This is a genomic window from Streptomyces sp. NPDC026206, from assembly GCF_040638465.1.
Taxonomy (GTDB): domain Bacteria; phylum Actinomycetota; class Actinomycetes; order Streptomycetales; family Streptomycetaceae; genus Streptomyces.
The window spans coordinates 615,624-672,992 of sequence record NZ_JBEZYL010000001.1; the positions used below are offsets into that span (position 1 = coordinate 615,624).

The window sequence follows — 57,369 nt, forward strand, 5'->3', positions numbered from 1 at the left end:
GAAGTACAACGTGTTCTCCGTCGGTGATGGTCAGGGGTGGGCGGACAGTCCCGAACAGGATAGGCGGCGCGCCCCCGCCGGCCTTGGCCAGGACCTCTCGCGCCGCTCCGGCCAGAGGACTAGCCTGCTCCATCATCTGCGTAACGGGGGTGGCGCGTGGCTGACGGCATCACGCAGGTCCGGCTCGACGACGGCACGGTCGTCTGGGCGCGGGTCACGGAAGCGCAGGAACTGCGGGCCGGGTTACCGAAGGGCGCGTACGAGGACTCGAGCGCTGCCCGGCGCGTGGCCGGCATGGCGGGGGGACTCGCCGATGTCGCACGCGGCGTGGTGGGCTCGCTCCGCATGGGGCTCGCGGCGGCGCGGCCGCACGAGGTCAAGGTGGAGTTCGGCATCGAACTCTCCGCCCAGGCCGGGCAGGTCATCAGCCTGATAGCCGACGGTAGCGGCAAGGCGTCGATCACGGTGTCGCTCACCTGGACCGAGCGCGGGGACGAGCCCGGGGCCGACCCGGGAGCCGGGCGAAGGAACGAACCCGGACCCGAGTCCGGGGCCGACCCGGGAGCCGGGCGTAGGAACGAGCCGGGGGCAGACCTCGGGGCCGGGCGCGGGAACGGGCGCAGAGAGGAGCGCGGGGACGGGCGCGGTTCGGCCCCAGGACCCGACCCCGGACCCGAGCGCGGTTACGCCCCCGGAGCCGCCCCCGGTTACGCCCCTGGACCCGAGCCCGGTTACGCCCCCGGACCCGCGCCCGGCTACGCCCCCGGGGCCGCCCCCCGAACCGGGCGCGGTAACGAGCGCAGAGGGGAGCGCGGGGACGGGGGCGGCGCTCCTTGAGCGCCCTGGACGGAACCGTACGCCGTGCGGTCGTGCGCATCTCCGCACCCGGCGGCGGGTATGACCGCACCGGCGTCCGGTTCTGGGGCAGTGGCTTCTTCATTGCCCCCGGCTGGGTCCTGACCTGTGCCCATGTCGTGGGGAACGGGGGTGGCGACGTGCTCGGCGGAGCAACGGCCATCGACGTCACCGACGCGTGGGACCGCACCACCGAAGGCCGGGTGGCGCTCGCCGTGCCGTTCCCGGACGACCCCGACGTCCCGCCCCGGCCCTGGGGCCTGCCCGACCTGGCGCTGGTGGAGGTGGCGGACGCCGACGACGCCGAGTGCCTGTGGCTCAGCGACCGTTCGGCGATCGTGCCCGCCCCGGTCAGCCTGCACGGCTGGTCCGAGGAGACCGGCGAACTCGCCCTGCGCTTCGGCCTGGGCACCGCCAGCGGCGGGGACGGCAGGGACGGCGCCGCGATGCTGCTGCGCGGCGAGATCCCGGTCGCCGGCTGCTCGGGCGGGCCCGTCGTGGACACGGGCCGGGGCGCGGTCATCGGCGTCGGCAAGGGGCGCGGCAGGGACACCGCCGGCCTGGCCGTACCGATCACCGCACTGCGCCGCATCGCCAACGAGCGCTCCGGCCGCGACCGGCTGCACTCGGTCATCCGCGCCCACGACCGCCACCACCTGCGCCGCTACCGCACGGTGGGCACCGGCGGCAGCTGGACGGGCCTGCAGCAGGCGCTGCGCCCGGCGCCGGCGGACGGCTTCACGCCCGTGCTGCGCACCCACCTCTTCGCCCGGCTCGCCGAGCTGACGCCGCCCGCGACCCCCGGCGAGGTGATGCTGCTGGTCGAGGCGGCCAAGCGCCGGGTGATCCAGGACCCGTACCAGCCGGGTGTCGAGCACGACCCGCGGACGTGGCGGGAGGGCGTGGGCCTGCTGTACGACCTGCGCGACGGCGGGGACCGGACGGGCCGGGCGAAGGACGGCGGCCCGGACCGGGACCTGGAGCTGGAGGCCGTACTGCTCTACGCGGCCCGGGTGGCCGCCGCCGTCAGCCGGCTCGGCCGGGCGGGCGACACGGCGCCGCTGCGGGAGCTGAGCACCTGGCTGGCCGGGCAGGCCGAGCCGCTGCCCGACGTCATACGCGAGGACATCCACCGGATCCTGCACGGCGGGGCCGACGACCCGGCCGGCCCCCGCGAGCCCGCCCCGCCGGGCGCGGTCGAGCTGCGCAAGCCCGAGCGCCGGGACGTCGAACCGGGCGCACCCGGCGCGGCCGAGGCGCGGGCCCGCGCCGATGTGATCGTCGAGATCGACCAGTGCCTGTACGGCGACCGCTACCCCTGGCGGGTGAAGCTGCTGCTGGAGGACGGCGTGGTCACCCCGCTGCGCGCCGACGAGGTGGGCGTGCCCAGGGCGCTGCTGAAGGAGACGCTGCGCGAGCCGGTCGCCGAGGCGCTGCTGCAGGGGGACGTCGGCGAGTACCTGGCGGCCGTGCACGTGATGCTGCCGCGCGAGCTGTTCGACGAGCCGCTGGACGCCTGGCAGCTGGCGCCGCCCGGTGCCTGCCGGGAACACCTCCCGGCGGAGGCGCAGGCAGGCATCGACCCGCACACGATGCCGCTGGGGCAGCGCCGCGTGGTGGTCGTACGGGACCGGCGCCGCCGCGACCGCCCGGCGACCCCCGAGTGGCGCCGGCGCTGGCGCGGCACGGACCGGGGCCCGCTGACCGCCGTGCCGCTGCGGCGCGAGGCGCCGGCGAAGGGGCACGACGGCCCGGGCCGCGAGAGCGGGCACCAGGCGTACGGGCGGCTGTCGGAGGCGGCCGACACCGCCGTGCCGGTGTACTGCGGCGAGGTCGCGGCGGGCGCGGGCGCGACGGCCATGGACGCGGCGCTCGCCGCCGGGCACGCGGTGGTGATCTGGCGCAGATGCGCCACGGGCCATGCGGATTGCGCCGAATTCCACCGGCAGGTGTCCCGGCTCGTGGACGAGGCGAAGACCGCCGAGGGACTCCACCGGCTCATCCGCAGCCTCCGTATCCGCTGCGCCGACCCCGCCGACTCCGACCCCGAAGCGCTGTGGGCACGGTCGATTGCCCTGCTCTTCGACTCCCCGCTCCATCCACCGCTGCCCGACACGCCGTTGTACGCCCCCGGCGCCCGCCCGGACGGCATGCCATGACGGCACGTCAAGTACGTGCCAGGGGAGTGCTGCGGGGGTCGGCAGGGCACCGGCCCTGCCGGTACCTTCGAGCGGGGGCCGTCGGACGGTGCGGCGGGCACACGGGGCCCCGGGCACAGCAGGCCTTGGGGGCATCACCAGTCACGAGGAGCCCAGTGTGAACGATTGGCGCATCTACCGGGGAGCCGGCCTGCCGCACGACGGAGTACGCCGCCTGCCGCCGCCCCCGCCCTGGCGGGACTTCGCGTCCTCGGGCCCCGACGCCGGCGCGGGCACCGACCCGAGCGCCGCCCGCAGACTCGGGGTGCTGCGCCGGCTGGTGGAGAACCACCACCCGCGCCCCGAGGAGGTGGAGGCGGTCAACGCCGCCCTCTATCTGCGCCGCCCGCTCCTGGTCACCGGGAACCCCGGCACCGGCAAGTCGACGCTCGCCCACGCCGTCGCCCACGAGCTGGGCCTGGGCCGGGTGCTGCGCTGGCCCATCGTCAGCCGCTCCACCCTGCACGACGGCCTCTACCACTACGACGCGATAGCCCGCCTGCAGGACGTCCAGCTGGAGCGCGCGGGCGGCGGCAGCGGCACGGGCGAGGTCCGGCAGCGGCGCTCCATCGGCTCGTACGTGCGGCTGGGGCCGCTCGGCACGGCCCTGCTGCCCGCCGCGCAGCCCCGCGTGCTGCTCGTCGACGAGCTGGACAAGGGCGACCTCGACCTGCCGAACGACCTCCTCAACGTCCTGGAGGAGGGGGAGTACCGCCTCCCGGAGCTGGAGCGGATCGCCGACCTGGAGCCGGAGGTCGACGTGCTCACCGACGACGGCGGGCGGGCCCTGATCGGCGGTGGCCGGGTGCGCTGCACCACCTTCCCGCTGATCGTGCTCACCTCCAACGGCGAACGCGACTTCCCCGCCGCCCTGTTGCGCCGCTGCATCCAGCTCAACCTCGAACCGCCGGGCGAGGAACAGCTGACCGCGATGGTCAGAGCCCACCTGGGGGACGACGCGGTGACCGACGGCGACGCGCTCATCCAGCGGTTCCTCGACCGGGAGCCCGGCGAGGTCATCGCCGCGGACCAGCTGCTCAACGCCCTCTTCCTCACCCAGCACGCGCCCCGCACCGAACGCGTCACGCGCGAGCGGCTCGCGGACATGCTCATGCAGCCCCTGGACCGTCCGAGGTGATGAGAGATGACGGCGCCCCCCGACCAACGGCTGGGGCAACTGGTCGCCCGGCTGCAGGCCGCGGAATGGGACCTGTCGGCCGAAGAGCTGGCCGACGCGCTCTGGCTGGCCCAGTGGGCCGGCCCGGGCACCGCGGCGGGGCAGGCACGGGACGGGGAGCCGCCGGCCCGTGAGCACCCCGGACCCACCGGCCGCACCACCGGCTCCACCGGCTCCGGGCACCCCGGGGACGGCGAGGGGCGCCGTCCGGGGACGCCGGACGCGCCCCGCGGCGGGACGCCCGGCGAGCCCGCGCCGGACGGCAGCGGCGGCCGCGCCGCGGTGCGGCGCGCCGAGCGCTCGGGACCGGTGTCCGTCTACGCTCCCCGCGGCGGGCCCGCGGCCCCCGCGGACGCCTTCCCGATACGCGTCCCCATGGCCTCGTCGCTGCCCGGACTGCTCGGCCTGCAGCGCGCCCTGCGCCCGCTGCGCGGCTACCGCCCGCCCGCGCGCCCCGCGCCGGGCCCCCTCGACGAGGAGGCCACCGCCGACTGCGCCGCCCGCACCGGCGTGCTGGACCCCGTCCACCGGCCGGGCGGACGGCGGGCGGCGTCCATGCAGCTGCTGATGGACACGGCCCCCTCGATGGCCGTGTGGGAGCGGATGCTGGAGGAACTGCGCCAGACCTGTGCCCAGCTGGGCGTCTTCCGTGACGTCCAGGTGCGCTACCTGCACCGGGCCGACGACGGCACGCCCCTCGTCGGCACCACCGCCTCGCCCGGGGCGCCCGGGGACCCGCGCCGCCTGCGGCCGCGCCCCGCCGACCAGTTCCGCGACCCCACCGGCCGCCGGCTCACCCTGGTGATCAGCGACTGCGTGGGTCCCCTGTGGCAGGAGGGACGTGCGCAACGCCTGCTCCACCACTGGGCGCTGACCTCGCCGCTGGCGGTCGTCCAGCCCCTGCCGCCCCGCCTGTGGCCGCGCACCGCGCTGCCCGCCGACGCCGGGCTGCTGATCCGCGACGCCGGCACCGGCGGCAGGCTGCGCTTCGAACCCGGGGGATACGGGCCGCTGCCCGGCCCCGGGGCCCTGCCGGCCCCCGTCCTGCTGCCCACCAGGGACGCGCTCGGCGCCTGGGCCCGCCTGCTGTCCGGACCGGGCCGCACCGCGGTGCGCGGCGCCGCAGGTTGGGTGCTGCCCGGCCACCCGGCCCGGCCTGTGCCCGCACCCGGCGAGCACGCCGCGCGCGGCGCCGACGACCTGCTCAGGTCCTTCCGCGCGGTGGCCTCGCCGGGCGCGCTGCGGCTCGCGGTGCACCTGGCGGCGGTGCCGCTGACCCTGCCCGTCATGCAGGTCGTACAGCGGGCGATGCTGCCCGACACCGGGCCCATGGAACTGGCCGAGGTGCTGCTGAGCGGACTGCTGTGGCGGCTGCCCGGCACGGGACCCGGGCCGGGAACCGGACAATGGTACGAATTCGCCGACGGGGTACGGGAGATGCTGCTGCAGTCCCTCGACCAGGGCGCCGCGGCCCTCGTGCTCAAGCACTGCTCGGACTACGTCGAGCGCCACTTCGGCAAGAGCGCCCGCAACTTCTCCGCCCTCGCCGCCGCCCAGCTCTCCGGCCGCCCCCCGCAGGGCGGCGCCGGACCCGGCGGGGAGCCGGACGGGCCCGTCCGCACCGAGATCTCCGGGCCGGCCGAACCGGAGCTGTTCGCCGAGGTGCCCGCCCGCGTGGTGCGCTGGTACCAGCCCGTACCCGTCGAAAGCGGCCCGGTGGGCGAGGCGGAGCGGCTGCTGCGCCTGTGGCAGGTCCAGGCCGACCCCACCCTGCTGCACGAGGCCCGCGCGCACGCCGGGCCGGCCGCCACCGCACCCCTGGTGCCGGGCGACGCCGCCGAGGGGATACGGGCCCGCCTCGTCCTCGGCGCGGTCCTGCGCGCCCTGGCCGGCACCGAGTCCGTACGCGCCGACCCCACCCGGCGGCACACGATCCTGACGGAGGCCGTCGCTCTGCTCACCGAGGCCCACGACCACACCGAGCCCGGCAGCGACCGGCACGCCGCGGCGGCCCTGGAGCTGGCCGCCGCCCACCACTCCCGCTGGCTGGCCGGCGGCGGCCGCGAAGAGCTGCTCGCCGCCGAACGGACCCTGCGCGCCCTGCCCCCCGGCGACCCGGTGCGCCACCTGCGCCTGGGCCGGGTGCTGCTCACCCTGGCCCGGTCCGGCCCGGAGTCCGTATCCCGGGCCGTCGAGGCGGCCGCCGAACTGCGCACCGCCTGCGAGCTGCTGGAGTCCGCCGACGCACCCGACGTCCAGCGCTGCGCCGCCCTCCTGGACCTCGCCCGGGCGCTGCGGCACTCCGGCGCGCCCGCCGCCGAGGCCCTGGCCGTCCTCGGCCGTGCCCGGGCGGCCGCCGCCGACGGCCTTCAGCTGCTGCACTGCCGCACCGAGCAGGCCCGCGCGCACGCGGCGGCGAGGAGCTGGCCGGAGGCGGACGACGCCTACGCGGCGGCGGTCTCCCTGGCCGGCCGCGACAGCGTCCGGCGCTGCGAACTGCTCCTGGAGTGGGGGGAGTCCCTGCTGGGCCGCGCGCGGGCGGTTCCCCCCACGAGCGAAGGACCTCCCGGCGGTGCGGGAGGCACCGACGCCCTCGCCCGGGCCGAGGCGGTGCTGCGGGAGGCGTTCGCGGTGAGCCCCGGCAGGTCGCCGCTGCGCTCGCGGACGCAACTGATGCTCGGCAGCGCCCTGGTCCTGCGGTTCGGGCGCCAGGGGTTCCCGCCCGACCTGTACGAGAGCTGCCACCTGCTGGAAGGGGCGGCCCGGCACGCCCCGGACGGCACCGTCCGCGCCGAGGCGTGGCTGGAGCTGGGCACCGCCCGGCTGGCGCTGAGCGAGAGCCCGGGCACCGTCGCGGTGGCCGACGCCGCCGCTGCCTTCGACGCCGCGGCCAAGGAGGCCGCGCGGCTCCCCCGGCCCGACGGCCCTGGTTCGGTGACCGCGGCCCGCGCCCTGCACCGCCACGGCGAGGCACTGGAGCGCATGGGCCTGCGCCGGGACGCCCTGGCCGCCTACCGTGACGCGCAGCAGCAGTGGCGCCACCTCACCGCCCGGCTGGCCCCGGTGCCCTGGGCGGAGGTCGCGGCGACCAGGGAGAGCGTGGCGCGACTGACCGGCGCATGAGCCGGATGTCCGGTCCTGATCCGAACGTGTTTCCGCCCCGCGGGCGTTGGGAAGAACCGTGCAGCCGCGGGGGGCCGCTCCCGGCGGAGCGGCAGGGAGGAGCAAGAGGTGCCTGAGCACAAGAACGCCGCTACGGCCGAACGCGACGGCTCGGCAGGGGGACCGCCCCTGCCGAACCTCACCGGCATGGGGCTGCGAGCCCTGCGCGGGACGACGGAACCGGGCCTGGTGGCCGCGGTGGAGCGTGCGCTGTCGTTCCCGGCGGAGTTCGGGGAGACCTGGTACTCCGACAGTACGGACGCCGGCCCGTGAGGGGCGGCGACGGAGGGGACCATGCCGTTCCGGCCATGGAGGCCGGGCCACGGAGAGAGGACGCCCCCATGGCCGCGGAGCGCGCCGGTGCCGGCCCGCCGGGCCCCTGGCCGGCGGCCCTGGCCCGCCTCGCCCGGACCCGCTCCGCCCCCGAGGACGTCGCCCTTCTGCTCGACGGCGCGCACAGCCGGCGGCTGGTGCTGCTCAAGTCCCTGCTGACCCGGCTGGAGCAGCGGCCCGGTGCGGTGCCGGGCGCCGACCGCGAACGCTTCGAGGCGCACTGGCGCCTGCTGGAGCGCGCCGAGGCCCGCCACCCGCGCGCGGTGCGCGACACGCTCGGCTACCCGTCCGTGGGCACCTGGCTCACCCGCGCCCTGACCGCCCCCGACGGGGACGCCCTCGCCCGGTGCCTGGCCCACTTCGGCTCCGTGGCCGCGGCCGCCGCCCTGCGGGCGGGCGAGAGGTTCACCCTGGAGCTGGCGGCCCCCGGCGGCCGGCTCGCGCTGCCCGGCACCGGGCTCGCCGAGACCGGCGCCCCCGCCCTGCGGCTGACCGCCGACGGCCGCACCGCCCGCCTGAGCGCCGGGGGCCACCGCACCGGACCCGTCCTGCTGCGGCTGCCGGGCCGCACCACCGGCACCGGCACCGGCTGGCGGGGCCTGCGCAGGCTGCCCGGCAGCGCCGCCTGCCTCGACGACCTCGACCCCTACCGGGCACCGGCCCAGGGCGTGGGCAGCGCCGCCCTGCCCGCCGCCACCCCCTCGCAGACCGGAGCCGAGCCCTGGGGGCAGCGCTGGAGAGCAGCGCTGGCCCTGCTGCGCGCCGCGGACCGGGCCCGGGCCGCGGAGGTGACCGCACTGCTGCGCTGTGTGGTGCCGTTGGCCCGCCCGGCCCCGCACGGGCCGGCCGGACCGAAGGTGAGCGCGACGTTCCGGGCCGCGCCCGGCGCGGTGTTCGCCACCCTGCCGGACTCGGCGGCGGACTTCGCCGATGTCCTCGTCCACGAGACCCAGCACAGCAAGCTGTCGGTCCTCCACGACCTCGTGCCGCTGCACGAGGCCGGGCCGGGTGAGGTCTACCGGGTGGCCTGGCGCCCGGACCCGCGGCCGCTCGCCGGGGTCCTGCAGGGCACCTACGCGCACCTGGCCCTGGCCGACTTCTGGGCCCGCGCGGCGCTGCGGCGGCCACCGGCGCCCGGCGCCCGGCGTGGCGCCCGCACGCGCCGTGATTCCTACCTCCGACAGGTCGCGGAAGCCCTGCCCATCCTGCTTGAATCGGCTGAACTGACAAAGGCCGGGCGGGAGTTCGTGGTCGGCATGGACCGGCACCTGACGAGTCTGGCGCGGTCCGCCGACCGCCCCACGAGAATAAGCGTTATGTCACCGCGTGGTGACGTACGGTAATCTTGGTGCGTGTCGGCTCCCGGTCGGCGCGGTGCGAAGGAACAAGGGAGACGTGCGGATGGCCACGCAGCGGCAAGCGGCCGGTTCCAGTGCGCAAGGGCAGCCCGGCGAGCACTTCGTCGTCGTCTTCGCCGGTTTCCACCGGCCGTGGGCCACCTGGATCGCCCACCGGCTGGAGAGCCACGGCCACCGCGTCACCCTGCACCGCTGGGACCCGCCCCGCGAAGTGCCGCTGGAGAGCGCGCTCGGCGACCTGCTGCTGGCCTCCGGCCGCATACTGCTCGTGCTCAGCGACTGGTTCTTCCAGCTCGGGCCCCGCCCCGAGGCCGAGTGGAACGAGGCCCTGCGCGGCGTGGTCGCCGCACACGCCGAGCGCTTCGCCGCCGTCAACCTCACCAACCGCGCGCTGCTGCCCGCCACCGCCGTCCTCGAACCCGTCGACCTGTGGAGCGTCGGCGCCCAGGAGGCCGAGCGCCGCCTGCTGGGCCGGCTGGGCCTGCCGCCCGCCCCCGCCCGCCGCCACGTGCCCGCGGCCACCGGCTCCCGCTACCCCAACGACCCCCCGGCCGTCTGGGGCGAGGTCCCCCGCCGCAACGTCCGCTTCACCGGCCGCGACGACCTCCTCAACCGGCTCCAGCAGCAGCTGATGGACGCCGACCACGGCACGGCCGTCGTCACCCTCCTGGGCATGTCCGGCATCGGCAAGACCCAGATGGCCGCCGAGTACGCCCACCGGTTCAGCTCCGACTACGACGTCGTGTGGTGGGTCAACTCCGACACCCGCGGCACCCTGCGCGAACGCCTGGGCGAACTCGCCCCCGAACTGGGCCTGGCCAGCGGCTCCGAGCCCGGCGAGCGCATCCGGGCCGTCCACGAGGCGCTGCGTCGCGGCGATCCGTACGGCCGCTGGCTGCTCGTCTTCGACGGCTGGGACGACATCGACACCGCCGAGGAACTGCTGCCCGAAGGACCCGGACACGTACTGATCACCTCCCGCAACCGCAGCTGGAGCGAGAGCCGGACGAACCTGGTGGAGATCCCCGGGTTCGAACGCCGCGAGAGCACCGGCTACCTGATGCGTCGCGCACCCCGCATCACCGCCGCCCAGGCCGACGAGGTCGCCGCCGAGCTCGGCGACATCCCGCTCGCCCTGGTGCAGGCCGCCGCCTGGCTGGGCGAGTCGGACATGGACGTCCACGACTACCTGCGCATGGTCCGCGACGGCGAGCTGTCCGAACTGACCGGCCAGGGCGGCTTCGACGGCGTCCCGCGCTCCTCCCTCACCTCCTGGTCGATACTGATCAACCGGCTCCGCGACTCCCAGCCGCACGCGGTGGAACTGCTCTCGCTGTGCGCCGCATTCGCCCCCGGCCGCATCCCCATCGGCCTCGTGCGCCACCTCAGGCCCACCGAGCTGCCCGAGGGCATGGACTGGCTCGCCAGCGACCTGGCGGGCTGGACCCGCGCCCTGGACACCCTCGTCAACTACTCCGTGCTCACCCGGGACACCCGCAGCGTCCTCGCCGGCGAGGAACCCGGCCCCGAGCAGGAGTCGGTGCACATGCACCGCATCGTCCACGACATCGTCGCCCGCCTCACCTCGCCCGAGGACCGCAAACTCCACCGCGAGGTCGTACGCCGCACCCTCGCCGCAGCCGACCCCGGCAACGCCCAGGACTCCCGGCTCTGGCCCCGCTACGCCGAGCTGCTGCCCCACCTGGAGCCCTCCGGCGCACTGAGCAGCCGGGACGAACGCGTCCAGGAGACCGTGCTGAACCTGCTGCGCTACTGCTACCGCAGCGGGGAGTTCCGCACCGGCGTCGAGCTGGCCGATCAGGTACGTGCCCACTGGTCGGAGCTCTGCCCGCCGGTCCACCCCCGCATGGTCGAACTCAGCACCCAGCAGGGCAACATCCTGCGCGCCAACGGCGCCTTCCGCGCCGCCTACGAACTCGACCGTCAGCTGCTGGACCGGCTGCGCGCCACCCCCGGCCACGACGGCGCCGGCCTGATGACCGCCACCAGCTGCCTCGCCGCCGACCAGCGCTACCTCGGCCAGTACACCGAGGCCCTCCAGACCCAGCGCGAGGTACTGGACACCGCCCTCGAACTCTTCGGCCCCGACGACTACCTGACCCTGCTCGCCCAGCACAACCTCGGCGCGGGACTACGGCTGCTCGGCCGCTACACCGAGGCCTACGACATCGACCTGGAGACGTTGCGCAAGCGCGAGTCCCTGCTGCGCGCCCGGCACGCCGCCACCCTCGTCTCCGGCATCGCCTGCGCCCGCGACCTGCGGCTGATGGGCCGCTACCGCGACGCGCTGGCCCGCCAGGAGCACGGCATGCGGCTGCACATCCAGGTGCTCGGCCCCCAGCACCCGCAGACCCTGCGGGCCCGGCACAACCTGGTGCTCTGCGAGCGCCGGGCCGGGGCCCTGCAGGACGTCGGCGGCGCCATGGCCAGCCTCCTCGAACAGACCGAGCAGGTCCACGGCCGCGGCCACTACGCCACCCTCGGCCTCGTCGTCGACCACGGCAACCACGCCCGCGAACACGGCGACCTCCAGCAGGCCAGGGACCTCATCACCGAGGGCGAGCACGGCTTCCGCGAACTCCTGGGCCCCGCCCACCCCATCAGCACCGGCATGCTCTCCAACACCGGCCTCATCCTCCAGGCCGCCGGCGAGCGCGGCGAGGCCCTGACCATGTTCGAAGCCGCCCTCGCCGGCCTGTCCGCCACGCTCGGCCCCGACCACCCCTGGGTCCTCGGCTGCGCCCTCAACGCCGCCGGCGGCCGCAACTTCACCGGCCGCCTCGACACCGCCCAGGAACTCAGCCGCGACACCCTGCGCCGCGCCCGCCACGCGCTGGGCGAGGACCACCCCTTCACCCTCTCCTGCGAGGTCGCCCTCGCCATGGACCTGCGCGGCCTGCGCGAACACGAGGAAGCCGGCAAGGTTGAAGCCGACGCCCTCCAACGCCTCACCCGCACCCTGGGCGCCCAGCACCCGCACACGCTCGCGGCACGGCAACGCGTCCGGCCCTACTGGGACTTCGAGCCGTATCTGGGGTGAGCGTGCCGCACGTCCGCCGACGGCGGCTGGTGAAAGCCCGTCCGACTGGGTGGGATGGCCGTCCTTCACGCACGTGCGTCCCTCGACCACGAACGAGTGACGTTCGACCGGGACGCCGGAATACTCCAGCCTTGCATGAAGCGGAGATCGGCAGCTTTGCAAGGAAGCCGAGTGGACTGTCGAATTTCTGGCCGAAATTCTAGGGCTGGGATTCAAACGGGCAGCAACACCCGTGGGGCGAGCTAGTAGGTTGACGATGCCGATAGTAGGTTGATGGGCTTGCGCAGTAAGAGCTGCGCTTACTCGATCGCCCAGCCTGGCGATGAGATGCGGACGACACGCCAGACATGAAACTGGCCATTTAGGCCCTTCGAAAGGTGTGAGGGGAAGGCGTTAGGCCTGTTCCTGTACGTGGCATCGATATATGGCCAGTCCGGTCAGTGTCGCGCGGGCCTATGCTCGCTGGTCAGCCCTGCTCAGCGGCGCTCGCGGCAGCTGGGAACGAGCCAACTCCCTTATGTTTCTTGCCCTTTGATCACCCTGTGGCATAGATTCGACACGCACTCAGCGAAACGGGCAACTGGGGACCGTTCAGCACCGAGGCGGGGGGATAATTTGCGGGAGCCTCATAGGGCAAGAAAGCGTCGCGTTGTCGACGTCTTCGACCGACGTGTTCGGAGTATTTCTCCCACGTCTCACCTGCAAAAGTAGCTATCGAGTAGCCCTGTCGCGCGCAAGTGATCATTCTCCAGAATCGAAGCACTGCCTTCGCTCTTAAATGTCCGCGCCCTAGCTGGCTTTGGCGACCCTCGCAAGGACGCGGACACTCTTCAATCGCTCTGCTGAAGAAGTCTCCTGGACTCTTCAAGGACGCCGTGAAGGCCGCCAAGAAGGGCGCAGGTGCCTTCAACGACTGGGTCAACGGACTGTCCAACTGGAACCCGGTCAAATGGGCCATCAAGGGAGCGCCCAGCGAGCTCCTGTACGAGCTGATCCGCTACCTGGCCGGCATGTAATACCGCTTCTGGCTGCGGTGTCTTCCGACTTCGGAGGGCACCGCAGCCCCCTGCTTGGAGCTGCAGATTGAACAAGACAAGGGAACAGGTCGTCACCGATAATATCTGGGGCGCACCGGCACTGTTCATGATTGCCGCCTTCGTTTGCTTCAACTTCGCGAGTGGTGCGTCGGCCACGAAAGCGGGCTGGATCCTGTACGCATGCGGGTGGGTCCCGGCACTCACAATGCTCACCTGGTGCGCCATCAAGCGGCGCAAGCCCGGTATCGGCGGCGCCGTCAGCTTTTCCCTACTGACTATGTTCGCCCTCGTGTTCTGGCTGACTCATGGCTGATTGCGTACGAGGATGTGACGGAAATTCCTCCGTTGCCTCGTCGCCGCCTTGCCGCTGAGGGCTGCTCGCGCGGGAGATCGGACCTCGCGCTGTCCTCGATCGTCATGCGGTCACACGAGCTCATTCTTTAGCGCTCCCATCACAGCGGGACGCTCGAACACCGAGTCGGTGCGGCCAAGTACCTGGCGGACGTAGCCTCTTGGTGAGGGGATGGTGAAGCTCATGTCGTCAGGGTTGGCAGACAACGTCCGTAAGTTCCGCCGCGCGGTAGGCCTGAGCCAGGAGGGGCTGGCCCATGAGTCGGGCCTCTCCGTCGGTGTTGTGCGCAAGCTCGAACAGGGCGGTGACGCGCGCGTCGAGACGTTGCACGCGCTGGCTCGCGTGCTCGGCGTGACGACGTCGGCCCTGTTCGCGACGGAGGCGCCCCAGCCGGTCGTCGGGGACGAGGCGAACCGGCGGTATCTGGTCGAGCTGCGGAAGGCGTTGATGCCGCCCATCGGGCTCGGCTGTGCGCCTCTCACTGACCTCGGGGAAGCGGTGGATCTGTCCGCACTGCGGAGGGACATCGCCGACATCCATGCGCTTTACCATGCGGACAGGTTCGGCTCCGTCGCCCGCAAGTTGCCGGGCCTGCTGCGAGCCGCCGAGGCCACCGTCTCCACGGTGGAAGGTGAGCAACATCAGCAAGCGATGGTCGTGCGGGCGCATGCGTTGCTGATGGCGGGCAAGTACCTCACGCAAGTACGCCAGTACGACATGGCGTACTTCGCGCTGGCAGAGAGCATCCGGCTTGCCCGCGAGAGCGGTGAGAGGCTCATGGCCACCACCGGGGTGGTCGGCTTGTGCTGGCTCCTTCTGCGGCAGGACCGGTTCGACGAGTGCGAGCAGCTCGCGGCGGCCACGGCGGCGGAGACGGAACCACGCCTCTCGGATGCGAGCGCTGGTCAGCTGGCTGTGTGGGGTGAACTGTGGCTTCGAGTCGCCTCGGCGACCGTGCGCAACAACCGGCCTGACGTCGCCAGGGATGCTCGCAGGATGGCAGGCACGGCGGCTGTCGCACTGGAGAGGGAATTCGCCGTCTTCGGGGAGACGTGGGGACAGTTCGGTCCGGTCACGGCGGAACTGAAGGTGGTCGAAGACCTCTCGATCACGGGTGACGCACGGGGTGTCCTCCGACGCTCCGACGAAGGCGTGCTGAGCCAGAAGTCCGTGAACCACTACGGCAAGCCGAGCCCGCCGAACTGGGGCCGTCACCGGCTCGACGTCGCCAAGGCGCACATCACCCTCGGTTCCCACGAAGACGCGTTGGGCGAGCTGAAGCAGCTTAGGCACAGCTCCGGGCAATGGCTGAAGCATCAGCCCATGGCCCGGTACGTCATGAGCGATCTCCTCAAAACGCGGAAACGAACGCTGACCGAGGAGATGCGAGAGATGGCCTCCCACCTGGGCATCCAGGAGTAACTACCACACAGCGTGGTACTTCCCGTTCAGCCTCCCACCGAACTACCACGCTCCGCGCCTGGTCCGCGGCTTCGCACGCCCATACGTTCCTCGTGAGTCACGAGACGAAAGGCGTTACGCGAATGACGTACCGGAACGGTGCCTACGTCGTGGACATCCGCGACAACAGAATCGCCCAGGTGACCGGGGCCACCGGCAACCGTGTCCAGGTCCAGCGCCCCGGTGGCGGACTGGCTTGGGAAGCCCCCGCCCCCGCGCTGCGGCTGGCCACCCGCGAGGAGCGCAACGCCGCCGGGCTGCGGGCGTACCTCAGCGGATGCGCGGAGTGCGCCGAGCTGGAGGAGGCATGGCGGCAGGCGACGGACGGTGAGCGGCGGCAGGCCGGTGCCGAGGCGCGGGCGCACTGGATCGTCGCGCACGCCACCGTGCGGGAGAACGCATGAGGATCATCGGCCGTCTCGTGAACAAGTGCCTCCACCACGCCGGCTGGACCCGCGCCGATGGCGAGCAGCGCTGCAATGCCTGCGGGACCCGGCGCTTCACCGGCTACGGTGCCCTGCGGCCCCCGGGGCTGCCGCAGGTGCGGACCCCGTCCGACGAGGCCCGCGCCAGGGCAGACCGCTCGGCGGCACTGCTGACCTCGCGCACCGCCTATCACCTCCGCCGGTGGCGGCTGAGCGCCGCCGTGTGAAACAACGGGACCGGGCCCCCACCGTCGAAACGGACGCTGTTGGCGAAGTCCGCCCCGCCGGTCCAGCCGACGGGGCGGAGTGCTGCGAAGTGGGAGGTTCGCGTGGGGGCCAGGGGGGTGCCGGTGAGCCAGGTGTTGAGGCGGGTGAAGTTGATCGGGGCGCCAGTGCAGTGGTGTTGCAGTCGTGCCTGGGCGAGGACCACACGAGGAAGCCGGCAAGGTCGAAGCCGACGCCCTCCAACGCCTGACCCGCACCCTGGGCGCCCAGCACCCGCACACGCTCGCGGCACGGCAGCGGGTACGGCCCTACTGGGACTTCGAGCCGTATCTGGGGTGAGAGGACGGACAGCCGGATCCCCCGGGGCTTCCGTGCCGCCGGCGCGCCGGATCTCAGTCCCGGGGAAACTCGTCAGTGGTCAACGTCAGGCCGAGGACGGTGTCGGTGAGGTCGATCGGGTCGCCGAACTTGATGGCCGGTCCGGTGCGGTACGTGCCGTCCTTGGGTTCCGTGAACAAGTGACACTGGCCGGTGTACGGGTCCACGATCAGGTACACGGACACGCCGGCCCGCGCATAGGCGTCCCTCTTCGGCCCGTAGTCGTTCTTCGCGGTGCCACTGGAGATCACCTCCGCGACAAACACGATGTCCTGGTACTGCCAGTGCCCGTCGGCGTCCTTCGACGCCCCTTCCTTGACCAGGGCAACGTCGGAACAGAACCCGTTCAGATAGCCGGGATAGTCGACACGCACATCATTCTTGACCCGCACTCGGGGGTACTTGGTCCGCAGTTGCTCGACGACGTTCAGGATGATGTCCCAGTGGGTGTCCCGCTGCGGCGACATGTAGATGGCCCCCTCGACGATCTCTACCTTGTAGCCCTCGGGGACGGGCATCCGCTTCAGCCAGTCGAACATCATGTCCAGGCTGAGCTCGTCGCTGTCGGCCATCTCGATCCTGTCGGTCAGCTCGATGGTCACTGTGCGCTCCTCCCCGCTGCCGCTGTTTCTCAGCGGCCGCGCAGTACAACGATAAGCACGGCGGCCGGGACACGCCCGGGGCGCGGCCCCCTCCGGCTCCGTGTGCAGCAAACGGCTCCGGGCCCCCACCGTCGAAACGGTGGGGGCCCGGAGCCGTCGTACTACCGGATCACGCGAGGTCAGGCGTCGAAGACCTCGGCGACCAGTGCCTGCTGCTCCGCCTGGTGGCGCTTGGCCGAGCCGACCGCCGGGGAGGAGGAGTGCGACCGGGAGATCCGGCGCAGTCGCTCGCGGGCCGGGATGTCGGCGCCCACGGCCAGGTCCAGGTGGTCGATCAGGTTGAGCGCGATGAACGGCCACGCACCCTGGTTCGCCGGCTCCTCCTGCGCCCAGATGTACTTCTCGGCGTTCGGGAACTTGGCGATCTCCGCCTGGATCTCCGCACCCGGCAGCGGGTACAGGCGCTCAAGACGGATCAGGGCGGTGTCGGTCGTGCCGCGCTTGTCCCGCTCGGCGACGAGGTCGTAGTAGACCTTGCCGGCACAGAAGACGACCTTGCGGACGTCGTTCGCCTGGACCTTGTCGTCACCGATCACCGGGCGGAAGCCGCCGGTGGTGAACTCCTCCGCCTTCGACGCCGCGGCCTTCAGACGCAGCATCGACTTCGGGGTGAAGACGATCAGCGGCTTGTGGTGCGGGTTGTGGACCTGCCAGCGCAGCAGGTGGAAGTAGTTCGACGGCAGCGTCGGCATGGCGACCGTCATGTTGTTCTGCGCGCAGAGCTGGAGGAAGCGCTCGACACGGGCCGAGGAGTGGTCCGGGCCCTGGCCCTCGTAGCCGTGCGGCAGCAGCAGGGTGACACCAGAGGTCTGGTTCCACTTCTGCTCGGAGGAGGAGATGAACTCGTCGACGATGCTCTGGGCACCGTTGACGAAGTCACCGAACTGCGCCTCCCACAGCACCAGCGCGTCCGGGCGGGCCAGCGAGTAGCCGTACTCGAAGCCCATCGCCGCGTACTCGCTGAGCAGCGAGTCGTAGACGTTGTAACGGGCCTGGTCCTCGGACAGGTACAGCAGCGGGGTGAAGTCCTCGCCGGTCTCCCGGTCGACGAGCACCGCGTGGCGCTGGCCGAAGGTGCCGCGGCGGGAGTCCTGGCCGGCGAGCCGGACCGGGGTGCCCTCCATCAGCAGGGAGCCGAAGGCGAGGGTCTCGCCCATGCCCCAGTCGATGGTGCCGTCCTCGACGCTGGAGGCGCGGCGCTGCAGCTGCGGCAGCAGACGCGGGTGCACGGTGACGCCCTCGGGCAGGTTGACCTGCGACTCGGCGATCCTCTTGATGACCTCCTGGGAGATCGCGGTCTCCACCGGCACCGGGAACTCGGCCTTCGGGACCGGGACCTCGGCGGGGACCGGGACCGTGTTGGCCTCCCGGACCTCCATGAAGACCTTCTCCAGCTGGCCCTGGTAGTCCTGCAGCGCCTGCTCGGCCTCTTCCAGCGTGATGTCGCCACGACCGATGAGGGACTCGGTGTAGAGCTTGCGCACCGAGCGCTTCTTGTCGATCAGGTCGTACATCAGCGGCTGGGTGAAGCCCGGGTTGTCGGACTCGTTGTGGCCGCGGCGGCGGTAGCAGATCAGGTCGATGACGACGTCCTTGTTGAACGCCTGGCGGAACTCGAAGGCCAGCCGCGCGACGCGGACCACGGCCTCCGGGTCGTCACCGTTCACATGGAAGATCGGCGCCTCGATCATCCGGGCGACGTCGGTGCAGTACATCGACGAGCGCGAGGACTCCGGCGGCGCGGTGAAGCCGACCTGGTTGTTGATGACGATGTGCACGGTGCCGCCGGTGCGGTAGCCGCGCAGCTGCGACATGTTCAGCGTCTCCGCGACCACGCCCTGGCCCGCGAAGGCCGCGTCACCGTGCAGCTGGATCGGCAGGACGGTGAAGTCCGTGCCGGCCTTGCCGATGATGTCCTGCTTGGCGCGGGCGATGCCCTCGACGACCGGGTCGACCGTCTCCAGGTGGGAGGGGTTGGCGGCCAGCGAGACGTTGATCTGCTCGCCGTCCAGGCCGGTGAAGACGCCCTCGGCACCCAGGTGGTACTTCACGTCGCCGGAGCCGTGCATCGACTTCGGGTCGAGGTTGCCCTCGAACTCGCGGAAGATCTGCGCGTAGGACTTGCCGACGATGTTGGCGAGGACGTTGAGGCGGCCGCGGTGGGCCATGCCGATCACGCACTCGTCCAGGCGGGCCTCGGCGGCCGCGTCCAGCACGGCGTCGAGCAGCGGGATGACGGACTCGCCGCCCTCCAGCGAGAACCGCTTCTGGCCGACGTACTTCGTCTGCAGGAACGTCTCGAACGCCTCAGCAGCGTTCAGCCGGCGCAGGATGCGCAGCTGCTCTTCGCGCTCGGGCTTGGAGTGCCCGCGCTCGACCCGGTCCTGGATCCACTTGCGCTGCTTGGGGTCCTGGATGTGCATGAACTCGATGCCGGTGGTGCGGCAGTACGAGTCGCGCAGCACGCCCAGGATGTCGCGCAGCTTCATCAGCGACTTGCCGGCGAAGCCGCCGACCGCGAACGACCGCTCCAGGTCCCACAGGGTGAGGCCGTGCTCGGTGATGTCCAGGTCGGGGTGCTTGCGCTGGCGGTACTCCAGCGGGTCGGTGTCGGCCATGACGTGGCCGCGGACCCGGTAGGAGTGGATCAGCTCGAAGACGCGGGCGGCCTTGGTGACGTCGTCGTCGTGCGAGGCGTCGATGTCCTTGAGCCAGCGGATCGGCTCGTAGGGGATCCGCAGCGCCTCGAAGATCTCGTCGTAGAAGCCGTTCTCGCCCAGCAGCAGCTGGTTCATGATCCGCAGGAACTCGCCGGAGGCGGCGCCCTGGATCACGCGGTGGTCGTACGTCGAGGTCAGCGTCATGACCTTGGAGATGCCCAGCTTGTTCAGGGCGTCCTGCGAGGTGCCCTGGAACTCGGCCGGGTAGTCCATGGCGCCCACGCCGATGATCAGACCCTGGCCGGGCATCAGACGCGGCACGGAGTGGACCGTGCCGATGCCGCCGGGGTTGGTCAGCGACGCGGTGACCCCGGTGAAGTCGTCCATCGTCAGCTTGTTGTTCCGGGCGCGGCGGACGATGTCCTCGTACGCCTGCCAGAACTCGAAGAAGTTGAGGGTCTCGGCCTTCTTGATGGCCGCGACCACGAGCTGACGGTCGCCGTTCGGCTTGACCAGGTCGATCGCCAGGCCGAGGTTGACGTGCTCGGGCTTGACGAGGGTCGGCTTGCCGTCCTTCTCCGTGAAGGAGTGGTTCATCGACGGCATCAGCTTCAGCGCCTGCACCATGGCGAAGCCGATGAGGTGCGTGAAGGAGACCTTGCCACCGCGGGCGCGCTGCAGGTGGTTGTTGATGACGATGCGGTTGTCGAACAGCAGCTTCACCGGGACGGCGCGCACGGACGTGGCCGTGGGCAGCTCCAGCGAGGCGTTCATGTTCCTGGCGACCGCGGCGGAGGGACCGCGCAGCGTCACCAGCTCCGGGCCGGCGGCCGGCTCGGCCGGCTTGGCGGCGGGCACCGGCTTGGCGACCGGAGTCTTGGCCACGGGCTTCGCCGCCGGCGGGGCGGCCGGGGCCGCCTTCGCGGGAGCGGCCGGGGCCTGCGCCGGGGCGGCCGGGGCCGCGCTCGGCTGCGCGGCGGCCGGAGCCGCCGCGGCGGGCTGCGCGGGCGCAGCGGGAGCTCCGGGGGCTTGGCCCCCGGTCACCGGCTGCGGCGGCGCGGCCGCCGCAGAGCCCGGCTTGTAGTCGGCGAAGAAGTCCCACCAGGCTCGGTCGACCGAGTTCGGGTCCTGGAGGTACTGCTGGTAGATCTCGTCGACGAGCCACTCATTGGGACCGAACACGTCGGCAGGGCTCTTGCCCTGCCCCTCCTGCTCGGTCGAGACGCTCGAGGTGTTGGGGGACTGTGGCGACACGGCGGCAACCGCCCTCTTCCGCTTCCTAAGGTGGTGGACAGCGGGAATAAAGGCTACGCCTGTCGGGACCTTAGATGCAGGCCACCCGGGCCAGTCGTCGCCTAAGTCACACTCTGCCTCGGGTTTCGGGGCATGGCCAGCCGGGAAAAGCCGGAGGTTCCGTGCCTCCCGGACTCTCCCGGGTTCGCCGAAGCCTGCCCCAGCACCCGGTTGGATGTGTGCTCCCGCCACCGACCCTACGTCAAGTCTGATCTCAAGGTCCGCCCGGAAGAGTGACCCGGATGCGGCAGCCCCGCGGTGACTCGGCCACCCCGATGCTCCCGCCGTGCAGGTCGACCGCCCAGCGCGCGATGGCCAGGCCCAGGCCCGTACCGCCGTCGCTGCCCGGCCCCTGCGGTCCGTACGGGCCACGGTTGAAGCGCTCGAAGACCCGGTGCCGCTCGGCCTCCGGGATGCCGGGCCCCTCGTCGAGGACCTCCAGGGCCAGCGACTGCGCTCCCTCGCCCCGGCGCGCGCGTACGGTCACCCGGCCGTGCGGGGGGCTGTGCTTGACGGCGTTGTCCACCAGATTGGCGACCACCTGGTGCAGCCGTTCGGCGTCCGCGTGCGCGGTCAGCTCCGGCGGGGAGACGTCCAGGTGCAGATGGACGTCCTTGCGGGCGCGCGGGGACGAGCCGCTGCCGCAGGCCATGCTCGCCTCCTTCAGGACGCCGGCCAGGTAGGGCCACACCTCGAAGCGCCGGGCGCGCAGCGGCACCACACCGTTGTCCAGCCGGGAGAGGTCCAGCAGCTGCTCCACCAGACGGCCCAGCCGTTCGGTCTGGCGCAGCGCGGTGCGCATCGTCTCCGGGTCGGCGGCGGAGACCCCGTCCACCACGTTCTCCAGCACGGCCCGCAGCCCCGCGATGGGGGTGCGCAGCTCGTGCGAGACATTGGCGACCAGCTCCTTGCGGTGGGTGTCCACCGCCTGCAGATCCGCCGCCATCCGGTTGAAGGCGATGGCCAGGTCGCCGAACTCGTCCCGCCGTGCGGCCCGCACCCGCCGGGTGTAGTCCCCCTGTGCCATCGAACGGGTGACCTCGGTCATCTCGTCCAGCGGAGCCGTCACGCCGTGCGCGACGAACTGGGTGATCAGCAGCGACGCGATGATCGAGAAGACGGTGATCACCCGGATCTCGGTCGCCGAGTGCAGGGCGACGAAGACCAGCAGGGTCGTGATCACCACGGAACCGATGACGAGCGCGCCCAGCGCCGCCTTCACCGAGCGGTACGGGTCCAGCGGGCGCAGGGCCTCCCAGACGCGGGCGCGCAGGCTCGGCGGCGGCGGCTCGTCGCCGGACAGGGAACCGGTCATGCCGCCGGGGTCTCCAGTGCGTAGCCGACACCGTGGACCGTGCGGATCCGCTCGGCGCCGATCTTCCGGCGCAGCGCCTTGATGTGGCTGTCCACGGTCCGGGTGCCGGAGGCGTCGGCCCAGTCCCACACCTCGGCCAGCAGCTGCTCGCGGGAGAGGACCGCCCGTGGGGTGTTGGCCAGGCAGACCAGCAGGTCGAACTCGGTCGGCGTCAGGTGCACGTCCGCGCCGCGCACCCGCACTCTTCGCTGCGCGTGGTCGATCTCCAGTTCCCCCAGACGCAGGATGCCGCTGCGCGGCGTGTGCGCGGCCAGCGTCGCCCGCTCCACCCGGCGCAGCAGGACGTGCACCCGGGCCGCCAGCTCGCGCATCGAGAACGGCTTGGTCATGTAGTCGTCCGCCCCGACGCCCAGCCCGACCAGCATGTCGGTCTCGTCGTCGCGCGCGGTCAGCATCAGTACCGGCACCGGCCGCTGGGCCTGCACTCTGCGGCAGACCTCCAGGCCGTCGAAGCCGGGCAGCATGACGTCCAGGACCAGCAGGTCCGGCTGCCACGCCTCCGCCGTGTCGACGGCCGAGGGCCCGTCCCCGGCGGTACGTACGTGAAATCCCTCGGCCCGCAGTCGGGCCGCGATGGCGTCGGTGATCGTCCTGTCGTCCTCGACGATCAGTACCCGGCGCTGTGCCCCCGCAGAGGCTGCGGCGCCGCTCGGGCCGATGTGTGTCTGCTCCATGCGCCCGCCCCTAGCGTCTTCCCGTAGCGCTTTCGCTACCAGTCCTGCAGGTGTGCAAGGCAGGGTACGGGCACCCGGCGCAGCTCGGCTACGCGGCACAGATGCCGAGGTGGACGACGTCGGGGACGCCTCGGGCAACGGTGATCTCTTCAGTAATTACCCCGGCGAATCCGGCATTCCGGAGGGCTTGTTCGAATGCGGGGGAGGGTTGCGCGGACCAGACGGCGAGTACGCCGCCGGGCGTCAGGCGCGCCCGGCAGGCCGCGAGGCCGGCGGGGGAGTACAGGCCGGCGTTGCCGTCGGTGACGGTCCAGGCGGGGCCGTTGTCGATGTCGAGGCAGAGCGCGTCGTAACGGGGTCCGGGCCCGTGCACGTACGCGACGAGGTCGGCGTGGACGATGTCGGTGCGGGCGTCGGCCAGCGCCTGCCCCGAGATCGCGGCCAGCGGGCCGGTGCGGTGCCAGTCGATGACCGCGCCCTCGCGTTCGACGACCGTGATCCGGCCCCAGCGCGGTTCGGCGGCCGCCCTGGCGAGTGAGAAGCCGACGCCGAGGCCCCCGATCAGCACGGACGGCGCCGGGCGGTCCATGGGCAGCGCGGCGAGGGCGGCGTCGGCGAGCAGGCGCTCGGAGCGGCCGTCGGCGGTGTCCATCAGGAAGCAGCCGTTGGCGATGATCTCGTAGTGCGCTCCCCGCCGCCGCAGCACGACCTCGCCGTGCGGACCGTCGCGCCGCTCGACGACGACGGGCGCCTCGCCGGCGCCGTGCCGCACCGGACCGGACGGTTCCTCGTCATGGCGGTCATCGCCGTACCGGACACTCGGGACAGTCATGCGGTCCTCCTGAAGTCGTCGGTCACCCGGCCGACGCGGCACCGCGTCAAGAGGTTGACAAGGGTGACCGGAGTCACGGCCAGAGGTTGATTCGGCGGCTGCTCGTGCACCTTAATGTTCTCGTGCGGACGGGCGGGAACGGCTGCCCGGAGAGCCCGGTAAGTGTGCGGAAAGGGGCTTGGCCGAGTGAGTCCGGTTGACGCCGACGTGAACGCCGACGCGGTGCCCGCTGCCCCCGCGGGCCGCGCCCGCCGTGCGCTCGCAGCGCTCCGCCGGCTGCTGCCCACGCCGGCCGGGACGCCCTTCACCTTCGTCTACGCCCTGATCCTGCTCGGCACCGCCGTCTACGCCGACCTCGGCGACGAGGCCACGGTCGCCCAGCTGCTCCGCGACTCCAGCACGGACGCGGCGCATCTCGCCGAGAGCCCGCTGTTCGTCCTGCTCGCCAGTGCGCTGTGGGTCGCGGGCGGCCTGTACTCCGCGTACGGCGTGGCCTTCGTGTTCGTCCTCACCGCGCTGGAGCGCCGCGTCGGCGGGGCCCGCACGGCCGGGGTCTTCCTCCTCGGGCACGTCCTGGCCACGCTGGCCACGGAACTGCCCGTGGCGGGCGCAGTCGCGGCCGGGCAGCTGCCGGAGGCCGCGCTGCACCGCCTCGACTACGGCATCAGCTTCGGCCTGATGGCCTGCGTCGGCGCCCTGTCCGGGCTGCTGCGGCCGGGCGGCAAGTGGGCCCTGCTGGGCGTGGCCGGCGCGATGTGCGCCCAGGACCTGATCGAGCTCGTCGACCCGCTCTCCAGCTGGGGCCACCCCATCGCCCTCCTGACGGGGCTGGCCTGCCTGCCGCTCGTCCGCGAGGGCGCCCGCCGGACGGCCCGGCCCGACGACGCGGCGGGCGCTGCCGCCTCAGCGGACGCTGCCGTCCCACTGCCACTGTTGCCGCCGTGGCTGCCCCGGCAGTATGTCCCGCCCCGTGCACCACAGGAGGGTGCGGCCGGCGGCGTGGCCGTCCGGGGCGCCGGGGAAGAGCCGGCGGACGGCGGGCGCGCAGAGCCCGTCGGGCGGATTCCAGCCGAGTCCGAGGCCCCGCGCGATGTCGTGGGTGTGGACGACGGTCTCCACCACGCCCATGGCGGCGAAGCCGGGCCCGTCGGCGTGGCCCCACGGGTGCCACGCCCGGTCCCCCGGCCCCGCGCCGCGGACGGTGGCGGCGAGGAGCGACGCCGCGATGCGGATGCCCTCCAGTCGCGCTGAGACCGGGGCGCCCGGGTCCAGCGAGGCGAACAGCGCGATGTAGCGGTCGGTGGGCCTGGCGGTCAGCAGCCCCGCGTAGCCGACGAGGCCGAGCGCCAGGTGGTCGAGGGTGGCGTGGCAGGACCAGTCGAGACCCCCGGCGGGCCGCGACCAGTCCCCGTCGGCGCCCGCCTCCAGAAGGGCCGTGCACTCCTCGGCCGCCGCGATCACGAGCGCGGCCCACGAGGCCGTGCTGAGCCCGTCGCCGGTCGGTGCCGGTGCCAGTGCCGCTGCCGGTGCCGGTGCCAGTGCCGCTGCCGGTGCGGGCGCCGTCATGCCCGGCCCCCGTCGCGTACGACCTCGATCAGCCGGGCGTAGCTGTCGCCGCCGTGACCCGCCGCGACGGCCTTGGCGGTGAACGCCTTCAGCAGCTCCGGCAGCTCGACGTCCAGGCCGCGGGCCTCGCTCGCGTGCACGAGGTGGTCCATCGTCGCGAGGTGGATGTCGAGGGTGGCGTCGGCGCCCGGGTAGCGGCCCGCGTCGATCTGGGGCGCGTACGTGTTCATGAAGCCCGTGACGGCCGTGAGCCAGCGGATCGCCACCGGCGTGAACGCCGCCGCGCTCACCTGCTCGGAGCCGGTCAGCGCCGCGCCGTGCAGCCAGCCGCTCAGCGCCGACCACATCAGGCCGAGCAGCGCCGTGTCGTACAGCGAGGCGAGCCCCGCGTCGGCGCCGAGGTCCACCGGGTCGGCCAGGCTCGCCAGCGTGTCCCGGTGCGCGGCGAAGGCGTCCGGCGAGCCGCTGCACAGCAGCATGAACTCGGTGCTCCCGATGCCCGGCGGGGTCGTCATGACCGCCCCGTCGAGGTAGCCGGCGCCATGCCCCGCGGCCCACGCGGCCGTCTCGCGGGCCTGCTCCGGCGAGCCGGAGGTGAGGTTGACGAGCGTGCGCCCCGCCAGGGCGTCGGCGACGGGGCCGAGAACGGCGTGGGCGGCGTCGTAGGTCGTCACGCAGACCACGACGAGCTCGCTCGCGGCGACGGCCTCGCGGGGCGACCGCGCGCGGACGGCGCCCCGGGCGGCGAGGGCGTCGGCCTTGGCGGCCGAGCGGTTCCAGACGGTGGTGGGGTGGCCGGCGGCCAGGAACGCGTCCGCCAGTGCGGAGCCCATCCGGCCGAGGCCGAGAACGGTGACAGCAGTCATGGGGTTGCTCCCGTGGGTCATGAGGGTTTCTCCCGTTGTTGATCAAGTGGGACCACGCTCGCACCGCCCGCCGGCCCCCGACAGTGGCAGGAGTGACACGCACCGAAAGATTCCTGCCATAGGCTGCCGCCATGAGCGCCGGTTCCGTGGCAGTGGTCGTGATCGATGACGACGTCCCCTTCTGGGACCTGTACGAGCTGGGCGTGGTCTGCACGGTCTTCGGCATTCCGCACCACGATTTGGCCGATCCCTGGTACGACCTGCGGCTCTGCTCGGCAGGAGCGACCGGGGCGCAGGGGCCGGCCGGTGCGGGCGGCTTCGCGCTGCGTACGCCGCACGGCCTGGACGGGCTGGCCGGCGCGGACACCGTGATCATCCCCTCGGTGCCGGAGGCCTGCATCGACGGCGACCGGGAGCTGCCCCCGGATCTCCTCACCGCGCTGCGCCGGGCCGCCGATGCCGGCGCCCGCATGGTGTCCCTGTGCGCGGGCGCCTTCGCGCTCGCGGCCGCCGGGATCCTCGACGGCCGCCGCGCCACCGCCCACTGGATGCACACCGAGGAGCTCGCGCGGCGCCATCCCCGCGTCGACATCGACGACTCGGTCCTCTACGTCGACGACGGCGACGTGCTCACCAGCGCCGGGGTCACCGCCGGGCTCGACCTGTGCCTGCACCTGGTCCGCCGCGACCTGGGCGCGCATGTCGCCAACCAGCTGGCCCGCCGCCTCGTCGTGCCCGCGCACCGGCCCGGCGGTCAGGCCCAGTTCGTCGACCTGTCCGTGCCCGCCACCGACGACGACGGCCTCGCGCCCGTCCTGCAGTGGGCCACCGCGCACCTGGACCGGCCGCTGACCGTCGGCGACCTGGCCCGCCGGGCCGGGATGAGCCCGCGCACCCTCTTCCGGCGGCTGCAGGCGGCCACGGGCGCGACGCCGCTGCAGTGGTTGCTCACGCAGCGCCTCGCCCGCGCCCAGTCGCTGCTGGAGTCGACGCCGCTGCCGGTGGAGCGGATCAGCGAGCTGAGCGGGCTGGGTACGGGGGCGAACCTGCGCCGGCACTTCTCGCTGCACTTCGGGGTGACGCCGACGGACTACCGGCGGTCCTTCCCGGGCGGCGCGACCGAGCGCCCCGCTTGATCGCTCACAGCGAACGCGGGGGCGGGGGCGGGGCGGGGACATCGGGACGGCCGCACGCATTGAGCAATGCACTGAGTCGATGTAGGCACGCTCGACGTCCACCCGGTCCCGGACGTCGGTCAGGTCCTGGAGCCGGCCCTGACGGCGGCCACGACCGCCGAGAAGGCCGCCTACGCCGCCGGTGAGATTCCGGTGTACCTGATCGCGGACCCGTACACCGGGCAGTGCCACGCGCACACGCAGCCCAAGGACGGCGAATACCGCACCGACCGAACCCTCGACTTCGGCGATCCGTTCGTGAGCGGGCTCAAGCGCGCACAGGCGTAGTCGGCTCGGCCGCGGCGGCGCCCGCCGGGCGGAGGTAGATCGCACCCTTCCGGTTCCTTCGCAACCCCGCCCATCGCCTTTCGGCCGAAAGGCGCCCCCCGAAACGCACACCCCATTGATCGGTCCCCGGCACGCCTGTTGCATGTCCCCCGACCAAAGATGTTCCGGTGTTCCGGCACGTACGGAGGGGGAATCCTTGCGTAAGCCCAGAGCTCGTTCAGGAAGACCGACTGCGAAGAGCGGGATAGCAGGGGCGGCGGCGCTGATTGGCGCTGCCGCCCTTGTCGTCTCCACGGTGCCCGCTCAGGCGCTCGCGGCGCAGAAAGGCACGGACCCCGCCGAGGTGATTCCGGGGAAGGGAACCTCCACCCCTTCCCTCGTGGACGGCATCCGGGAGGGCGCGAAGGCCGGCGGGAGCGCCGCCGACGCGGCGCGCGGACACCTCGCGGACAAGCACAGCCGATACCGCATCGCCGATCCGGGCCGTGATCTGAAGCCCTTGCAGACGCTCACGAGCGGGGCGTCGGAGACGGTGCGGCTTCAGCAGAAGCACCACGGCATCGACGTGCTGGGCGGCCAGTACGTCGTCCGGATGGAGAAGAAGGACGGCAAACGGGTCGTCACCGGCACCTCCGGCACGTACTTCACCGGCCTGAAGGCCGACACGAAGGCGGAGGTCGGCGAGGAGCTGGCGGTGCGGCGGGCCGTCGGTGCGACGCTCGCGGGGATCGGCGGCAGGAAGCTGGGCAGGAACGACATCGCCACCCCGCAGGGCGGGAAGACCAAGGCGGCGGCGTCGCTCACCGGCACGGCACGCGGCCTGGTCGTGCTGCCCAAGGGCGCGGGGGTACTCGCCCACCACGTCACCGTCCGCGGCTCGGACCCCGCCACCGGCCGGCCCGTGCTGCGCGAGGTCTACATCGACGCCAAGGCCGGCTTCCCGGTCCTGCAGTACAGCAGCATCAAGACCTTCGGCACCGCCAAGGCGCCCGCGGCGGGGCAGACGGCGGCCCGGCAGGCGGGCGACGGCAAGGCGCCCGCGGCCGGTGACCGCCACCCGGGGGTCGCCGGGTCCGGTGTCAAGTACGACGGCACCACTGTTGAGCTGGGCCTGTACTTCGACACCGCCCGCGGCGAGTACGTCATGCGCGACTCCTCGCGGATGTGGGACTCGAGCAAGAACGTGCTGGCCACCTGGGACGCGCGCGGCAAGGACGTCATGGAGACGTCCGGCCGCTGGCCCGAGGGGATCAAGGAATTCGGCTCCAAGGGGCCGCAGTTCCCCAAGGAGGCCACCGAGGCGGGTGCGGTCGACGCGCACTGGGCCGCCGGCAAGGTCTACGACTACTACAAGAAGGTGCACGGCCGGGACAGCCTGGACGGCCGCGGTACGGCCGTCAACTCCCTCGTCGGCGTCGACCACTTCGGAATGCCGTACGTCAACGCCTTCTGGGACGGCACCAAGATGGTGTACGGCTCGGGCGACGAGGAGTACAAGTCGCTCGCCGCCGACCTCGACGTCGTCGGCCACGAGATGACGCACGGCGTCGTCGAGAACACCGCCAACCTCGTCTACGCCGGCCAGTCGGGCGCCCTCAACGAGGCGATCGCCGACTACTTCGGCAACGCCATCGCCGTGGACGCCGCCGGGATGTCCATGGACGACCCGAACGCGGGCCTGCTCGGTGGCGACCTGTGCCGCAGGAAGTCCCCGCGCGAGTGCGCGTTCCGCGACCTCAACGACGGTGCGACGACGTCCAGGAACTTCCTGGGCGTCGGCTTCGCCAACGACTCCGGCGGCGTCCACCTGAACTCCACGATCTTCTCGGGCGCCCTGTGGGACATCCGTGAGGACGTCGGCCGCACCCTCGCCGACAAGATCGCCTACAAGGCGCTGTCGGAGTACATGACCCCGCTCGACGGCTTCACCGAGGGCCGTAACGCGGTCATCGCCGCCGCCAAGGCCCTCAAGGTCTCCGCCAAGGACCTGAACACCGTCAAGCGGTCCTTCAACGCCCATGGCATCGTCCCCAACTGGGAACAGGCCCTCGGCGTCGACACCGACCTGCTCTTCGGCAGGCTCAACACAGCCGACACCGGCGTGGGCGCGGGCGGCGGCTGGTGGGCCACCTCCAGGTCCAACGACGACGGCACCGAGGCCTACTCGGTCTACGCCGGCCGCACGGACGGCAAGGGTGCCCCGAAGCTGATGAGCCCCAACGACGGGCGCTACCACATCGAGCCCGCCACCGACGGCAAGAGCGTGGTGTGGCTGGCCTACGGGCCCGCGGGCACGGACGTGCTGTCCCGGCCGCTGGCCGGCGGCCCGGTCAAGAAGCTGCACAGCACCACCGACACCGTCCGCGGCCTGCGGGTCGACGGAGCGGTGGTGGCCTTCGAGGCGACGGACGGCCTCGGCTCCCGGCACGTGGGCTACCTGCGCACCGGCGACAAGCAGCCGGCCTGGGTGGACGACCGCCGCGAGGAGGTGGGTTCGGCCCAGCCGTCCCTCAGCGGTGACCGGCTCGCCTACGCCAAGATCTACCCCGAGGGCGACACGTACCGGATGGGCGTCGAGGTCCTGGACCTCAGGACCGGCCAGAAGAAGCTGATGAACCAGCTCGGCACGCCCGAGGGCATCGGCGCGACGGCCATCACCGGCAAGCACGTCTACTGGATCGCCGACGAGGTCGTCGACGAGGGCCAGACGGCGGTACGGCGTGCGAATCTCGACGGCACGGGCACGGCCGACATCAGCAAGGAGAAGGGCGCCGACGCGCTGTACGCCTTCGACCTCACCGCCTCCGACGACGCGGTGACCGTCTCCGCGCAGCTGCCGGACTCCTCGTACCGCAACGAGACGATGGCCAAGCTGTGGCAGTTCGGCACGGACGCCACCCCCTCGCGGGCGCGGGTCTCCTGCAACCGCGGCGAGCAGGTCTGGGCCGCGGCGGCCGGCGGCCGGCAGGTGGTGTGGATCGACGGCACCACCGGCTACACGGACCTGGTCACCCGCAACCGCCCGGCGGGCAGCTGCGGCTGACGGATCCGGCGCGTTCAGGTGAACGAACCGGGCCCCCGGCGCCGATGTGCCGGGGGCCCGGTGTCCTTTCGGGGTGGACCCGGTCAGCCGTACGCGAGTGACTTCAGCCTGCTGAACGAGCCGTTGAAGCGGTCGTGGTCGCCGACCGTCGGGCCCGTGTCGGTGTACTGCCAGAAGGTGTAGAAGCCCCAGCCGGCCGGGAGCTCACCGGAGGAGGAGCCGTAGCGCGGCACCCACAGCGGGTTGTACTTGCCGAAGCCGCCGTAGTTGCCGGTGCACTTCTTCCACCAGGTGGTCGAGGTGTAGATCACCGCGTCGCGCCCGGTGTGCGACCGGTAGGTGTCGAGGAAGTCCCCGATCCAGTCGATGAGCCTGCCCGTGCCCATGCCGTAGCAGGTGTCGCCGTAGGGGTTGTACTCCATGTCGAGCACGCCCGGCAGCGTCCAGCCGTCGTCCGTCCAGCCACCGCCGTGGTCGACGAAGAAGTCGGCCTGCGCGGCTCCGCTGGAGTTGCCCGGCAGCGCGAAGTGGTACGAGCCCCGGATCATGCCGGCGTTGTAGGGGCCGTTGTACTGCTGCGCGAAGTAGGGGTTGGTGTAGCTCGTCCCCTCGGTGGCCTTGGTGTAGGCGAATCTGACGCCGCTGTTCCACAGCTTCGACCAGGAGACGTTCCCGTTGTGGCTGCTGACGTCCACGCCTTCGACCGTGGTGCTCCGCGAGGGGCCGGCCGACGGGAGGCCGGGCAGCGGGAGGTCGGGGACCGGGAGGCCGGGCAGTGACGAGCCCTTGGCTCCCGGGCCTCGGTCGCCCTCGTGGGAGCGGACGGTGGAGCCCATCCAGTCGCGCTCGGGGTGGCTCGGGCGGCTGTTGTTTCCGGCCACCGCCGCGGCGGTTCCGGGGAGGGAGACGAGCAGGGTGAGTACGGTCAGCAGGGAGAGGAGGAAGGCCGCCGCTGTGGGGGGATGCGGACGGCCCGGGCCGGAGTGGTGCTCGGGCATGAGGTGCCTCCGAGGCCATGGTGGGGGGAGGGTGCGGGGGAGTTCAACGGTCACCGCATTGGTATGACCATGTCATTTATCAAGCTACGGGCGTAGACGCGGCCCGCGATAGGGACCCGGGGTGCTGCCGTTGGTCTACTCCTGCGAAATACTGACGGAGCTGCGGCTACCCGCCGCGGCAGCACGAATTTTTCAGCGGCTGAAAAAGCAGGAGAGGGCCCCCCGTGCACGAGACCAGTACCCCGCCTCCCGAGGAGGGCGGTCCGAGCGTCGGCTGCAGTGGTGTGGACCAGGGCTTCCTCGCCCTGGAGCGAGAGCTGGCCGTCTTCCTGCGCCGCGCCCGCGCCTCCTCCGGCGAACTGGCCCGCGAAGTCCATCCCGATCTGGAGCCGGCGGCCTACGGGCTGCTCGTCCGCCTTGAGGAGACCGGCCAGCAGCGGGCCACCGACCTCGCCGCCTACTTCGGCGTCGGCAAGGCGACCATGAGCCGTCAGCTGCGCGCCCTGGACGAACTCGGCCTCGTCACCCGCGATCCGGACCCCGCCGACGGCCGCGCCTCCCTCGTCCAGATCACCGAGGAGGGCCGCGCCCGCTTCACCCGCGTGCGCGACGCCCGCCGCGCCCAGTACATGAGCAAGCTCGCCGGCTGGGACCGTACCGAGGTCGCCGAGCTCGCCCGCCTGCTCCACCAGCTGAACGAGCGCGCCGAGTCCTGAGCCGGGTCCCGCGGGCGGCCCGGGGCGAGGGCGGCCGCGGCCCCGCGCGGGGGCCCTCGCGTGACCCGGCGTCACACGGCCCGCCGCCGAGTGGGGTACGTGGCCCGGAGCGGGCCTGGGTCTACAGCTCGGCATAGACGGCCGCCGCGTCGTCGTGCGGTTTCCCGCGCCGGAAGGCCAGCCCGTCCGGGTCCGCCCGTTCCGCCCCGCGCACCCGGTCGATCAGGGCCCGCGGCCCCTCCTTCGCCAGGAGGGCGAAGCACTCGTCCCAGCCACCCGCGCCGAAGACCTCCACCCAGCGGGACGCGCCGTCGCTGAGCGCGGCCAGCGCCCGTACGTCCGCGCGCGCCGTGGAGCCCGTGATCGCGCGGGCGGACACGGCGGGATCGGCCGCCGCCGTGAAGAAGCCCCCCTCGGCGTTGCGCTGATCATCAGTCACCCGCCCGAGTGCCGCCAGGCGGCCGATCCGGTCGTCCAGCACGGCGGACACCGTGCCGTCCACGCCCTCGATCAGCAGCACGGAGTCGGACAGCACCAGGTGCTCCACCCGCTCCGCACCCCAGCGCGCCACGACGACGGTCGCCTGCGGGGTGAGCCGGTGGGCCAGGTCGCAGGTGACCCGGTGGGCGTCGGCCGTCCGCAGGACGGCGGCCGACAGGCACTGCGCCAGCGTCAGCTCCCGTCGGCCGCCGACAAGTTCGAGCAGCGCGCCACCGAGCCGGGCCGTGAACCACGGAACGCCGTGCGAGCAGCCCGACCCGCCGTCCGGCGGCGGCGTCACGCCGTCCAGCAGGACGAGGACGCCGCCCTCTCCCGAGGCGGGCAGAGCGACGGATGCGAAGTCCTCGTTCGGACGCCCCGGATCCCCGGGCTGAGCGGCGAGTTCGATACGCATGCGGCCAGTGTGCCGGATGCCCGAATTTCCGAGCCTGTTGACGCGCATCCTTCCGGCGCGCCGGGCGGTTTACCTGATGGAGCACTTGCCGGGGGAATGCGGTGGGTGCCACCAGCCAGGGGCCACCAGGGTGGGGCACGGACGACAGCAGATTGCGAGCACCGGTGCGGAAGAAGCGGCTTCGCGGCGGCCAGCGCGAACAGCAGACCACAGGAGTGCCGGAGCGCACCGCCCGCGTACGCAACCGGCTCATCGCCTCCGTCGCCGTCGTCTCCCTCGTGGTCCTCGGCGCGAGCGCCTTCGGAGTCGCCGACGCCATGCGCGACCTCGGTGACTCCCGGCGCCTGGCCGCCCTCGCCAGGACCGGCAGCGGCGCCGTCGCGCTCGCCCACGCCCTGGCCGACGAGCGCGACGCCATGACCGAGTACGTGGCCGGCGGCCGCGGCGGATCCCCCTCCTTCTCCGGCGGCGTGTCGGAGCACCAGCGCACACGCGTGGACCGCCAGATCGCGGAGTTCGGCCCGGGCGCGCCCGCGTCCGTGCGGCGGCGGCTCGACGACCTGCCCGAGGTGCGCCGCCGCGCCCTGGCCGGGCCCGTCGACGCCGTGGCGGCCTACACCGCGTACACCGCCACCATCCAGGCGCTGCACGGCGTCGCCGCCGGGCTCACCCAGCGGCTGCCCTCGCGCGCCCAGCCGGGCGAGGTGGTGGCCCTGCCCGCGCTCGGGCGCGCCGTCGAGGAGGCGTCCGCCACCCGCGGCCTGCTCCTGGCGGCTCTCGCAGCACGCGGCACACAGGCGCAGCTCGCCCTGACGGCCCAGCAGACCGGCCTGCGCGAACGGGCCTCGCTCGCCAACTTCCGCCAGCTCGCCCCCGCCGGGCTGCGCGCGGAGTACGCCCGTACGGTCAGCGGCCCCCAGGTCACCGCCGCCGAGGCCCGGCTGGCCCGGCTCATCGTCAGGCCGCAGCCGACGGCGGCGGAGGTGGAGCGGCCCGGGCCGGTGCGGGCGGAGCTGACCGCCCGCATCGACCGGATGCGCGGCCTGGAAACCGGGCTGGCCACGGAGGAGATGGCCCGCCTTGCGGCCCTGCGGGCCCACGACGTCACCGCCCTGGAGGTGCGCGGCGCACTCGCCGTCCTGGCCTTCCTGCTCGTGCTCGGCACGGGCATCCAGTGCACCCGCTCCGTGACCCGGCCGCTCGCCGCCCTGCGGCTCGGCGTGCGCCGTGTGTGCGCAGACCCGGTGGCCAAGGAGCCGGTCCCCTTCCAGGGCCGCGACGACGAGTTCGCCGAGGTCGCCCGGTCGGTCAATGTGCTGCACGGCACGGTCGTGCGGCTGCGGGAGCGCATCGCCCTTCTGGAGGGCGAGCGCAACCGCCTCGACGTGGCCCGGCAGGACCTCGCCGACGAGCGCGACGTGCTGCGCGGCAAGTTCCAGGAGCTCACCGAGCACATGGCAGGGCTCTCCGGGCGGGTGCACGCCACGTTCGTCAGCCTGTCGCGGCGCACGCTCGGGCTGGTCGAGCAGCAGCTGACCGTCATCGAGTCGATGGAGGCCCACGAGGCGGACCCCGACCGCCTGGAGGTGCTCTTCACGCTCGACCACCTCGCCACCCGCATGCGCCGCCACAACGAGAACCTGCTGGTCCTCGCCGGGGCCGAGCCCCGTAGCGGGCACGCCGGGGCCGTACCCCTGCTGGACGTCCTGCGGGCCGCCGTCAGCGAGATCGAGCGCTATCAAAGGGTGCGCATCCACTCCCTCCCGGCGCGGGCCCAGCTCATGGGCTTCGCCGCGGACGGCGTGAGCCATCTGGTGGCCGAGCTGCTGGAGAACGCCACCGCTTTCTCCCCGCCCGACGTCCAGGTCCAGGTCTCCGGCTGGCTGCTGGAGAACGGTGAGGTGATGCTCTCCGTCCAGGACGAGGGCATCGGGATGGCCCCCGAGCGGCTGGACGAGCTCAACGCCCTGCTCGCGGAGGCCGACCCGGACCCGCAGCGCACTCGCAGCGGGGAACGGGGCGAGCCCGTCATGGGCCTCGGCCTGTACGTGGCCGCGCGCCTCGCCGCCCGGCACGGCGTACGGGTGCAGCTGCGCGAGCAGCGGCCGGGCGGCATCACCGCCGTGGTGGTGCTGCCCGGGCACCTGCTGTCGGCCGAGCCCCCGGTCGTCTCCGACCCGGCCACCGCGCCCCCCGTCCCGGGAGCGGCGCGGACGGCCGGCCACGGCGGCCTGCCGGGTGCGGTCGCCGAGGCCAACTCGCACACGCTGCCCAGCCGTGCCCCACACCCCGCGGCGCCCGCGCCGACGCCGGCGCCGGCGCCCGTGCCGGGTCCGCGGCGGCACGCGCCGTGGGTCGGGCAGGACGACCGGACCATCGAACTCACGACGGTGCGCAGGCCGGCCCCGGACCGGGCCGAGCCACAGCCGCCCCCCTTCGGCCGGCACGCCCGCCAGGACGCCCCGCCACCGCGCGCCCACCGCCCGGAGCCGCTGAGGCCGCAACCGCTGCGTCCGGAGCCTCCACGTCCGGAGACCTTCCGTCACGAAGCTCCGCGTCAGGAGGCCCGGAGCCCGGAGGCCCGGAGCCCGCAGGCACTGCGTCCCGAACCCCTGCGTCCCGAACCCCTGCGTCCCGAGCCCCTGCGTTCCGAGGCGAGGCCTGAGTCCGGCCGGGGCCCCGGCACCGTCACCGGCACGGGCCTGCCCAAGCGGACGCCGAGGGTCGTGGCGCAGAAGCCCGTGCCGCTGAGCGTGCGCCAGGGCGTGGACGCGGAGTCGCTGCGCCGCAAGCTCGCCGGCTTCCAGCAGGGAGCGCGGGAGGGGCGCCGCGAGGCCGAGGCGGAGCTGACGGGGCTAGACGGTGGTACTGATCGGAACCGAGCGGGGGCGCCGGACGAGGGCGGCCCCGTCGAGGAGGCACGCGGTTGACTGCATTTTTCCGGGGGGCGGCGCCCGTAACCCCCGTTGGCACCCCTGGCATCACTGCCTTCGGGCTGAGCGACGAGGCCCGCAGTCTGCACTGGCTGCTGACCGACCTGGTCGAGGAGGTGCCCGGCGTGCTGTCCGTCGCCGTCGTCTCCTCCGACGGGCTGCTGCTGCTCTCGTCGTCCCCCGAGCACTCCAGGCCGCCCGGCATTCCCGGCGTCCCGGGGGCCGTCGGGCCGGGGTCGGAGGGCCCGCGCGGCTCCACCGCCGACCTCGCCACGATCGTCGCAGGCCTGGGCAGCCTGACCACGGGCGCGGCGACGCTGATGGACGGCGGCGCCGTCAAGCAGACGATGGTCGCGATGGACGGCGGCGGCCTCTTCGTCATGGCCATCAGCGACGGCTCGCTGCTGGGCGTCCACACCGCGCCGGACTGCGACATGGGTGTCGTCGCGTACCACATGGCGCTGTTCGTGGGCCGGGCCGGACACGTCCTGACCCCTGAACTGCGCAGGGAGCTCCGGCAGTCGGTGGAGGCCGTCAAATGAGCGCCGCAGCCCCCCGGCTGTGTCCGCCCGTCGGCCCCGCACCGGCGCTCAGGACCGCGCGCGTCCGCCCGTACTCGCTCACCGGCGGGCGCCCGCGCCTGGGACACCTGCTGCTCGTGGAGACCTTCGTGGCGGCGGCCCCGCCCGCCGGCGGATGCGGAACGCCGCCGGAGCAGCCCTCCGGCGGCGGGCTGGCCTCCCGGGTACTGCCCGAGGTGCGCGCCATCGTCGGGCTGTGCCGCCGGCTGCGCTCGGTCGCCGAGATCGCCGCCCTGCTGAAGATGCCGCTGGGCGTCGTGCGGGTCCTCCTCGGCGACCTGGCCGACCAGGGAAGGATCCGCGTCTACGGCACCGGCCATGCCACCGGGCGGCCCGACCGCGCGCTGCTCGAAAGGGTGCTGAGTGGACTACGCAGGCTCTGACACGACGGCGGTCCCGGCGACCGCCGCGGACCGGGCGCCTTGCTGGCAGACCGACCTCTCCCGGGCCCCCGCCGCCACCAAGATCGTCATCGCCGGGGGCTTCGGCGTCGGCAAGACCACCTTCGTCGGCTCCGTCTCCGAGATCACTCCGCTGCGCACCGAAGCGATCATGACGACCGCCGGGGAGGAGGTGGACGACCCGGTGGCCGTCCCCGAGAAGTCGACGACCACCGTCGCCATGGACTTCGGGCGCATCACCCTCGAAGCCGACCTGGTCCTCTACCTCTTCGGCACGCCCGGCCAGAAGCGGTTCTGGTTCATGTGGGACGACGTCGTGCGCGGTGCCATCGGCGCGATCGTGCTCGTCGACACCCGGCGGCTGGCCGACTGCTTCCCGGCCCTCGACTACTTCGAGAGCAGCGGCCTGCCGTACGTCGTCGCCGTCAACCACTTCGAGGGCACGCCCCGGCACACCCCCGGGGCGGTGCGCGAGGCGCTCGCCCTGGCCCCGGACGTACCGGTCGTGACCATGGACGCCCGGCAGCGGATCACGGTCGTCGAGACGCTGCTGACCCTCGTCGGCCGGGCCCTCGACGTCAACCCTGCGTGAACACCGAGCGGAGGCGAGCGCATTCGTGCGACGGATTCTCATAGTCGGAGCCGGCCAGTCCGGTCTCCAGCTGGCCCTGGGGCTGCAGGCCAAGGGCTACGACGTGACGGTCATGTCCAACCGGACGGCCGAGGAGATCCGCTCCGGGCGGGTGATGTCCACCCAGATCATGTTCCGCACGGCCCTGCGGTACGAGCGCGAACTGGGCCTCAATTTCTGGGAGGGCCTCGCCCCGCGCGTCGAGGGCCTGGGCATCTCCGTGGCCGGCACCGTGCCCGGCGTCGCCGGTGTGCAGCGCCCGGTCGACTGGGTGGGACGGCTCGACGGCTACGCCCAGTCCGTCGACCAGCGCGTGAAGATGGCCGGGTGGCTGGACGCCTTCACCGAGCGCGGCGGCCGGCTCGTCGTCCACGGCGCGGCCGTCTCCGACCTGGACTTCCTCGCCCACCGCTACGACCTGGTGCTGGTCGCGGCGGGCAAGGGCGAACTGGTCTCGCTCTTCGCCCGCGACGCCGCGCGCTCGCCCTACGCCGCCCCGCAGCGCTCCCTCGCCCTCGCCTACGTCCACGGCCTGGGCCCGCGCGCCGAGCACCCCGAGTACGACGCCGCCCGCTGCAACCTGGTGCCCGGCGTCGGCGAGCTCTGGGTCATCCCCACGCTCACCACCTCCGGCCGTGCCGACATCCTCTTCTGGGAGGGCGTGCCCGGCGGTCCCCTCGACGTCTTCCACGACATCGACGGGCCCGGCGAGCACCTGGCCCGCACGCTGGAGCTGCTGGAACGGTTCGCGCCCTGGGAGTACGGGCGTGCCACCACGGTCGAGCTGACGGACGCCCGGGCCACGCTGGCCGGCCGCTACGCCCCGACCGTCCGCGACCCCGTCGGCCGGCTGCCCTCCGGCGGGCTGGTCCTCGGCGTCGCGGACGCCGTCGTCGTCAACGACCCGCTGACCGGCCAGGGCGCGAACTCGGCCGCCAAGTGCGCGGCCTCCTACCTCGCCTCCATCGTGGAGCGGGGGGAGGAGCCCTTCGACGCGCACTGGATGCGGACGGCCTTCGAGCGGTACTGGGCCTCGGCCCGGCACGTCACCCGCTGGACCAACGCCATGCTGGCGCCGCAGGCCGGGCACGTGCGCGGCCTCCTCGCCGCGGCCGGCGGCCTGCAGCAGGTCGCCGACCGGTTCGCCAACGGCTTCGACGACCCCTCGGACTTCGAGGACTACTTCTTCGAGGCGGCGAAGGCCGAGGCGTACGTCGCGGAGGCCATGGCGACAGCCGGGTGAGGCGGCCGCCGGGGCGGGGTGCGCCTACCGCCCCGGCGCGTCCGCCGGCCCGTACCCGGTGTCCTCCCCGGCGGCCGCGCCGTCGGGCAGCTCCGGGGGCACGTACGAGCTCATCGGGGCCTGCCCCGCGTCCGGGCGCACCGCACCGAGGAGCGGGTTCGCGGCGATGGGCGAGACCTTGACGTAGGCGCCGGGCCGGGGGGCCTGTATCACCTGGCCGTTGCCGATGTAGAGCGCCACGTGCGTGGCGCCCTCGAAGTAGAGGACGAGGTCGCCGGGGCGCAGCTCGTTCAGCGGCACCCGGGGGAGCGACTTCCACTGGTCCTGGCTGGTGCGGGGGATCGCGCCGCCAGCATGCGCCCAGGCCTGGGAGGTGAGCCCGGAGCAGTCGAACGAATCCGGCCCCGCCGCCCCCCACACGTAGGGCTTGCCGACCTGCTGGTAGGCGTACTCCAGCGCCTTGCCGCCGGCTCTCGACGGTGCCTTGGCGCCGCCGAGCGCACCCGAGGACAACAGCTTGCGCTGGGCGTCGCTTATGCCGCGCTGCTCCAGCAGCCGCACGTCGGCGAGCTGGCCGGGCGTCAGCGAGGCCAGCAGCTGCTCGACCTCGGACAGCTTCCGGCGGACCGCGTCCTGCTGCTTCTTCTGGCCGGCGGCCAGGGTCTGCTGGGTGTTCAGCGCCTCCCGCGCCCGGGAGGCGAGGGCGGCGGCCCGCTGCTCGCCGTCGGCGAGCCGGTCGACGGTGCTCGCGCGGCGTCCGGCGGCACGGGCGATCTCGTGGCTACGGTCCATCGCCTGCTGGGGGTCGGAGCCGAGCAGGAACTCCATGTAGGGCGACAGGGAGCTGCCCCGGGTGCCCCGGTACTGCTCGCGGGCCAGCCGGCCGGCGTCGTTGCGGCTGCCGGTGAGCGCGATCCGGGCGTCGGCCAGCTCGTCGTTGAGCTTGTCGACCTCGACGCGCTGGCGCTTGAGCTTCTCCGCGGTCGCGTTGTAGGTCTCGGTGGCCTCCTCGGCCTGCCGGTAGAGCGTCTGGAGCCGGTTCAGCAGCGCGCTGACCGACCGGTCGGGCGGACCGGTGGGCGCCGCGCCCGCCATCGGCGCGGGCATGGCGAGCACGGTGCTCGCCACCAGCGCCGCCGCGCAGACACTGCGCACGAACCGTCCTGACACGGGCTCACCTCCGGTAACGGGCATGATCGCGCCCTCGTGGAGGATCGTCCCATGCGCAGTATTACTAACAGGGGCGCTGTGGGCGAAACCGCCTAATGTGCTTCACTCTCGGGCCGGTCGGCCGTCACCCACGTGGCCGCCAGGAAGCCCGGGGCTACTGGGGCGGCCGGGACCAGGGCCACCGGAGCCGGCCTGCTCCGGTCCGGCCCTCGGGGTCGTAGGCGTACTTCCACCCCTTGGGGAGTCCCAGGCGGCGCGTCGTGCCCGCCGGGACCCGCCGGTAGACGTGCACGGTCGGCGCCCCGCCGTCCTCGACGGCCGGCACCGGGATCTTGTACGTCTTGGGCGGCAGCCCGGTGGTTCCCAGCAGCACGGGCAGCACCCGCCCGTCCAGCGGCCCGCCCTCGAAGGGTGTCTCTTCGCTTCTCACGGGCCCAGTGTCCGTCAGCGGTGTTCGTCGGCCGGTATCAGGTGCCGCAGACAGGCCGCCGGGTCGCTCATGTACCGCCGCCAGTGGTCCACGAGCGGCAGATCCCGCCACTGAACCCGCTGCACGCCGTGCTCACCAGGTGCCCGGCGTCCGCGACGACCGGCGCGACCCGGCGGGCCAGGTCGCCCACCCGCCCGTCGGCCGGCTCCAGGGCCAGCGCCGCGCGGGCCGCACGAGCGGTCTGCGGGTCGCTCGCCGCCGTGGCCGTGAGCAGCGCCACGAAGTGGTCGACCAGCCAGTCGCGCAGCTCCTTCAGCGGCGGCTGCTTCTCCTCGTCGAGCCAGATCAGCGAGGCGGCCTCGACGGCCGTGATCCACGTGCGCACCATCATGCGCAGCCGCACCCCCGGGTCGGGCACCGCCAGGTGCTTGAGGATCTGCGCGGCGGCGGCCCGGCGCACCTCGTCGACGATGGCGCCCGTGCGCGAGGTCTCCGCGACGCTGCCGCCCTGCAGCAGCGCGCTGAAGCCCGCGTCGTGCCCGTCGACGAAGGCGAGGTAGCGGTCGAGCGCGGCGGCGAGCCGCCCCGTGAGGGGGCCGGTCTGGGGCTCTGCGAAGCACAGTTCGAGATCGTCGGCTGCGCTGCGCAGGGCGGCCTCGTACAACTGCGGCTTGCCACCGGGGAAGTAGCGGTAGACCAGCGGCCGGGAGACCCGGGCGGCGGCCGCGACGTCGTCGAGGGAGACGTCCTCGGGGGAGCGGTGGGCGAAGAGCCCGAGCGCCGCGGTGATCAGCTGCGCGCGGCGCTCGTGGACGCTGAGCCTGCGGTAGGAGGCGGTTCCGCTGCCGGTCATGCACGGCAGAGTAACCGGCCCGCCGCTCCGGCCCGCAGCCCGGAGCCCCTCCACAACCGCCGGCCGGGGCCCCGCAGCACGTCGGTGTTGCGCAGGCCGTACCGAGGTGCGGCTTTGCCGCGTGGCTGGTGCCGGTCCGCTGTTCAGGCCAGTAGTCCGGAGCTTCTCCACAAGCGCCGGCCGAGGCCCCGCAGCACGCCGATCTCCTCCAAGCTGTGTCGATGTGCGGCTGCGCCGCGTGGCCGTGAGGCGGGTGGCTGGTGCCGGTCCGCTGTTCAGGCCAGTAGTCCGGAGCTTCTCCACAAGCGCCGGCCGAGGCCCCGCAGCACGCCGATCTCCTCCAAGCTGTGTCGATGTGCGGCTGCGCCGCGTGGCCGTGAGGCGGGTGGCTGGTGCCGGTCCGCTGTTCAGGCCAGTAGTCCGGAGCTTCTCCACAAGCGCCGGCCGAGGCCCCGCAGCACGCCGATCTCCTCCAAGAAGTCCGTGAGGCGACGCGCGCCCGTCTGCATGACCTCGCGCCGGTGGGGGCTGGCCTTGACCTGGGCGACGGCCTCGCGGCGGTCGAGACCGACGTTCGTATACACCTCGGGGTTGACGAACGCGACCGAGAAGACACGTGCCGCCTCGCCCGAGCTGACGCGCGTCAGCTCCGCCTCCCAGCGCGGGCAGGACACCATCTGGCGCCGCAATTCCTCACGGGCGTAGCGCACATGGCGTGCCTCCTCCACCACGTGGATGCGGGTGACCCCGCGCACGAGCGGCTGGACGCGCTCGTCGGGGAAGGTCAGGCGCTGCATGTAGTCCAGGATCTCCTCGCCCAGGAGGGTGCATGCGAAGGATCCCGGCGTGGTCGAGACGGTCTTCAGGACGCGGGCCAGGTTGTGGTGCATCCGGCCGACCGGGTAGGCGGGGGCACCGCCCCGCTCGATCATCCGGGCGAACATCTTCGAGTGCCGGCACTCGTCGGCGATCTCGGTCAGCGCATAGCGGACGTGCGCGCTGGTGACGGGCTTGTCGTAGATGTGACGGACCAGCAGCTGCATCAGGATGATCTCGAACCAGATGCCGAGCGAGGCGAGCGACGCGGCCTCGTGCCGGGCGAGCTCCATGCGCTGCTCCTCCGGCATCCGCCGCCACAGCGGGGTGTCGTAGAGCGAGACCAGTTCGGGGGGCCAGTACCACTTGCCGGGCTCGGACGGCGCGTCCCAGTCGAGCTCGGTGTCGGGGTCGAAGGAGTGCTTCGCGGCGGACTCGAGCAGCCGTTCGGCGACGCGCTCGCGGTCCTTGAGCGGGCCGAGCGCGTCCCGGAGCCGGAGCAGGTGTCCATCAGGCGCGGTCGTCATGGCCGATTCCACCTCATGTTCGAGTTACCCGGGGTAAGTTCTTATGAGACCGCCTGTCAGCAAGACCCGTCAAGCCCCTCGGCATGCCGGACGTTCCGGTCATTGACCCGGCGGCGAACCCCGTGTGAGCCTGCACAACACCCGTGCGTGCAAGGCCGGCAAGGGACAGGAGGCGTCCATGACGACGCGCGAGCTCTACACACAGGACCCCGGTGAACCCGTCTGGGAGGTGCCCGCATCCGGCGCCGCCCGCTTGAGCTGGGACTACGACGACGGTCGCGAACGGCTCCTCGCCCTTTATCAGAAGGGCAAGGACAAACAGTGGGATTCCTCCAAGCGCATCGACTGGGACCAGGAAGTGGACCCATACGATCCGTTGGGCGTGCCCGACGAGAACCTCGTCATCCACGGCACCCCCTACTGGACGAAGATGAGCGAGGCCGACAAGCGCGAACTGCGCCGCCACTACGCCTCCTGGCAGTTCAGCCAGTTCCTGCACGGGGAGCAGGGTGCCCTGGTCTGCGCCACCCGCATCGTGGAGTCCGTGCCCGACCTGGACGCGAAGTTCTACTCCGCCACCCAGGCCATGGACGAGGCCCGGCATGTGGAGATCTACAGCCGATTCCTGCACGAGAAGATCGGAATGCTCTATCCGGTCAACACCAGTCTTCAGTCGCTGCTCGACGACACCCTGCGCGACTCCCGCTGGGACATGCCCTACCTGGGCATGCAGGTGTTGATCGAGGGACTCGCTCTCGCGGCCTTCGGAATGCTGCGTGATTCGACCGAAAAGCCACTTCCCAAGCAGATCCTTGCGTATGTGATGCAGGACGAGGCGCGCCATGTCGCTTTTGGCCGGATGGCGTTGCGGGACTACTACAAACAGCTTTCGGACGCGGAACTTCGCGAGCGCGAGGAGTTCGTGATCGAGGGCTGCTACCTCATGCGGGACCGGCTGCGCGGCGAGGAGGTGCTGGCCGGCTTCGGTATCCCCGCTGCGGAGGCCGCACAGTTGAGCGAGCAGTCCGCGTACCTGCAGATCTTCCGGAAGTTGCTCTTCAGCCGCATTGTGCCGTGCGTGAGGGATATCGGCCTGTGGGGCGAAAGGCTCCAACGAGCCTACGCGGACATGGGGGTATTCGAGATGGGCGACGCAAATCTCGATCAACTGATGGCCCAGGACGAGGAGATCGCCGAACAGCTCGACGCCCGCCGATTCGCCGAGGAGGAGGCGGCCCGTAAGGCGGAGATCGCCGAAACGATCGCGGAAGGGTAACAGTAGTGCGCTAATCGCGGACTTTACATGGACCCCGTGCCTGTCCTGTCTCAATTCTGTGAGCAATGACGCGTCGCGGAACGTCCTGCGGTAGACGGGCCGTCTACGCGGGCAGGGAGAAACACAGGTGCGCGAGGGGGTGTGGGAAGTCCATGGCTCGACTGACTGCCCAGAGGCGGCACATCGCGATCGCAGCGGGAGGGGTGCTGGCTCTCGCCGGAGTGATATCGGGGACGGTGGCCGTGGCCACGGAGGACTCCGGCGGCAGGGATCCGTTCGCACAGGGGCCGGTGATGCCGGGCCCCGACGGCAAGGGGCGGACCGGCGCGCCGCCGTCGAGCCCCGGGCCGGGCCCCGACCCCGGCCCGTCCGCTCCCGTGTCGGCGGAGCTGGCGCACGAGACGGAGAGCGGCGGCAAGAGCGTCGCCCTCACCATCGACGACGGCCCCGATCCGACGTGGACACCCAAGACGCTGGCGGTGCTGAAGCAGAACGGGATCAAGGCCACCTTCTGCATGATCGGACCGTCGGCCAAGGCGTATCCCGCCCTGGTCAAGCAGGTCCTGGCCGACGGCCACCGGCTCTGCGACCACTCCGTCGACCACAACACCGCGATGGACAAGAGGTCGGAGGACTACCAGAAGCAGCAGGTCCTCGACGCGCAGAAGATGATCGAGGACGTCGCGGGCGGTGGCGTGAAAGTGCGCTACTACCGCGCGCCCGGCGGGGCGTTCACCCCGTACAGCCGTCAGCTCGCCGCGGACCACGGCATGCGGCCGCTCGGCTGGAGCGTCGACACCCACGACTGGCAGCGGCCGGGCGTGGAGCGCATCGTCGAAACGGTCAAGCGCGAGATCGGCAACGGCCCCATCATCCTTCTCCACGACGGGGGAGGGGAGCGCAGCCAGAGCGTGGAGGCGCTGAGCCGTTGCATCACCTGGCTCAAGGAGCAGGGGTACAGGTTCGACTTCCCGAAGATCTGACGGCCGAAGATCTGACGGCCCGGGACGTGGCGGCCGCCGTGAGCCCGGCGGCCGTGGACGCGGTGCTCGTGGACGCCGAGTCCGTGGACGCCGGGCCCGGGGGGCCGGCTCCCGGGGGACCGAGAGGGGGAAAAGCGAGGGCCAGCAGGGGCGAGGCGGATTGCCGGCCCGAGACCGTGGCGGGGAAGTCCTTCGGTACGTAGAGCACTTCGCCCTTGTGCAGCCGCATGCGCAAGGGTTCGGGACGGGCCGGCGGGTGGACGCTGCAGTCGCAGCCGCGGTCGATCGGAACGATCAGGAGATCACCGTCGGCCACGAGCTCCTGGCCCGGTGACCCGGGCGGCGCGCAGGCGTGGAAGGCGGTCACCGTGCAGCCGAGCGCCTCGCCCAGAAAGCGGGCTAACGGCTCGGCCTCCGGGCCGGCGGGCAGGAGCGCCCCCCGGGCCGGTCCGGGCGCGGAGCCGGCGGTCCGGGCTGCCGCCCTGGCCGCGAGGCCGTCGAGGAAGCCGGCCGGTTCGCTCTCCGGCCACACCAGCGCGGTCCTGTGCCCGCGGTGCACCGACAGAGCCAGCGCGATGTCCCCGGCGTACGTGCGGATGTCCGCGTACGTGCGGATGTCCGCGTCCGTGACGTCGGCGTTGTGCATGGGCCCCTCCGGCCGGTCGTCTCCTCGGGGGATCCTGACGGGGTGGCTGCCGGGGCGCCAGTCACGAATTCACGGTCCCGTGACGGTGCATGCGCATGCGGGCCGCCCGTCGTCCTCAACGGGCCCGTCACCCGCCTTGTCCGTCTCCTCCGTCTCGTCCGTCTCGTCGGTCTCCTCCGGCGCCGTCAGCCCGGCGCGGGCGGCCAGGATGCCGGCCTGGAAGCGGCTGTCCGCGCCCAGCGTCTCCATGATGTCCGCGATGTGGCGGCGCGTCGTACGCAGCGACATCCCGAGCCTGCGGGCGATCGACTCGTCCTTCAGGCCGGCTGCCAGCAGCCGTACGATCGTCAGGTCGACCTCCTTCGCGACGCGTTCGAGCCCGTCCTGGCCGGCGTCCGAGAACAGCGTGGCGTGGGTCCAGGTCTGCTCGAAGATCTCGCAGAGGTACGCGACGACGGACGGCTCCCGGATGGCCACGGCGCCCCAGGTGCCGAGGTGGTCGGGGATGAACGCCAGCTCACGGTCGAAGACGATGATCCGGCCGAACAGCTCGTGCGCGGTGCGGTACTCCGCTCCGAGCGCCGAGGCCGCGGCGACGTACGCCTGACTGGGGCCGTTGAACCGGGCGGTGTGGTGGTAGAGCGTCCGGATGCGGATGCCCCGTTCGAGCAGGGCGGTGTCGCGGGCGAGGGCCTCCGTCATGGCCTCCGGGTCGCGGCTGCCGCCGGGCTGGCTGGTCATCATCTCCGTACGGCACTCCGCGGAGGCGCGGTTGAGTGCGGCGCGTACCTCCTCCAGACTGGGTATGACCTCCAGGGCACAAGGGGCGGTCCCGGCGCGGCCGCGCAGGAAGCGTTCCCTGAGCCGTTCGAAGTCGTCATGGACGCGCTGGAGCCGCAGCTGGCTCCGGTGGATCGACTCCTGTAAAGGGGCGGTGAGCGTGCCGACGACGGCGTCGGGGTCGACGGCGCGGGCGCGGGCGGGGGAGCCGGTCGCGGCCTCGGCGATCACCAGCCGAAGGGCCGTCAGTTTCGCGAGGGCCGCACGGGCGTCGCCGGGGCGGATCCCGAGATCGGCGGCGGCGCGCAGCGGGTCGGCGCTCTGATGGTCGAGCACCCAGCCGTACACGGCCGTCTCCTCCCCGCTGAGGGGCGCCGTGGAGCCGGGGACCGCCGGGGAGGCATCGGCCGTGTCAGAGGCGTCCGACGCCTGGCCGTCGTTTATGTCCATACTCATTCCCACTCATCCCCTGCTCGCCTTGCTGCCAGGCAGTTTGATGATCCCTTCCGCGCGTGGTGGCACGGCCGGGGATCCGGCAGGCTGTTCCTGCCGGCCAAGCCCCCCACCACGGGACGCCCCGCACCCGAACCACTGTGCGGATCTTAACGACGAATGCCCGTAATAGCGGTCAACCGGCGGCGCCCGTGCCCCCACAAGGAAGGCAGGAAGACAGATGAGTCAAGGGATACCGCAGGCTCTGGCAGTGCTCTCCGAGCGGGAACTCGAGGTGCTCGGCCACCTCGCGGACGGCCACACCTACGCCGCGATCGCCCGCCGCATGGGCGTCAGCGCCCACACCGTCGACACCTACCTGCGCCGCATCCGCGGCAAGACGGGCATCCGCAACCGCACCCAGCTCGCCCTCCTCGCCGCCTCCTTCGGCCGCCCCCACGCCGCCCCGCCGGCCGCGTCGCCGATGGCGTCGATGCCGCGCATGGGCGCCTGATCGCATCGCACGGGTCCCGGCATCACGTGACTTGAGGGGGATTCCCGGGCGCAGAAAACTCTCTCGTACGTACCGTCGAGAGAGGGACCGCATGCGCTTTGGCCTTTGCCGCCCGCCCGCCGAGGCTCCGCGATGAGCACTTCCGCCCTGAACGCCTCCCGGGTCCTGGGCGACCCCGCCGCCCCCGCCTGGGCTGCGGAGACCGCCCGCTGGGCACGCGACGAGCTGGGCGCCCCCGTGCCCGGGCTCGGCCGGTCCGGCACGCTGTGCCCCTACATGCCCAGGGCGTTGCACGAGCAACGCGTCGAACTGATCGAGTGCGCACTGCCCGGCATCTGCGCCACGGACCTCGCGACGCATCTGCGGCGCTCGGCGCGGGAGTTCGCCGAGGAAGCCGGCCGCCTCGCACCGGCGGAGGCCCTGTTGAGCTGCCGGATCGTGGTGTACACCGCGCTGGCCGTGCCGGACCGGGTACTGACCGAAGTACGCCGCCGGGTGAAGCCGCAGCTGCTCGCCCAGGGCCTGACAACCGGCGAGTTCTTCCCCGAGAGCGACGACCGGAGCGTGCGCAACCCCGCCGTCCCGATCGCCCGGTCCCCCTGGCCGGCTCTCGTCCTGCGCCACTCCACCCCGCACGACCGGATCTTCCTGACCGACCAGCCGGAGCTCTACCGGGTCTTCCGGGAGGCCGGCCCGGGCATCAACGCCGCCGCGGCCTAGGAAACATTCCATAAATCCCTGTTCGCCCCCTCTGTCCCCCATTCCCTTTCGTGCACGGCAGTTTGCTGACACCCGTGATCGCTGGCTGCCGGGCCGCACATCCCCGCATATTGGTCCTGCCGGCCCCAACCGGCGCCTCCTCCACACCCCGCGATACCAAGAGGACCCCATGAAGCGCATCGCCGCCCTGGTCGCCGCCCCCGTCGCCGCGGCCCTCCTCGCCCTGGCCACCCCAAGCCACGCGGCGACCCCCACCCCCGCGACCACCCAGGCGAGCGCCCAGACCTCCCAGCACGTCGTCACCCCCGCACCGGGCGCGCACCGCCCCGGCACGAAGGGCACCAACGACAGCAGCTGGGGCGGCTGACTCCCCCGCAGCCGCCCGCCCGAGGCCCCGGACCCGACGTCCCCCCGTCGTCGACCGGGGCCTCGGTGCGTCCGGCTCACGCCCCCACGAGCCCACGACCCGCGCACACAACAGCTGGGCGGCCCACGCATGAGGCGTCCCGGCTATGCCGGCGGACAAGCAGTCGGACATGTCCCGGACAGCCGCTGAACAGGCCGGACATGGTGCGGCCTGTCCCGGACAGCCCAGGCTGTTCCATCCAGGCAGGCCACGCAACAGGCTGCGAGTAACCGAGGCGATCGAGCCGGCATGCGATGTGGGCGGCCGTATCCCTCCAAGACAGATGCTGCTGAGGCTCTGTACATGGCCGGCTCTTCTGGGCTTGTGCGCTTTGGTGAAATCGCAGCCGACCCACAGCAGCTCAGATACCTGACGGAATGACGAAAGGCAGGCCCGTGAAACTTTCACGCACACTGGCGGTCACCGTGCCGCTGCTGGCCACGGTCACTCTCATCACTGCAACCCCGGCCTCCGCCGCCTCGTACAGCGGAGCAAACGCATACGCCCGCGGCGGCATCGACAACGTGACCTCCAAATACATGGGCGGCGGAATTCACGAGCTGTCCCTCCATCGCCCCGTTGCCACCGATCTGAAGAAGAAAGACGGCTGGCGCCCGGTCCTGAAGGTCATTTGGAAGGACTACATTGCAGGGAATCCCACCAAGGAGAGGACCATCGGGCTCGGTGATGATGACGGTGACACCCACTACTTCGCAGACGTCGCGATCGCCACGAAGTACCCGAAGTCCGTGACGTTCAAGATCTGCAGTCGAAAGTCCGTCACCCTGAAATGCACAAATCTCAGCAAGCGCTGACAGGCTCGTTCCCGGCCCTGCGGCCCACGGTCTGGTCGGATCTGTCTCGGTCAGGCCAGCGAGGTCAGGAGCCCTGGGAGTGGGGGTAGCAGCCACAGATGGCGGCCGTGACAGTAATGGCCGTGGTCATCGTCGCCACTCACGCGCCACTCACGCGCCACTCACGCGCCACTCACGCGTGACCAGTGACAGACAATGACAAAGACCCGGACTCAGTGGGACTGAGTCCGGGCCTTCGTGCTTGGCACTCCCGCATGTCAGCCGCCCTACGGCGCTGGTTGCTGCGAAGTGCCCCCGGCAGGATTCGAACCTGCGCACACGGCTCCGGAGGCCGTTGCTCTATCCCCTGAGCTACGGGGGCGTGTCATCCGCTCGTTCGCGGCGACGGGATGAACATTACCAGCTCCTGGTGGGTGCGAGGCAACGGTGATCGAAAACGGGCCGGGTGGAGGGGTGGCGCAGGAGGTGGGGGCGTGGGGGGTGGTCGGGGGGAGGTCGCCCGGGCGGGGTGGAAGTGGGGAAAACCCGGACGCGGGAAGGGGCGCGCGCCTAGTCTCGGGTTGTGCCTGGCTTGTCCGGCCGGGTCCTTGTTGTGGACGACAACAAGGTCATCCGGCAGTTGATCAGGGTCAACCTCGAGCTCGAAGGCTTCGAGGTCGTGACCGCGGCCGATGGTGCCGAGTGCCTGGAGATCGTGCACCGGGTGCGTCCCGATGTGGTGACCCTCGATGTCGTCATGCCCCGGCTCGACGGGCTGCGCACCGCCGCCCGGCTGCGGGCCGACGCGCGGACGCGGGGCATACCGATCGCGATCATCAGTGCCTGCACGCAGCCGGAGGCGGAGAGCGGGTGGTCCGCCGGGGTGGACGCGTTCTTGGCCAAGCCCTTCGAGCCGGGGGAGATGGTCCGGCTCGTGCAGCGGCTCATGCGCTGCCACGGGGGAGAGGCAGGGGTGCCGGAAGCGGTGGCTCCAGGGGAGGCGGGACCGGTCGTCCGTCCCGCTGGGTGAAACCTGTTCGCGGAGCTGCCCCCCTTCTCCCCTAGGCTGGTCCTGTGACCCCCGCCGATCTCTCCCGCACCGTGTTGCACACCGTGCGCCGCGCCGTCGAGGCCGACGAGCTGCGCGCCACCGTGCCGGCGCGGGTCAGCGTGCGGGTGCCGCCCCGGCCCGGGTGCGGGGACTACGCCACGAACGTCGCCCTGCGGCTCGCCAAGGACAGCGGCCGCCCCGCCCGGGAGATCGCCGAGGTGCTGCGCCGGCGGCTGGCCGCCGAACCCGGCATCGCGCGCGTCGACATCGCCGAACCGGGGTTCCTCAACATCACGCTCGACGGAGCCGTCGGCGGGGGCATCGTCCGGGAGGTGCTCGGCGCGGACTTCCGCCGGGGCGAGCCCTTCGGGCTCCGGCCGGATCCCGCCCTCCTGGAGCGGCTCGGCTCCGACGCCGCCCGCTGGAGCCTCCTGTGCCCCCCGGGCCTCGACCGGGATCTGCTGCTCGTCCAGCGTGAGAGCAACCCCCTCTTCCGCGTGCGGTACGCCCACGCCCGTACGCACGCACTCCTGCGCAACGCCCGTGACCTGGGGTTCACGGCCGACGCCGGAGATCTGTCCGAGGACAGCGCCGGGCCCCTCCTCGCTGCCCTCGCCGATCACTCCCGCGTCGGTGCCACCCGCGCCGCCGACCGGCTCGCCCGGCATCTCGAACGGACCGCCGAGGCGTTCCTGCGCTGGCAGGCCGACTGCCCCACGCTGCCCCGCGGCGACGAGAAACCCTCGGTCGTCCACCGCGCCCGCCTGGCCCTCGCCGAGGCCACGGGCAAGGTGCTGGCTGACGGCCTGAACCAGCTCGGCATCACCGCACCCGCACAACTCTGAGCATCCGAGGAGATCAGAGCCATGAGCCGCTCCGCCCACCCCGCCGGGCCCCGTTACGCCGACGTCCTTCCCGAGGGGCGCTCCGCTTCGAGCACCGCGCCGCCCGCCGACCTCAACGCGCTCGACCCGCGCGTGTGGGCCCGTACCGTCGCGCGGGGCGCCGACGGGATCGTCACCGTCGGCGGCATCAGTGTCCAGCGGCTCGCCGAGGAGTTCGGCACGCCCGGCTTCTTCCTCGACGAGGACGACTTCCGGCAGCGGTGCCGCGCGTGGCGTGACGCCTTCGGGCCCGACGCCGACGTCTTCTACGCGGGCAAGGCCTTCCTCTCCCGTGCGATCGTGCGCTGGCTCCACGAGGAGGGGTTGAACCTCGACGTCTGCTCCGGCGGTGAGCTCGCCACCGCGCTCGACGCCGGAATGCCCGCCGAGCGGATCGCCCTGCACGGGAACAACAAGTCCACCGAGGAGATCACCCGCGCCGTCGAGGCCGGCGTGGGCCGCATCGTCGTCGACTCCTTCCAGGAGATCGTCCGCGTCGCGCACATCGCACAGGGCCTCGGCAGGCGCCAGCCCGTCCAGATCCGGGTGACGGTAGGCGTCGAGGCGCACACGCACGAGTTCATCGCCACCGCCCACGAGGACCAGAAGTTCGGCCTCGCGCTCGCCGGCGGCCAGGCGGCCGAGGCCGTGCGGCGTGCCCTCAAGCTCGACGGGCTGGAGCTCATCGGCATCCACTCCCACATCGGCTCGCAGATCTTCGACATGGCCGGCTTCGAGGTCTCCGCCCGGCGCGTGGTCCAGCTGCTCGCCGAGGTCCGCGACGAGCACGGCGTGGAGCTTCCCGAGATCGACCTCGGTGGTGGCCTCGGCATCGCCTACACCTCGGACGACGACCCCCGCGAGCCGCACGAGATCGCGACGGCCCTGCACGACATCGTCACCCGCGAGTGCAACGCCGCCGGGCTCGCCGTGCCGCGGATCTCCGTCGAGCCCGGGCGCGCGATCGTCGGCCCGACCGCCTTCACGCTGTACGAGGTGGGCACGGTCAAGGAGCTCACGGGCCTGCGGACGTACGTCAGCGTCGACGGCGGCATGTCGGACAACATCCGTACCGCGCTGTACGACGCCGACTACTCCGTCGCGCTGGTCTCCCGGAGCTCCACCGCCGAGCCCATGCTGTCCCGCGTCGTCGGCAAGCACTGCGAGTCCGGCGACATCATCGTGCGCGACGCCTTCCTGCCCGCCGACGTGGCGCCCGGCGACCTGCTCGCCGTCCCGGCCACCGGCGCGTACTGCCGCTCGATGGCCAGCAACTACAACCACGCGCTGCGGCCCCCGGTCGTCGCCGTGCGCGAGGGCGAAGCACGTGTGATCGTGCGACGTGAGACGGAGGAGGACCTGCTCCGTCTCGATGTCGGCTGACCGGAAAACCGCAAGGAATCGAGAGACAGATCTCGAATACTGGAACGAGGGCGGAATCCCCCTTCCGGTGAGTGAGACTGGTATCTACCAAAGATGTACGAGAAACGAGGTCGGATGATGCGTACGCGTCCGCTGAAGGTGGCGCTGCTGGGCTGCGGAGTGGTCGGCTCTGAGGTGGCGCGCATCATGACGACGCACGCGGACGACCTCGCGCAGCGCGTCGGGGCGCCCGTCGAACTCGCCGGCATCGCCGTGCGCCGCACCGGCCGGGCACGGGCCGGGGTGCCCGAGGAGCTGATCACCACCGATGCCACCGCGCTGGTCAAACGCGGCGACATCGACGTGGTCATCGAGGTCATCGGCGGCATCGAGCCCGCGCGCGGCCTGATCACGACGGCCTTCGAGCACGGCGCCAGCGTCGTCTCCGCCAACAAGGCGCTGCTCGCGCAGGACGGCGCCGCCCTGCACGCCGCCGCCGGGCAGCACGGCGCGGACCTGTACTACGAGGCCGCCGTGGCCGGCGCCATCCCGCTGGTACGGCCGCTGCGCGAGTCCCTGGCCGGTGACAAGGTCAACCGTGTGCTCGGCATCGTCAACGGCACGACCAACTTCATTCTCGACAAGATGGACTCCAGCGGCGCCGGTTACTCCGAGGCGCTCGACGAGGCCACCGCGCTCGGCTACGCCGAGGCCGACCCGACCGCGGACGTCGAGGGCTTCGACGCCGCCGCGAAAGCCGCCATCCTGGCCGGCATCGCCTTCCACACCCGGGTGCGCCTCGACGACGTCTACCGTGAGGGCATGACGGAGGTCACCGCGGCGGACTTCGCTTCCGCGAAGCGGATGGGCTGCACCATCAAGCTTCTCGCCATCTGCGAGCGGGCCGCCGACGGGCGGTCCGTCACCGCCCGCGTGCACCCGGCCATGATTCCGCTGAGCCACCCGCTCGCCTCCGTGCGCGAGGCGTACAACGCGGTGTTCATCGAGGCCGAGGCGGCGGGCCAGCTGATGTTCTACGGGCCGGGCGCGGGCGGCTCGCCGACCGCCTCGGCGGTCCTCGGCGACCTCGTGGCGGTCTGCCGCAACAAGCTCGCCGAGTCCACCGGCCCCGGCGAGTCCGCCTACACGCGGCTGCCGGTGAGCCCGATGGGAGATGTGGTGACGCGCTATCACATCAGCCTCGACGTCGCCGACAAGCCGGGTGTCCTCGCCCAGGTCGCCACGGTCTTCGCCGGGCACGGCGTCTCCATCGACACGGTCCGCCAGCAGGGCAAGGACGGCGAGGCGTCCCTCGTCGTGGTCACGCACCGGGCCGCCGACGCCGCACTGTCGGCGACGGTCGAGGCGCTGCGGGCGCTGGAGACGGTCCGCGGGGTCGCGAGCATCATGCGGGTCGAGGGCGAGTAAGGCGAGTACGGGGATCTAAGGGGATCACGAAGCAATGTCTGCGAACATCAGCCGTCCCGGCACCCACCAGTGGCGCGGCATCATCGAGGAGTACCGCGACCGTCTGCCGGTGACCGCCGGTACGCCGGTCGTCACGCTTCGCGAGGGCGGCACCCCGCTCGTACCGGCGCAGGTGCTCTCCGAGCGCACCGGCTGCGAGGTCCACCTGAAGGTGGAGGGCGCCAACCCCACGGGGTCCTTCAAGGACCGCGGCATGACCATGGCCATCACACGGGCGAAGGAGGAGGGGGCGCGGGCCGTCATCTGCGCCTCCACGGGCAACACCTCCGCCTCCGCCGCGGCCTATGCCGTACGGGCCGGAATGGTCTGTGCCGTGCTGGTGCCGCAGGGCAAGATCGCGCTCGGCAAGATGGGCCAGGCGCTGGTCCACGGCGCCCGCATCCTCCAGGTCGACGGCAACTTCGACGACTGCCTGGACCTGGCCCGTGCGCTGTCCGACAACTACCCGGTGGCGCTGGTCAATTCGGTCAATCCGGTCCGTATCGAGGGTCAGAAGACCGCCGCGTTCGAGATCGTGGACGCGCTCGGCGACGCGCCCGACATCCACGTCCTGCCGGTGGGCAACGCGGGCAACATCACCGCCTACTGGAAGGGCTACCGGGAGTACGCGGCCGACGCCATCGCCTCCCGCACTCCCCGGATGTGGGGGTTCCAGGCCTCCGGTTCCGCGCCGATCGTGCGCGGGACACCGGTGAAGGACCCGCACACCATCGCCACCGCGATCCGCATCGGCAACCCCGCCTCCTGGCGGTTCGCCGAGCAGGCGCGGGACGAGTCGGGTGGCCTCATCGACGAGGTGACCGACCGACAGATCCTGGCCGCCTACCGGCTGTTGGCCGCGCAGGAGGGCGTCTTCGTCGAGCCCGCCTCGGCCGCCGGCGTCGCCGGTCTGCTCAAGGCCGCCGAGCTGGGCCTGGTCGACCCGGGCCAGCGCATCGTCTGTACGGTCACGGGCAACGGCCTCAAGGACCCGGACTGGGCGGTGGCGGGCGCGCCGCAGCCGGTCACCGTGCCGGTGGACGCGGGTGCCGCCGCCGAGCACCTCGGCCTGGCGTAGGGAAGAACGAGCGGTTTTGCCGGGGTGACCGAAAAGCGCCCCGACAACCCCGCCCAGCAGCCCCCAAAGCCGACAAAGAAGCACAGGAAATGGCGCGACACGCATCGTGCGCCTCCTGTGCGCCCTATGTCGTCAGTGAACCTTCCTTCGATAGGCTGTGCTCACTCCGCCCCGTCGCAGACCGTGCCGCCTCCCACGCGGCATTGCCGTCGCGGCCCTTGCGGATGTCGCACGCCCTGCCAAGGCCACACCAAGGAGAGTCATCGAGCGATGGCCGGTCCCGCGTTCCGCGCCGCCGCCGTCCGAGTGCGCACCCCCGCCACCAGCGCAAATCTCGGTCCCGGCTTCGACGCCCTCGGCCTGTCCCTGGGGCTCTACGACGATGTCGTGGTCCGGGTGGCGGAATCCGGGCTGCACATCGACATCGCCGGGGAGGGCGCAGACACCCTCCCGCGCGACGAGAGCCATCTGCTCGTACGGGCCCTGCGCACCACTTTCGATCTGCTCGGCGGCCAGCCGCGCGGCCTGGAGGTCGTCTGTGCCAACCGCATTCCGCACGGCCGGGGCATGGGCTCCTCCTCGGCCGCAATCTGCGCGGGCATCGTCGCCGCCCGCGCGGTGACCATAGGCGGGGCCGACAGGCTCGACGACGCGGCGATGCTCGAGCTGGCCACCGAGATCGAGGGTCACCCCGACAACGTCGCCGCCTGCCTGCTCGGCGGTTTCACCCTCGCCTGGATGGAGGCGGGCGTCGCCCGGGCCATTCGGATGGACCCTGCGGATTCCATCGTTCCGGTGGTCTTCGTGCCGTCGAGACCCGTACTGACCGAAACCGCGCGCGGGCTGTTGCCGCGCAGCGTCCCCCATGTGGACGCGGCCGCCAACGCCGGGCGCGCGGCGCTGCTCGTCGAGGCCCTGACCAGGCGCCCCGAGCTGCTGCTGCCGGCCACCGAGGACCGGCTCCACCAGGACTACCGCTCCCCGGCGATGCCGGAGAGCGTGGCCCTGGTCAACCGACTGCGGGCGGACGGCGTGCCCGCGGTCATCTCCGGTGCGGGCCCCACGGTGCTCGCGCTGGTCGAGAACGGTGCGGCCGACAAGGTCGCACGGCTGGCGGGCGAGGGGTGGGCGGCCAACCGGCTGGCCCTCGACGCCGGGGGGACGAGCGTGCTGCCGCTCGCCTGACCAGTGGCGTCCGGGGAATCCGGGCCCACGAAAAACGCGGTTGCCGGTCTTGGAGAGGGGGAATGTTTGTGGGATCCGGTAGTGTTAACCTCAAGTCTGCACTCGAAGCCACATCGGCTCGGTGCGCTGTGTCCCGATCAGGGACCGCTTTTCTTCCGGGAGCCTCCCAAACTGCCTGAGCAGCCTGCCTGAGCAGATTCGAGCACGCTCCGGAATCGGCGTGGGCGACATGAGTGAAGCGTTATGTCGTGCCCTTCCCTCATTCTTCACGCCGGCACCAATGAACTGATTCTTCCGCCGTAACGCGGCGGACCACCGCCCCGGCCCGGTCCGCAATCCAGGACCGCAGCCGGACAGCACAACCGGTCGCCGAGCCAGACAGGCCGACGCCCGCTCCAGGGAAGGACCCCTTCGTGAGCGACACCACCGATCTGATGGGCGTGAACGCCGGCGCCGCCGGCAATGCCTCCGCGCCCGCCACGGACGCTCCCGCCGCGCCTGCCACCGGTGCTGCCAGCGCCCCCAAGCGGCGCCGCTCCGGCACGGGCCTCGATGCCATGGTCCTGGCCGAGCTCCAGCAGCTCGCTTCCGGCCTCGGCATCAAGGGCACCGCGCGGATGCGCAAAGGCCAGCTGATCGAGGTCATCAAGGAGAGGCAGGCCGGCTCCTCCGCCGCGCCCGCCAAGGCCGAGCAGGCCCCGGCGGCGGAGGCCGCCGAGACCAAGCCGAAGCGCCGTACGACCTCCAGGGCCCGTACGGGCGAGGCCGCTGCCGACAAGCCCGCCGAGAAGGCTGCGCAGCAGCAGATCGAGATCCCGGGCCAGCCGTCCCCCAAGCTCTCGGCTCCGGCCGAGCAGGGCGGTGCCCCCACCGACGAGGCCCCGGCCGGCGAGCGCCGCCGCCGGCGTGCCACCGCGGCCGCCGGCAGCCCCGAGCCGGCCGTGGAGAGCGCTGCCCGCGCCGAGACCCGCACCGAGGAGCGGGCCGAGGCGAAGGCAGAGGCCGCTGCGGACAGCGCCGAGGGCAAGGCCGCCAAGGGCGGCGAGCGCCAGGACCGCGGCGAGCGCGCCCAGAAGGGCGAGCGCCGTGAGCGCGGCGAGCGCGGTGAGCGCGGGGACCGTGGCGAGCGGGGCCAGCGCGA

The 57,369-nt window shown here is 72.4% G+C and carries 51 protein-coding genes, 1 tRNA gene and 1 pseudogene (2 of these 53 running past the window's edge); 36 read left to right on the forward strand and 17 right to left on the reverse strand.

Features of this window, described 5'->3' with window-relative positions:
* Positions 1-9, reverse strand: partial view of a DUF6104 family protein gene (locus AB0F13_RS02900; RefSeq protein WP_004937694.1) — the 5' portion only. The gene continues 171 nt to the left of window position 1, outside the view; only the first 9 of its 180 coding nucleotides appear in the window; it begins with the start codon at positions 7-9; its stop codon lies off the left edge, out of view.
* Between the two features lie 147 nt (positions 10-156).
* Here AB0F13_RS02900 and AB0F13_RS02905 point away from each other — a divergent pair, with 147 nt between their 5' ends.
* The 13 genes from AB0F13_RS02905 to AB0F13_RS02965 all read left to right on the forward strand — a co-directional run bounded on the left by AB0F13_RS02905 (position 157) and on the right by AB0F13_RS02965 (position 15,983).
* The gene (locus AB0F13_RS02905; protein WP_362074034.1) at positions 157-837 is read left to right on the forward strand and encodes a CU044_2847 family protein; all 681 of its coding nucleotides are present in this window, start codon (positions 157-159) and stop codon (positions 835-837) included.
* Positions 834-3,014 (forward strand): trypsin-like peptidase domain-containing protein, encoded by a 2,181-nt coding sequence (locus AB0F13_RS02910; protein ID WP_362074037.1) that lies wholly within the window; start codon positions 834-836, stop codon positions 3,012-3,014. Before AB0F13_RS02905 ends, AB0F13_RS02910 begins: the two co-directional genes overlap by 4 nt.
* A 157-nt stretch (positions 3,015-3,171) precedes the next feature.
* Positions 3,172-4,191, forward strand: coding sequence for a MoxR family ATPase (locus tag AB0F13_RS02915; RefSeq protein ID WP_362074040.1), 1,020 nt, complete (start codon positions 3,172-3,174; stop codon positions 4,189-4,191).
* 6 nt (positions 4,192-4,197) lie between these two features.
* A complete protein-coding gene (locus AB0F13_RS02920; protein WP_362074043.1) occupies positions 4,198-7,353 on the forward strand; it encodes an SAV_2336 N-terminal domain-related protein in 3,156 nt (1,051 codons plus the stop codon).
* Between the two features lie 108 nt (positions 7,354-7,461).
* Entirely contained in the window at positions 7,462-7,665 is a 204-nt protein-coding gene (locus tag AB0F13_RS02925) for a hypothetical protein (protein WP_362074046.1), read from the forward strand.
* A 68-nt stretch (positions 7,666-7,733) separates the two neighbouring features.
* Positions 7,734-9,068 carry an HEXXH motif-containing putative peptide modification protein gene (locus AB0F13_RS02930; protein WP_362074049.1) on the forward strand — a complete coding sequence of 445 codons (1,335 nt, stop codon included), beginning with the start codon at positions 7,734-7,736 and terminating at the stop codon, positions 9,066-9,068.
* 58 nt (positions 9,069-9,126) lie between these two features.
* Positions 9,127-12,144, forward strand: coding sequence for an FxSxx-COOH system tetratricopeptide repeat protein (gene fxsT / locus AB0F13_RS02935; protein WP_362074052.1), 3,018 nt, complete (start codon positions 9,127-9,129; stop codon positions 12,142-12,144).
* An 875-nt stretch (positions 12,145-13,019) separates the two neighbouring features.
* The gene (locus tag AB0F13_RS02940) at positions 13,020-13,160 is read left to right on the forward strand and encodes a hypothetical protein (RefSeq protein ID WP_362074055.1); all 141 of its coding nucleotides are present in this window, start codon (positions 13,020-13,022) and stop codon (positions 13,158-13,160) included.
* Between the two features lie 67 nt (positions 13,161-13,227).
* Positions 13,228-13,494: a hypothetical protein gene (locus AB0F13_RS02945; RefSeq protein WP_362074058.1), complete on the forward strand. Its 267-nt coding sequence runs from the start codon at positions 13,228-13,230 to the stop codon at positions 13,492-13,494.
* A 210-nt stretch (positions 13,495-13,704) separates the two neighbouring features.
* Positions 13,705-14,955, forward strand: a complete 1,251-nt coding sequence (locus tag AB0F13_RS02950) for a helix-turn-helix transcriptional regulator (protein WP_362074061.1) — start codon at positions 13,705-13,707, stop codon at positions 14,953-14,955.
* Between the two features lie 122 nt (positions 14,956-15,077).
* Entirely contained in the window at positions 15,078-15,398 is a 321-nt protein-coding gene (locus AB0F13_RS02955) for a hypothetical protein (protein ID WP_362074064.1), read from the forward strand.
* Positions 15,395-15,646 carry a DUF6255 family natural product biosynthesis protein gene (locus AB0F13_RS02960; protein WP_362074067.1) on the forward strand — a complete coding sequence of 84 codons (252 nt, stop codon included), beginning with the start codon at positions 15,395-15,397 and terminating at the stop codon, positions 15,644-15,646. The genes AB0F13_RS02955 and AB0F13_RS02960 overlap by 4 nt, the downstream gene beginning before the upstream one ends.
* 184 nt (positions 15,647-15,830) lie before the next feature.
* Positions 15,831-15,983, forward strand: a complete 153-nt coding sequence (locus AB0F13_RS02965) for a hypothetical protein (RefSeq protein ID WP_362074070.1) — start codon at positions 15,831-15,833, stop codon at positions 15,981-15,983.
* Between the two features lie 53 nt (positions 15,984-16,036).
* Here AB0F13_RS02965 and AB0F13_RS02970 read toward each other — a convergent pair whose 3' ends face one another.
* The 5 genes from AB0F13_RS02970 to AB0F13_RS02990 form a co-directional block, all read right to left on the reverse strand.
* A complete protein-coding gene (locus AB0F13_RS02970; RefSeq protein WP_362074073.1) occupies positions 16,037-16,624 on the reverse strand; it encodes a Uma2 family endonuclease in 588 nt (195 codons plus the stop codon).
* A 179-nt stretch (positions 16,625-16,803) separates the two neighbouring features.
* Positions 16,804-20,598 (reverse strand): multifunctional oxoglutarate decarboxylase/oxoglutarate dehydrogenase thiamine pyrophosphate-binding subunit/dihydrolipoyllysine-residue succinyltransferase subunit, encoded by a 3,795-nt coding sequence (locus AB0F13_RS02975; protein WP_362074076.1) that lies wholly within the window; start codon positions 20,596-20,598, stop codon positions 16,804-16,806.
* Positions 20,599-20,851: 253 nt separating this feature from the next.
* Positions 20,852-21,952 carry a HAMP domain-containing sensor histidine kinase gene (locus tag AB0F13_RS02980; protein WP_362074079.1) on the reverse strand — a complete coding sequence of 367 codons (1,101 nt, stop codon included), beginning with the start codon at positions 21,950-21,952 and terminating at the stop codon, positions 20,852-20,854.
* A complete protein-coding gene (locus tag AB0F13_RS02985) occupies positions 21,949-22,686 on the reverse strand; it encodes a response regulator transcription factor (RefSeq protein WP_362074083.1) in 738 nt (245 codons plus the stop codon). The genes AB0F13_RS02980 and AB0F13_RS02985 overlap by 4 nt, the downstream gene beginning before the upstream one ends.
* Positions 22,687-22,774: 88 nt before the next feature.
* A complete protein-coding gene (locus tag AB0F13_RS02990; protein ID WP_362074086.1) occupies positions 22,775-23,518 on the reverse strand; it encodes a spermidine synthase in 744 nt (247 codons plus the stop codon).
* A gap of 222 nt (positions 23,519-23,740) precedes the next feature.
* Between AB0F13_RS02990 and AB0F13_RS02995 the strand changes: the two genes are divergently transcribed.
* The gene (locus AB0F13_RS02995; RefSeq protein ID WP_362074507.1) at positions 23,741-24,769 is read left to right on the forward strand and encodes a rhomboid-like protein; all 1,029 of its coding nucleotides are present in this window, start codon (positions 23,741-23,743) and stop codon (positions 24,767-24,769) included.
* Here AB0F13_RS02995 and AB0F13_RS03000 read toward each other — a convergent pair.
* Positions 24,665-25,084 (reverse strand): annotated as a pseudogene (locus AB0F13_RS03000) (hypothetical protein); the annotation flags it as partial. The gene AB0F13_RS02995 and the pseudogene AB0F13_RS03000 overlap by 105 nt on opposite strands.
* Positions 25,081-25,950 carry an NAD(P)-binding domain-containing protein gene (locus AB0F13_RS03005; protein ID WP_362074089.1) on the reverse strand — a complete coding sequence of 290 codons (870 nt, stop codon included), beginning with the start codon at positions 25,948-25,950 and terminating at the stop codon, positions 25,081-25,083. The pseudogene AB0F13_RS03000 and the gene AB0F13_RS03005, both read right to left, overlap by 4 nt.
* A 131-nt stretch (positions 25,951-26,081) precedes the next feature.
* Here AB0F13_RS03005 and AB0F13_RS03010 point away from each other — a divergent pair, with 131 nt between their 5' ends.
* The 3 genes from AB0F13_RS03010 to AB0F13_RS03020 all read left to right on the forward strand — a co-directional run bounded on the left by AB0F13_RS03010 (position 26,082) and on the right by AB0F13_RS03020 (position 30,456).
* Complete coding sequence (locus tag AB0F13_RS03010; protein WP_362074092.1) at positions 26,082-27,086, forward strand: helix-turn-helix domain-containing protein; 1,005 nt, start codon at positions 26,082-26,084, stop codon at positions 27,084-27,086.
* A gap of 192 nt (positions 27,087-27,278) precedes the next feature.
* A complete protein-coding gene (locus AB0F13_RS03015; RefSeq protein WP_362074095.1) occupies positions 27,279-27,413 on the forward strand; it encodes a hypothetical protein in 135 nt (44 codons plus the stop codon).
* Between the two features lie 142 nt (positions 27,414-27,555).
* Entirely contained in the window at positions 27,556-30,456 is a 2,901-nt protein-coding gene (locus AB0F13_RS03020) for a M4 family metallopeptidase (protein ID WP_362074098.1), read from the forward strand.
* An 83-nt stretch (positions 30,457-30,539) separates the two neighbouring features.
* On the opposite strand, the gene AB0F13_RS03025 is transcribed toward AB0F13_RS03020, so the two are convergent.
* A complete protein-coding gene (locus AB0F13_RS03025; RefSeq protein ID WP_362074101.1) occupies positions 30,540-31,454 on the reverse strand; it encodes a lysozyme in 915 nt (304 codons plus the stop codon).
* A 224-nt stretch (positions 31,455-31,678) separates the two neighbouring features.
* Here AB0F13_RS03025 and AB0F13_RS03030 point away from each other — a divergent pair, with 224 nt between their 5' ends.
* Positions 31,679-32,170 (forward strand): MarR family transcriptional regulator, encoded by a 492-nt coding sequence (locus AB0F13_RS03030; RefSeq protein WP_362074104.1) that lies wholly within the window; start codon positions 31,679-31,681, stop codon positions 32,168-32,170.
* A 121-nt stretch (positions 32,171-32,291) separates the two neighbouring features.
* Here the strand turns inward: AB0F13_RS03030 and AB0F13_RS03035 are convergent, their stop codons facing one another.
* Positions 32,292-33,065 carry a hypothetical protein gene (locus AB0F13_RS03035; RefSeq protein WP_362074107.1) on the reverse strand — a complete coding sequence of 258 codons (774 nt, stop codon included), beginning with the start codon at positions 33,063-33,065 and terminating at the stop codon, positions 32,292-32,294.
* A gap of 152 nt (positions 33,066-33,217) precedes the next feature.
* Between AB0F13_RS03035 and AB0F13_RS03040 the strand changes: the two genes are divergently transcribed.
* From AB0F13_RS03040 to AB0F13_RS03060, 5 genes are read left to right on the forward strand one after another with little or no spacing between them, the layout of a single operon-like run.
* On the forward strand, positions 33,218-35,995 hold the full coding sequence (locus tag AB0F13_RS03040) for a nitrate- and nitrite sensing domain-containing protein (protein ID WP_362074110.1): 2,778 nt from the start codon (positions 33,218-33,220) through the stop codon (positions 35,993-35,995).
* A 50-nt stretch (positions 35,996-36,045) separates the two neighbouring features.
* Positions 36,046-36,540, forward strand: a complete 495-nt coding sequence (locus AB0F13_RS03045) for a roadblock/LC7 domain-containing protein (RefSeq protein ID WP_362074510.1) — start codon at positions 36,046-36,048, stop codon at positions 36,538-36,540.
* On the forward strand, positions 36,537-36,962 hold the full coding sequence (locus AB0F13_RS03050; RefSeq protein WP_362074113.1) for a DUF742 domain-containing protein: 426 nt from the start codon (positions 36,537-36,539) through the stop codon (positions 36,960-36,962). The genes AB0F13_RS03045 and AB0F13_RS03050 overlap by 4 nt, the downstream gene beginning before the upstream one ends.
* On the forward strand, positions 36,943-37,572 hold the full coding sequence (locus AB0F13_RS03055; protein ID WP_362074116.1) for an ATP/GTP-binding protein: 630 nt from the start codon (positions 36,943-36,945) through the stop codon (positions 37,570-37,572). Before AB0F13_RS03050 ends, AB0F13_RS03055 begins: the two co-directional genes overlap by 20 nt.
* A gap of 25 nt (positions 37,573-37,597) precedes the next feature.
* Positions 37,598-38,854: a styrene monooxygenase/indole monooxygenase family protein gene (locus AB0F13_RS03060; RefSeq protein ID WP_362074119.1), complete on the forward strand. Its 1,257-nt coding sequence runs from the start codon at positions 37,598-37,600 to the stop codon at positions 38,852-38,854.
* Positions 38,855-38,878: 24 nt separating this feature from the next.
* On the opposite strand, the gene AB0F13_RS03065 is transcribed toward AB0F13_RS03060, so the two are convergent.
* The 4 genes from AB0F13_RS03065 to AB0F13_RS03080 form a co-directional block, all read right to left on the reverse strand.
* Positions 38,879-40,024: an NlpC/P60 family protein gene (locus AB0F13_RS03065; protein ID WP_362074122.1), complete on the reverse strand. Its 1,146-nt coding sequence runs from the start codon at positions 40,022-40,024 to the stop codon at positions 38,879-38,881.
* A gap of 154 nt (positions 40,025-40,178) precedes the next feature.
* Positions 40,179-40,454 carry a hypothetical protein gene (locus tag AB0F13_RS03070; protein ID WP_362074125.1) on the reverse strand — a complete coding sequence of 92 codons (276 nt, stop codon included), beginning with the start codon at positions 40,452-40,454 and terminating at the stop codon, positions 40,179-40,181.
* A 67-nt stretch (positions 40,455-40,521) separates the two neighbouring features.
* Entirely contained in the window at positions 40,522-41,307 is a 786-nt protein-coding gene (locus AB0F13_RS03075) for a TetR/AcrR family transcriptional regulator (protein WP_362074128.1), read from the reverse strand.
* A gap of 407 nt (positions 41,308-41,714) precedes the next feature.
* The gene (locus AB0F13_RS03080; RefSeq protein WP_362074131.1) at positions 41,715-42,650 is read right to left on the reverse strand and encodes a diiron oxygenase; all 936 of its coding nucleotides are present in this window, start codon (positions 42,648-42,650) and stop codon (positions 41,715-41,717) included.
* 178 nt (positions 42,651-42,828) lie between these two features.
* Here AB0F13_RS03080 and AB0F13_RS03085 point away from each other — a divergent pair, with 178 nt between their 5' ends.
* Positions 42,829-43,926: a ferritin-like domain-containing protein gene (locus AB0F13_RS03085; RefSeq protein WP_362074513.1), complete on the forward strand. Its 1,098-nt coding sequence runs from the start codon at positions 42,829-42,831 to the stop codon at positions 43,924-43,926.
* A gap of 152 nt (positions 43,927-44,078) precedes the next feature.
* On the forward strand, positions 44,079-44,909 hold the full coding sequence (locus AB0F13_RS03090; RefSeq protein WP_362074134.1) for a polysaccharide deacetylase family protein: 831 nt from the start codon (positions 44,079-44,081) through the stop codon (positions 44,907-44,909).
* Here AB0F13_RS03090 and AB0F13_RS03095 read toward each other — a convergent pair.
* Positions 44,869-45,555: a hypothetical protein gene (locus AB0F13_RS03095; protein WP_362074137.1), complete on the reverse strand. Its 687-nt coding sequence runs from the start codon at positions 45,553-45,555 to the stop codon at positions 44,869-44,871. The two genes, AB0F13_RS03090 and AB0F13_RS03095, sit on opposite strands and share 41 nt — an antisense overlap.
* A gap of 69 nt (positions 45,556-45,624) precedes the next feature.
* On the reverse strand, positions 45,625-46,791 hold the full coding sequence (locus AB0F13_RS03100; RefSeq protein WP_362074140.1) for a helix-turn-helix transcriptional regulator: 1,167 nt from the start codon (positions 46,789-46,791) through the stop codon (positions 45,625-45,627).
* 217 nt (positions 46,792-47,008) lie between these two features.
* On the opposite strand from AB0F13_RS03100, the gene AB0F13_RS03105 reads away from it, so the two are divergent.
* From AB0F13_RS03105 to AB0F13_RS03120, 4 genes are all read left to right on the forward strand, one after another.
* Complete coding sequence (locus AB0F13_RS03105; protein ID WP_362074143.1) at positions 47,009-47,281, forward strand: helix-turn-helix transcriptional regulator; 273 nt, start codon at positions 47,009-47,011, stop codon at positions 47,279-47,281.
* Between the two features lie 132 nt (positions 47,282-47,413).
* Positions 47,414-48,001, forward strand: coding sequence for a DUF6875 domain-containing protein (locus tag AB0F13_RS03110; RefSeq protein ID WP_362074146.1), 588 nt, complete (start codon positions 47,414-47,416; stop codon positions 47,999-48,001).
* A 169-nt stretch (positions 48,002-48,170) separates the two neighbouring features.
* Positions 48,171-48,368, forward strand: a complete 198-nt coding sequence (locus AB0F13_RS03115; RefSeq protein WP_362074148.1) for a hypothetical protein — start codon at positions 48,171-48,173, stop codon at positions 48,366-48,368.
* 434 nt (positions 48,369-48,802) lie between these two features.
* Positions 48,803-49,222, forward strand: coding sequence for a hypothetical protein (locus AB0F13_RS03120; RefSeq protein WP_362074151.1), 420 nt, complete (start codon positions 48,803-48,805; stop codon positions 49,220-49,222).
* A gap of 289 nt (positions 49,223-49,511) precedes the next feature.
* Here AB0F13_RS03120 and AB0F13_RS03125 read toward each other — a convergent pair.
* Positions 49,512-49,583, reverse strand: a tRNA-Arg gene (locus tag AB0F13_RS03125).
* A 201-nt stretch (positions 49,584-49,784) separates the two neighbouring features.
* Between AB0F13_RS03125 and AB0F13_RS03130 the strand changes: the two genes are divergently transcribed.
* The 7 genes from AB0F13_RS03130 to rho form a co-directional block, all read left to right on the forward strand.
* The gene (locus AB0F13_RS03130; RefSeq protein WP_362074154.1) at positions 49,785-50,231 is read left to right on the forward strand and encodes a response regulator; all 447 of its coding nucleotides are present in this window, start codon (positions 49,785-49,787) and stop codon (positions 50,229-50,231) included.
* Positions 50,232-50,275: 44 nt separating this feature from the next.
* On the forward strand, positions 50,276-51,097 hold the full coding sequence (gene nrtL / locus AB0F13_RS03135) for an ArgS-related anticodon-binding protein NrtL (protein WP_362074157.1): 822 nt from the start codon (positions 50,276-50,278) through the stop codon (positions 51,095-51,097).
* Positions 51,098-51,118: 21 nt separating this feature from the next.
* Complete coding sequence (lysA, locus tag AB0F13_RS03140; RefSeq protein WP_362074160.1) at positions 51,119-52,519, forward strand: diaminopimelate decarboxylase; 1,401 nt, start codon at positions 51,119-51,121, stop codon at positions 52,517-52,519.
* 114 nt (positions 52,520-52,633) lie between these two features.
* On the forward strand, positions 52,634-53,926 hold the full coding sequence (locus AB0F13_RS03145; RefSeq protein ID WP_362074163.1) for a homoserine dehydrogenase: 1,293 nt from the start codon (positions 52,634-52,636) through the stop codon (positions 53,924-53,926).
* A gap of 46 nt (positions 53,927-53,972) precedes the next feature.
* On the forward strand, positions 53,973-55,043 hold the full coding sequence (gene thrC / locus AB0F13_RS03150) for a threonine synthase (protein WP_362074516.1): 1,071 nt from the start codon (positions 53,973-53,975) through the stop codon (positions 55,041-55,043).
* A gap of 270 nt (positions 55,044-55,313) precedes the next feature.
* Positions 55,314-56,228 carry a homoserine kinase gene (gene thrB, locus AB0F13_RS03155; protein ID WP_362074166.1) on the forward strand — a complete coding sequence of 305 codons (915 nt, stop codon included), beginning with the start codon at positions 55,314-55,316 and terminating at the stop codon, positions 56,226-56,228.
* A gap of 413 nt (positions 56,229-56,641) precedes the next feature.
* Positions 56,642-57,369, forward strand: the start of a protein-coding gene (gene rho, locus AB0F13_RS03160) for a transcription termination factor Rho (protein WP_362074169.1). It continues 1,369 nt past the right edge of the window; only the first 728 of its 2,097 coding nucleotides appear in the window; it begins with the start codon at positions 56,642-56,644; its stop codon lies beyond the right edge, outside the window.

Excerpts from the sequence above, each read along its gene's own strand:
- AB0F13_RS02920 (WP_362074043.1), top strand. The coding sequence starts at position 4,198 with ATGACGGCGCCCCCCGACCAACGGCTGGGGCAACTGGTCGCCCGGCTG.
- AB0F13_RS02930 (WP_362074049.1), top strand. The coding sequence starts at position 7,734 with ATGGCCGCGGAGCGCGCCGGTGCCGGCCCGCCGGGCCCCTGGCCGGCG.
- fxsT (WP_362074052.1), top strand. The coding sequence starts at position 9,127 with ATGGCCACGCAGCGGCAAGCGGCCGGTTCCAGTGCGCAAGGGCAGCCC.
- AB0F13_RS02950 (WP_362074061.1), top strand. The coding sequence starts at position 13,705 with ATGGTGAAGCTCATGTCGTCAGGGTTGGCAGACAACGTCCGTAAGTTC.
- AB0F13_RS02955 (WP_362074064.1), top strand. The coding sequence starts at position 15,078 with ATGACGTACCGGAACGGTGCCTACGTCGTGGACATCCGCGACAACAGA.
- AB0F13_RS02960 (WP_362074067.1), top strand. The coding sequence starts at position 15,395 with ATGAGGATCATCGGCCGTCTCGTGAACAAGTGCCTCCACCACGCCGGC.
- AB0F13_RS02980 (WP_362074079.1), bottom strand. The coding sequence starts at position 21,952 with ATGACCGGTTCCCTGTCCGGCGACGAGCCGCCGCCGCCGAGCCTGCGC.
- AB0F13_RS02985 (WP_362074083.1), bottom strand. The coding sequence starts at position 22,686 with ATGGAGCAGACACACATCGGCCCGAGCGGCGCCGCAGCCTCTGCGGGG.
- AB0F13_RS02990 (WP_362074086.1), bottom strand. The coding sequence starts at position 23,518 with ATGACTGTCCCGAGTGTCCGGTACGGCGATGACCGCCATGACGAGGAA.
- AB0F13_RS03005 (WP_362074089.1), bottom strand. The coding sequence starts at position 25,950 with ATGACTGCTGTCACCGTTCTCGGCCTCGGCCGGATGGGCTCCGCACTG.
- AB0F13_RS03010 (WP_362074092.1), top strand. The coding sequence starts at position 26,082 with ATGAGCGCCGGTTCCGTGGCAGTGGTCGTGATCGATGACGACGTCCCC.
- AB0F13_RS03020 (WP_362074098.1), top strand. The coding sequence starts at position 27,556 with ATGTCCCCCGACCAAAGATGTTCCGGTGTTCCGGCACGTACGGAGGGG.
- AB0F13_RS03025 (WP_362074101.1), bottom strand. The coding sequence starts at position 31,454 with ATGCCCGAGCACCACTCCGGCCCGGGCCGTCCGCATCCCCCCACAGCG.
- AB0F13_RS03035 (WP_362074107.1), bottom strand. The coding sequence starts at position 33,065 with ATGCGTATCGAACTCGCCGCTCAGCCCGGGGATCCGGGGCGTCCGAAC.
- AB0F13_RS03050 (WP_362074113.1), top strand. The coding sequence starts at position 36,537 with ATGAGCGCCGCAGCCCCCCGGCTGTGTCCGCCCGTCGGCCCCGCACCG.
- AB0F13_RS03075 (WP_362074128.1), bottom strand. The coding sequence starts at position 41,307 with ATGACCGGCAGCGGAACCGCCTCCTACCGCAGGCTCAGCGTCCACGAG.
- AB0F13_RS03080 (WP_362074131.1), bottom strand. The coding sequence starts at position 42,650 with ATGACGACCGCGCCTGATGGACACCTGCTCCGGCTCCGGGACGCGCTC.
- AB0F13_RS03085 (WP_362074513.1), top strand. The coding sequence starts at position 42,829 with ATGACGACGCGCGAGCTCTACACACAGGACCCCGGTGAACCCGTCTGG.
- AB0F13_RS03090 (WP_362074134.1), top strand. The coding sequence starts at position 44,079 with ATGGCTCGACTGACTGCCCAGAGGCGGCACATCGCGATCGCAGCGGGA.
- AB0F13_RS03095 (WP_362074137.1), bottom strand. The coding sequence starts at position 45,555 with ATGCACAACGCCGACGTCACGGACGCGGACATCCGCACGTACGCGGAC.
- AB0F13_RS03100 (WP_362074140.1), bottom strand. The coding sequence starts at position 46,791 with ATGAGTATGGACATAAACGACGGCCAGGCGTCGGACGCCTCTGACACG.
- AB0F13_RS03105 (WP_362074143.1), top strand. The coding sequence starts at position 47,009 with ATGAGTCAAGGGATACCGCAGGCTCTGGCAGTGCTCTCCGAGCGGGAA.
- AB0F13_RS03110 (WP_362074146.1), top strand. The coding sequence starts at position 47,414 with ATGAGCACTTCCGCCCTGAACGCCTCCCGGGTCCTGGGCGACCCCGCC.
- AB0F13_RS03115 (WP_362074148.1), top strand. The coding sequence starts at position 48,171 with ATGAAGCGCATCGCCGCCCTGGTCGCCGCCCCCGTCGCCGCGGCCCTC.
- lysA (WP_362074160.1), top strand. The coding sequence starts at position 51,119 with ATGAGCCGCTCCGCCCACCCCGCCGGGCCCCGTTACGCCGACGTCCTT.
- AB0F13_RS03145 (WP_362074163.1), top strand. The coding sequence starts at position 52,634 with ATGATGCGTACGCGTCCGCTGAAGGTGGCGCTGCTGGGCTGCGGAGTG.
- thrB (WP_362074166.1), top strand. The coding sequence starts at position 55,314 with ATGGCCGGTCCCGCGTTCCGCGCCGCCGCCGTCCGAGTGCGCACCCCC.